The following is a 57671-nucleotide window of genomic DNA, read 5'->3' on the forward strand; positions in this document are numbered from 1 at the left end:
TGCCCGGAATGGGCAAAAAAAAGCTTGCGGAGAACCTCCTTCTCAACCAGGAAAAGGCCTTTCTCAGCAGAAAACTTGCCACCATCGCATGCGAGGCTCCCCTTTCCTTCCAGCCCGAAGCCTGGCGCAAAAAAGCCCCGGACACAGTAAAACTCACAGCCCTTTTCCGGGAGTTGGGCTTTCGCCAGCTGCAGCAGAGCTTTGCCGCCGCCCCCTCCCCGAATGCCGTCAAAGGCCAGGGCCTGCTCTTTGAAGAAAATTCCGGGGAAAGGCCCGGGAAAGAGCCTGCGCATCCCCACACCACCGAGGATTACCGGGCCCTTCTCTCTGAAAAGGATCTCAAGGAAGCCGTGGACGCCATACGGCAAAAAGGACTCATGGCCTTTGACACGGAGACCACAGGCCTTGACGTCCTCTCTGCGGATCTTGTGGGGATTTCCTTCAGCTGGCGGGAAAACCAGGCCGTTTACATTCCCATGGGACACAAAGCCGCAGATTTCCCTCCACAGCTTTCCCTCACTTGCGTCCGGAAACACCTCACTTCCCTCTTTTCCGATCCCGCCATCACCAAAGTGGCCCAAAACCTCAAATACGACTGGACCCTCCTCACCCGCCACGGCTTCTCCCTGGAAGGCCCTCTCAAGGATACCCTGGTGGCGAGCTACCTCCTCGACCCCACCCGCAATAGCCACAGCCTGGATGCCCTGGCCCTGGATCTTCTGGATCACACCCCCATGTCCTATGAGGAAGCCGTGGGCAAAAAGGGGCTTGGTTTCCAACACGCAACCTTTGAAAAGGCCGTTCCCTATGCCTGCGAAGATGCGGACATCACGCTCAGGCTCTGGCAGAGGCTTTCTCCGGAACTGAAAGAAAAGGGGCTTCTGGATCTTTTTGAAACCCTTGAAATGCCGCTGGTTCCCGTTCTCATGCGCATGGAAAATACGGGCATCCGCGTGGACACGGAAAAACTGAAAAACCTTTCCTCTGCCATGGAAAAAGAGCTTGCCACCCTCACCGAAGAAATTCACTCCCTTGCGGGGGAAGCCTTCAACATCCACTCCCCCCAGCAGCTGGGTCATGTTCTTTTTGAGGTGCTGAAACTGCCCGTACAGAAAAAAACCAAAAAGAAAACCGGATATTCCACCGATGTTTCCGTATTGGAAACCCTCGCCCCCCAGCATCCCCTTCCGGCAAAGGTGCTGCGTCACCGGAGCCTTGCCAAGCTCAAAAGTACCTACGCCGACGCCCTGCACGACCTTGTGCATCCGGAAACAGGCCGCATCCACACAAGCTTCAACCAGGGCGTCACCGCCACAGGCCGACTTTCCAGCTCCAACCCCAACCTGCAGAACATTCCCATCCGCACAGAAGAGGGCCGGGAAATCCGAAAGGTTTTCATTCCCAAAGAGGGCTGGCGCATGATGGCCGCGGATTACTCCCAGATCGAGCTTCGTCTTCTCGCCCATTATGCAGAAGACAGCATCCTCATCGACTCCTTTGAAAAAAATGAGGATATCCACGCAAGGACCGCAGCCGAGGTCTTTCAGGTTTTTCCCCAGTTCATCACCGAAGAGCTCCGGCGTCAGGCCAAAACCATCAATTTCGGTATCCTCTACGGCATGGGGCCCTTCCGTCTGGCAGGCGAGCTGGGCATCAGCCAGAAAATGGCCAAAACCTATATCGATCACTATTTCGCCCGCTATAGCGGCGTGAAGGCCTTCATGGAAAAAACCGTGGACACAGCCAGGGAAAAAGGGTTTACCACCACACTCATGGGACGTATCCGCCCTTTGCCCGACATCCACAGCCCCAACCACAACCTCAGGCAGATGGCCGAACGCATCGCCGTGAACACCCCCATCCAGGGCTCAGCTGCGGATCTTCTCAAAATGGCCATGGTGCGCATTGATGCGGCCCTGCGGGAAGCAAAAATGAACACCCGCATGCTGCTCACCGTACACGACGAACTGGTCTTTGAAACCCCGGAAGAAGAAAGCCAGGAAGCCGCAACCCTGGTCCGGGATCTCATGGAGCATGTGGCGGATCTCAAAGTCCCCCTTGTGGTGAACCTTGCCTTCGGGGATAACTGGTCCGAAGCCCACTGATTTTCATGGCCGGGGTGCAGACCCCGGCCCTTCTCTACCCCTTTTTCTCCGGCGGCAGGGGATTTTCCTTTACCGCCTCGCAGACCGTGCGATACACAGATTTAAAAAACTCGTCAAACCCAGTGGGTGAAATCCGGCCCACCTCAATGAACTTCACCACCACCTCCTTGGTGGTTCGCAGCACCTGCTCATCCATGGATGCCATGGTCGTCCTCCTTTTTTGTCCCATCGGGCTCCAAGCCCCCAAAACGCCACCCCTTACATTCGCCATATGGACAAAGCACGGCGGCTCCGCTATGGTAACCTAAAAAAAACCATGTTTTTGTTTTGAACACCAGACACCCAACGCATATTTTCACAAAAGACACCCTGATGCCCGGCAAAGGAAGCCTTCTGCGTTCAACCCCCAATTCCAGAAGCCATGGCGGCCCATGAATCCCATACCTTTTTTTCAGTCCATCACCACCCGCATCCTGATTCCGGCCCTGCTGCTCCCCATACTCCTGCTGGGCTGGGGCCTGTGGTTTTACAACGCCCTGATTCAGGAACAGCTGCTGCACGAAGCCGATGTCCTCCTCGCGGCAAGGGAGCAGACCTTTTTACATTACCTGCAAAGTCAGGAACATCATTTAATCCTCATTGGCCACAACATGGCCGCTCGTCTGAACCAAGCCTTTCACCATCTACCCGATTCCGCTCCGGAAATCACCCAGGCTCTCCAGGATTTTCAGAAAAAACACGGGCTTTCCGGGATCGCCCTCATGAACGCTGAAAATCAGCCCCTCCATATTCTCGGCCTCAATCCCATGGATCTTGTCCCTCCGGATTCCCCCCCTCAAGAACCCCACCCAGACGATCTCCGGCACAGGTATCATTCCCTTGCCGAAAAAAACGCCCTCCTTCGCATCGCAAGCCTGCCCCTGGAAGCCGGACGCCTGCTTCTCCTTGCAGCCCCCCTGCAGCTCACCCACAAAGCTCCCCCCTCAAGCTTTATCCTGGCCTTTGGTAAAATCCACACATGCAGTCAGGACTGCCCGGAAATCACCCAGCTCCTGGGTTCGTCCCCTCCCCTTTCCCATGGTCTCCGAAGGCTGAAAAACACCTCCCTCTTTGTCCGCACCCAAGCCCTGCCCGGCCTTGAAAACGAATCCGTTCTCATCGGCGTGGCAACCCGGATGGATACGAGCCTCGCGGACATTCCCCTTTCTTTACAGATTCATCTGGCCGCAGGGATTTTTTCCTTTGTTCTGCTGGCCCTTTTCATGGGAAAAACCCTGAGCCTGGTGAGCCGCTCCCTGCTTCAGACCCGCAACGCCACCCTTGCCATTGCCAGGGGAGACTTTGCCCCTCCCCTGCCCCTCAGGGCTCCCGGAGAAATCGGCCTTCTCGCCCAGGCCCTGCAGCAGATGGCCCACACACTGGAAGAAAACATGAAAGCCGTACACCAGAGCCAAAAAGAAACCCAAGCCGCCCACGAGGCCCTGAAAATCAGCGAGGATCAGTACAGAATCCTTGCCAACACAGCTTCTCAGGTTCACATCGGCATCCTGGTGGCCGATGAAAGTCCGGAACATAAAGGGGCCCTTCTCTACGTCAACGACCACGCCATCCGCCTCTGCGACATCGGAAATGACAAAAATTGCAGTCACCTTTATATCCAGACCCTGCTCCACAAGGATGCCTTCGGCCAGACCCTCCTCTGCAGACAAAGCGGGGAAAAACTACCCGTGGAAACCGTTACCTGTGAGAGTCTTTTTGCAGGAAAACCCGCCCGCGTCTATTATATCCGCGACATCAGCACCCAGCTCCGCACGGAGCGTCAGCTGCGGGATTACAATCAGAACCTTGAAAACATGGTGGAAAAGCACACAGAGGAACTGCGCCGCACCCTCCAGAATCTGAAAGAAACCCAGGGGCAGCTCATCCATTCTGAAAAAATGGCCGCCCTGGGCCATCTTGCCGCAGGCGTGGCCCATGAAATCAACAATCCTGTGGGCTTTGTCAAAAGCAACCTTGGCACCATACGGGATTATTTCCAGGATCTCATGACCCTCATCACTGCCCAGGAAAGTCTGGAAGCCTCCCTGGAGACGGGTGAAAATCCCCAGGCGCTGCTGGATGAAATCCGGAAAATCCGGGGCCGCATTGACATCGATTTCATCCGCCAAGACCATGAATCCGTCATCTCCGAATCCATGGAAGGCATCCAGCGGGTGGCCCGCATCGTCTCCGACCTTAAAGATTTCTCCCACACCGGATCCATGCATATGGAACCCACGGATATTCACCAATGCCTGGAATCCACCCTCAACATTGTATGGAACGAAATCAAATACAAGGCAGAGGTGATCCGTGATTTTCACCTTCTTCCCGAAATTCTCGCCGTTCCGCAGAAACTCAGTCAGGTTTTCATGAACCTCCTCATGAACGCCGCCCAGGCCATCGAAAAACAGGGCGTCATCACCCTGCGCACGCGGCTTGAGGCGGATTGTATTCTTGTACACATTGAAGATACAGGCTGCGGCATCCCACCGGAGGTCATCCCCCGCATCTTTGATCCCTTTTTCACCACCAAGCCCGTGGGCAAGGGTACGGGCCTGGGGCTCAATATTTCCTACAACCTCATGCAGCAGCTCGGTGGCGCAATCGAGGTCCACAGCACACCAGGCGAAGGCAGCACCTTCACCGTACGCATACCAAGGCGTGAATCCTAGTCATTGCGGATCCTGAAAGGATTTTTGCATGGATATCATCGTTGCCGAAGACCATCCCGTTTCCGCCAAACTTCTGGAAAAGATCCTCACAAGGGCCGGGCATACCCCCCTTCTCGCCGCAGACGGTGAAAGGGCCTGGGAGCTTCTCCGGCGTCACCAGGCCCCCATGTTGCTTACAGACTGGATGATGCCCGGCCTGGATGGCCTTGGCCTGTGCAAGAGAATCCGGGAGCTGCCTCCCACGCCTTATACCTACATCATCCTTCTCACGGCCCGGGATGCCACGGCAGACATCCTCTGCGGCTTTGAGGCAGGTGCCGATGATTACATTGCAAAACCCGTCAATCCCGATGAACTCATGGCCCGCATCCGGGTGGGACTCCGGCATCTCGCCCTGGAAGACCGCCATGAAAAAACCCTGCGCCAGCTCATGCACACGGAAAAGCTCGCCTCCCTGGGCCAGCTTGCCGCAGGCATGGCCCACGAAATCAACAATCCCTTAGGTTTTCTCACCAGCAACATCAAAACCTTTGGTACCTACACCCAGGAGATGCAAGCCTTTATCCAGTCTTGCATCCACCTTCTGCCCCAGCTTCGCAAACTTGAAAATCCGCCCCAGGAACTCCGGGAAAAAATCAAAGACCTGGAAAAATATCAAGATCTCGCTTATATACTGGAAGATCTGGATCAGCTTGTGGCCGAATCCCGGGAAGGCCTTGGCCGCATCGGAAAAATCGTTGAAGATATGCGGATTTTCGCCCAACCCGCAGCCCTGAACCCGGAGCTTACCGACATCCACCACTGCATCACCCTAAGCCTCTCCATGCTGACCGCCCGGCTTGGAAGCGCCATCGAACTGGTCCAGGATCTGGGGGATCTTCCCAGGATTTTCTGTTTTCCGAACCAGTTGCAACAGGCTTTCTGCAACATCTTTCTCAATGCCATCCAGGCCATGGAAGGTAATGGAAAGCTTTATATTCAGACCCGTAAAGAAAAAGACCAGATCCGCATACGCATCCAGGATACAGGGACGGGAATTGCCCCGGAAATTCTGCCCCGCATCTTTGACCCCTTTTTCACCACAAGGCCCGTAGGCCAGGGAACCGGGCTGGGGTTGCATGTGGCTTACACCCTGATCCAACGCCATGGAGGCTCCATTGAGGCCTCAAGTCCACCCCATGCCGGTGCGACCTTTGACATCCTTCTTCCCATTGCAGGGGTTTAAAAGGCCCGACAAAACAGCCCCTTGATGCGCCCATAAGGAAGCCCTATGACCACAATGGAAAGCCTGCGCTACACGCACCAGATCCTCCTCGTGGATGATGAGCCCTCCATTCTGAAGGCCCTTGCCCGAATCCTGCGCAAACTGCCCTGTACCCTTCATACAGCACCAGGGGGCAAGGAAGCCCTTCAACTGCTGGCGGAAAGCAAAAGCGCCTTTTCCCTCATTCTTTCAGACCAGCGCATGCCGGATATGGATGGTGCTTCCTTTCTGGAAAAAAGCCGTAAAATCTTTCCCTACGCCTCCCGCATCCTGCTCACAGGTTATTCGGACATGGAAGCCCTGACCCGGGCCATCAACAAAGGCGGAATTCACCGCTTTCTTTCCAAACCCTGGGAAGATGAAGTCCTGCTTCAGACCGTCACCGAAGCCCTGCAGCAGTACGAAGTCATTCTGGAAAACAAAAGGCTGCAGCTTCTCACCACCCGGCAGAATCGGGAGCTGGAAGCCCGGGTGAAGGAAAGAACCGCAGAGGTGGAAAGCCAAAACGCAGCCCTCATCCGGGCCAATCACATGCTGGAAGACAGCTTTTACAGCACGGTCCGCCTCCTCGCCTCCCTCATTGACATGAGCGCGCCGGAGCTGGCCGGTCACGGCCGCAGGGTGAGTGAGACCGCCGCCATGCTGGCAGGCCATCTGGAGCTGGACACCGAAGAGATTCTCCACATTGAAGTGGCAGGACTTCTCCACGATATCGGCATGGTGGGAAGCAGCCCCGCCATTCTCAAGGGCAACCCCCAGACCATGAACCGGGAAGAACTCCAGCGCTACCGCAAACACCCCGAAGACGGACAAAGTCTCCTTCAGCTCATCCCCCGCCTGGACCATGTGGGGCTTCTGATCCGCTGCCACCACGAACACTACGACGGCCAGGGTTTTCCCGACGGCCTTGCAGAACAGGAAATCCCCATGGGTGCCCGCATCCTGGCCGTAGCCAATGAATATGACCGCTACCTCCACATTCCCGAACTTTCCACGGAAGCCATCAGACAGATGGCTCGCCAGCAGGACAGCACCCTGGATCACATCAACAGCGAAACCCTCAAGCGTCAGGCCGCAGCCAACCGGGTGAAACTGGGAGCCTTTTCCCAGTTTGATCCCGATGTGGTCAAAGCCCTGCTGGATATTCTCAGAGGCCAGGGCATTTCCGGAAAACGGGAAAGAGGCCTTGCCCTGGAACAGCTTGAACCTGGCATGAAGCTGGCTCGCCCCCTTTACACCACCCAGGGGCGCTTTCTTCTGCCCTACAACACCGAGATCACACAGGAATTGCTCCAACGCCTCAAACAGATTCACAGGAACGAAGCCATACAGGAGCCCATCCCCATCATCTCCATACGGTAGAGGGAATCCATGCCCGAAAAAAATCCAAACGTTCTGGCAGATCTCCTGAAGGCTTTGGAAAATCTTCCATCCCTGCCCCAGGTTGTCCTCAGGGTCAACGCCATGGTCCAGGATCCCAAAACCCAAACCCGGGATCTCAGCCGCATCATTGAGATGGACGTGGCCCTTGTGGCCCGCATTTTAAAGCTCGTCAACTCCGCTTTTTTCGGCTTAAGATCCCAGGTGGGCAATATTCCGGACGCCGTCTCCATCCTGGGTTTTGACATCCTCCACCGCATCACCCTCTCCCTTTCCGTAATCAATGCCATGGGGCGTCTGCGCCAGAACCCCGGCCACTGGCTCTGGCCCCACGCCATCCGCACGGCGGTCTTCTGTGAGTATCTGGCCCGGAAGTCAGGACTCTGCAGAAGTGACGACGCCTTTGTGGCGGGCCTGCTCCACGACATCGGCCTCATGCTGCTGGCCCGGTGCATGCCGGAGCTTTTCATCCGCCTGGAAAAGGCGGCAAAGGAACAGCAAAAGCCCTTTTTTGTCCTGGAATCCACCCTTACGCCGGGATTTTCCCACGCCACCCTGGGTGCGGTCATGGCGGACCGCTGGTTTCTGCCTCCCTCTCTGGGGGAAGCCATCGCCCATCACCACCGGTTTCCCGAAGACAGGGAAGCTTCCAACCTCACCCTTCTCGTCCATGTGGCCAATGTTCTCGACAATCATTGGGAATTTTTTGAAAATGACAGCATCCCTTTCGCAGTGATGCACCCCAGGGCTCAGGAAAAACTTGAAAGCATCCTCCGCAATCCCGGACAATGGTTTCCTCCCCTGCTCCAGCACGGCAGGGAGGCCTGCAAAACCTTTCTCGGAGAAAGCCCATGAACAAGGCCTGCATTCTCTGTGTGGACGATGAGGTGAATATTCTTCAGGCCTTGAGACGGCTGCTGCGCAAGGAAGACTATTGCATGCTCACCGCAGAAAACGGCGCAGAAGCGCTCCGGATTCTGGAAAAGGAAGAGGTCCATGTGATTCTCAGCGACCAGCGCATGCCAGGCATGAGCGGTACCGAGCTTTTTTCCCGCGTCCGGGAACAGTGGCCCCACATCCTGCGCATCATCCTTTCCGGCTATACGGATGTGGACAGCATCACCGAAGCCATCAACAAGGGACATATCTACAAGTTTCTGCTCAAACCCTGGAATGACCAGAATCTGCGCCTTGAAATCCGCCAAGCCCTGGACCAGTACGCCCTGGCCCGCACCAATCGTGAGCTCCAGCAAACCATCCTTGAACAGAATGAAGCTTTGCGAAACAGCAACGAAAACCTGGAACAGGCCGTTCTGGAGCGCACCCGCGAACTCAAGCTCCAGAATCATGCCTTGGCGCTTTCCAGGGCCGTACTGGAAACCCTCCCCTTCCCCGTTCTCGGAATCAGTCGTGAAGGGATTGTGGCCGTAGCCAATGAAAGCGCCATGGCTCTTTTTGGTTCAAGACCTGGCTTTGCCATCGGCAATCCCGCTTCTCAGGCCTTTCCCGGCCTTATCACGGAAACCACCCACCAGGTTATCCGGGAAAACAAAGCCCACCGTCTCCGTCTTGCAACAGAAAACCTGGATCTGACCATCACCCCTCTCACAGGACGCTTTCAGGGAGCTGGGGCCGTACTCGTTTTTGGCCTCCCATCCCCCTCCACAGAATAGACAAGGAGTTTCACATGCGTATTCTCATTGTTGAAGATGATCCCATCAGCCGCATGGTCATGGAAAAAAACCTCAGACGCTTTGGTACCTGTGATGTGGCGGAAAACGGCGTCCAGGCCCTTGAGGCCTTTCAGAAGGCCCATACGGAAAACCAACCCTATGATCTCATCACACTCGATATTATGATGCCCGAACTGGATGGGCAGAGTACCTTGCAGGAAATCCGACGCATGGAAAACCAAAGGGGCATCTATGGACTCTCCGGGGTTAAAATCATCATGACCACAGCCCTTGATGACAAGGAAAGCATACTGGAAGCCTTCCGCTCCCAATGCGAAGGCTATCTCACCAAGCCCATACAGCGTGAAAAACTCTTTCAGCTCATCCAGGCCTTCGGTCTCTGAACAGGCCTGAAAAAAACGAAAGCCCAAGGCCGGGCGAGGGAAAAGGTTCTCAAGTCCCTTTCCCGGAAAAGCCCTTCTTTTTCACCCTACGGGTCTTCCTCACCCGCCCTGTTTTTATGCCCCGGCCTTGGGCTTTGCTTCCAGGATCTTTTAAAGGTTGATCACACTGTCGGCCACCTCAAGGCTTGTGACAATATCCAGCATGTTGGTACTGCTGCCCACCGCCCTTTTTTCCGTCAGCCCATAATGGGCCAGGCAGGTTCCGCAGACCAGAATACCGACCCCCCTGGCCTCAAGCCCACGCAGAGCATCCAGGGTCTGGGCGTCCGCAACGGTGAGGCGCACGGCCTCGTTCACACACACAATGCGCCAAAGGCCCTCCCCCATTTCGCCGAGGGTGCTGACAAAATTCTTCATCAGCCCCGCGCCCAGTTCAGGATCACCCTGGCCGATGCGATCGTTGGCCAGCATCACCAGAATCCTGCGTCCTTCCCCTTGCCTGACTTCCCGGACCGGGATAGCGGCAAGGGAAGGGGACAGGCCCGCTCCCTGGGTGCGTACGGCAAAGGTTCCGCCCTCTTCCGCCACTTCACAGGCAACACCTGCATTTTCAAGAAAACGCCGCACATTTTCCGCAGCCACTCCGTTGTCCACCCATACACACAGTCCCTCGGACACCGGGCCTTCGGACAAGAGGTTCCGGGTCATCAGAACGGGCTGGGGACAGGCCTGTCCCCGGCAATCCAGCTCCTTCATGGTCTTTCTCCTTTCGCATGGAAACACAAAGGCAAACAAAAAATCCTTTTATGAAATGAAGCCCTTTGGTACAAACGACAGGCTGGGGGTCCGGCCCCCTGCCCCTGACCCCCTGAGGAGGATCCCCCATGAAGCCCCCCTTTCTTCCTGTCCTGCTTGTCGGTCTTCTTTTCTCCCTTCCCGCCTGCGGCGCAAAGACACCGGCCACGCTGCCTTGCTGGGAGCTCTCCGCCCAGAGGGCCCTGGTCCAGGGGAATAAGGCCTACCTGAAAGGATGTTACGGCCTTGCACACCAACATTACCAGGCCGGGTTTGAGGGCTATACCGCCGCAGATCAGGAAAGAGGCGCAGCCCTTGCCCTCAACAATCTGGGCAATGCCTACCGCATGCTGCACCAGAAGGAGGATGCCCTGATCTCTTACATCGAATCCGCCCGCCGGGCCGCCCGGCTGGGCGATCAGGATCTTGAATACCGGGCCCTTGCCAACCGCATTTCCCTGCTGCTGGATCTTGAAAGACCGCATGAGGCCATGGCCCTCATGCCGGATATTCCAGCAGCAGAAACCCACCCCGGCTTTATCCGCCCAAGGGCCCGCATCCTTCACCTCCAAGGGAAGACCGATCAGGCAGAACGGCTGCTGCGTGAAGCCCTGGTCCAGGCAACCAGCTCGGATAAAGCGGGGCTTTACTTTTCCCTGGGAGAACTTTTGCTTTCCGAAAACAGCCTCCAGGCGGCCCACCAGGCCTTTTCCCAGGCCCTGGAACTGGACAGGGCAGCAGGCCGATTCAGCGCCCTCGCTGGCGATCTCATGGCCCTGGCCCGCTGTGAAACCCGGCTTGGCAGGGATGAAGAAGCCCTTGACGCCGCTCGCAGGGCCATGGAAATCTGGGCGCTCATGGGGGATACCCAGCTCCTTGCCATACATGAGGCTTTTTTCATGACCCTTGCTGAAAAAAGCGCCATGGATCTTACACTCTCCCGGCATTTCATTCAGCTCTGGCAGACGGGCAGGGCCGTAGCCGGTCCCTGTGACTGATTTTTTCTAAAAGCCCCCTTCACACTTTCACAAGAATTGGAATGTTTCTTAAAATGACTCCTTCAGAACCCGCCTTGGCCATGACACAAAGCGCCAATGTCTCCATCCTCAGGCATGGGGAAAAAACCATCTTCCTTGTGGGTACAGCCCATGTTTCCCGAAGCAGCGCCGAAGAGGTGGAAAGCCTGATCCGGGAACACCGTCCAGACACCGTGGCCATTGAGCTCTGCGGTCCCCGTTTTGAATCCATCCAGGATCCCGACCGCTGGAAAAACATGGACATTCTCAAGGTGATCCGGGAAAAAAAAGCCTTTTTGCTCCTCTCCAATCTCCTGCTTGCCGCCTTTCAGAAACGCATTGCCGATCGCATGGAAATCCGACCCGGCGAAGAGATGCTCCGGGCCATCCACGCTGCCAGGGAAACCGGCGCAGGCCTGCATCTTGCAGATCGGGAAGTCCGCATCACCCTGGCCCGTATCTGGGGAAAAATGGGCTTTTTTGCCAAAGCAAAACTCCTCTTGCAGCTTCTGGGCTCGGGCTTTGAGGCGGACAAGATCGAGGAAGCCGAAATTGAAAGGCTGAAAAACCAGGATGCCCTGGCCTCCCTGCTCCAGGACATGGCCGGTGCCCATCCCGTGCTTCAGCAAGTTCTCATTGACGAACGGGATCAGTATCTTGCAGAAAAAATCCGCACAGCACCCGGCAAAGCCATTGTCGCCGTCGTAGGGGCAGGCCATGTACCCGGCATTCTCCGTTACTGGGAATCCCCTGTGAACCTCGGGGCGCTGGAGACCCTTCCCCCTCCGGGAAAAGCAGGAAAAATCCTCAAATGGGGCCTTCCTGCCCTCATTCTCTTTCTCTTTGCCGCAGGTTTTTTTCTCGGCGGCAGAGGCACGGGCATGGACATGCTCACCTTCTGGATCATCGCCAACGCCGTTTTTGCAGGCGCAGGCGCACTGGCCGCCTTTGCCCATCCTCTCACCATCCTCACCGCCATGGCCGCAGCCCCGCTCACCTCCCTGAATCCCATGGTGGCCGCAGGTTGGGTGGCGGGCCTGGTCGAGGTCTTTCTCCGCAGACCCAGGGTATCGGATATGCAGTCCTTAAGTCAGGACCTCACCCACATGCGGGGCTTCTGGAACAACAAGGCCACCCGCATCCTTCTGGTGGTGGTTTTCACCAACCTTGGCAGCTCCATCGGTACCTTTGTCGCCCTGCCCCTCATGCTCCGCCTTCTCAGCTGATCTCAGCAGAAAAAAGATCTCAGAAAGATCGCGCAGGGTTTTCAGGCAAAATCCTCACGACCCTGCGCACTCCCCCATTCCGCTGGGCTCGTTTTTCCAGTGCAAGGCGGCCTTCGGCATAAAGCTGGATGCAGGCAGGATAGAGCCTCCACTCCTCTTCCAGGCCCTTTCGCTTCACATCCTCCAGGCTGTCTTCCGGCAGAATAGGGAAGGCGGCCTGGCCCACAATGGGACCGGAATCTTCTCCATAGTCCACAAAATGCACCGTGCAGCCCCCCACCCGACAGCCATGCCGGAAGGTATCCCCGTATCCATCCATGCCCGCAAAGGCAGGCAAGAGGGCGGGATGAATGTTCATGATTCTCGGAAGCTCTTCTTGCTTTTGCATATGATCCAGAAAATAGGGTGTGAGGGTCCGCATGAAACCCGCCAGCACGAGAAGGTCCAGATCATAGGGCAAAAGAGCATCCAGCAGCAGGCGCTCCGCCGCCGCCCTGCGGGCAAAAAAATCCCGGACCTTTTCCGGGTCCGCCTCTTTTGGAAAAAAAACCTGCCTTGCACAGATGGCGTCAAGGTCCAGATCCCTTGGAACCCAGTCCTGGGGCCGCTCCCCCGCATCCCTCAGAACCTGTTTGTAATCCACCACAAAATGATCCACCCCCATGGCCGCAGCCCGATCCAACCCCCCCGCATCCAGACGGTCCGCCCCCACCACCCGTACTTCAGCGGCAAGCTCCCCCTTCTGGCAGGCATCCATGATGGCCTGGGCATTGCTGCCGCCACCTGAGAGCAAAATACCGATTCCCAAAGGCTTTTTCATCCCCCACCTTTCCACAGCCCCTCAACGAAGCAGATGACAAATCTGGGCCGTGCTGCTATATCTTGAAAATATCCAAAAAGTCTTCTACGCATAAGCAGATTTCATGCAAAGGCTTATACTCCGCATTGCATGCGGGCTCAAGCCAGGTTCTTCCACCCGATAACAGGGCAGCTTATGGAAACCTTTGTCGCGAGACAACCCATTTTCAATCAGAAAAAGCAAATTGTCGCCTTTGAGCTTCTTTTCCGCAACGGTATGCACAATGCCATGCCGGAGATGGACGGGGACAAAGCCTCTTCCCAGCTTCTTGCCAATACCTTTCTCAACATCGGCATTGATACCCTTACCGAAGGCAAAAAGGCTTTTATCAATTTTACGGAAAACCTGCTTCTCCAAAGAATTCCCCTCATGCTCCCCGCCCAGACGACGGTGGTGGAAATTCTTGAAACCGTAAACCCCACAGAAGAAATTCTCCAGGCCTGCCAGGAGATGGCAGGCAAAGGCTATGTTCTCGCCCTGGATGATTTTGTGTACAGCGCGCCCTGGCAGGGACTCATGCAAGCAGCCCGCATCATCAAGATTGACTTCCGGGTCAGCTCCGAAGAAAAAATCCGCGAGTGCATGGCCTTTAAAACCCAAAGACCCCTCATTTTTCTTGCGGAAAAAGTGGAAACCTATGAAGAATTCCAAAGGGCCCTTGCCCTGGGATTCTCCCTGTTCCAGGGATATTTTTTCTGCAGACCGGAAATTATCCAGGGTAAGGAAATCCAAGGCCAATCCCTCAATCTTCTCCAGATCACAGCGGAAAGCGCAAAAGAAGACATGGACTTTGACCGCATGGAAGCCCTGATTCACAGGGATGTGGGCATTGCCTACACCCTTTTACGCTACATCAACTCCGCCTTTTTCAAGCGCATCCGGGAAATCACCTCCATCCGCCAGGCCCTTGTACTGCTGGGAACGGACGAAATCCGCCGCTTCATCGCCATCATCGCCCTTACCAAAATCTGCACCCACAAGCCCGAAGCCCTGCTCAAGGCTTCCTGCATCCGGGGAAAATTCTGTGAACGGCTGGGGGCGTCAACCCAGAAAACCGGACTCTCCAATGAACTTTTCACCCTGGGCATGTTCTCCCTGCTGGATGCCATCCTCGATGAACCCATGGAACGCATCCTTGAAAAGCTTTCCCTTTCCAGAAACATCACCGATGCCCTGTTGCACGCCAAAGGCCCCCTTTTCCCCTATCTGGCCTTGGCCATCGCCTATGAACAGGGAGACTGGGATGCAGTGCCCGCCGCTGTTGCCGCCATTCAGGTTCCCGAAACCCTGATTCCAGGACTTTACCTGGAGGCCTGCGAGTGGAGCCGCAATCTGCCCGTGGCCTGAAAGAGAGAAATCAGGGTCTTTCGTGTAACCTTCCTCTTGCCCTGCGCTCTCAGCATGCAGCGCAGGGGAGGTGCAGGAGCGGCCCAGGCAGATTGACAAGGCCGGACCTGACCCCTATAGTGACTCCTGATTTTTTTCACAGGATCCCCAACCCGGTCCTGACATGTCCGTCAACCCCATTTTAACAAGGAAAGGATGCATCCCCATGGCGGAAGGTGTTCTTGAAATCGGCGACGCCGACTTTGAAAAAGAAGTGCTGCAATCCGACATTCCCGTACTCATCGATTTCTGGGCTCCCTGGTGCGGTCCCTGCCGGGCCATGACCCCCATCATTGAGGATCTTGGCAAAAAATTTACCGGAAAAGCCAAAATCGTTAAGTTCAATGTGGACGACAATCCCATCACTCCCGGCAGATTCGGTGTGAAAGCCATTCCCACCCTCATGTTCTTTCAGAAAGGCGCTCTGGTCGAACAGGTCACGGGGATGATGGCCAAACCCAAAATCGAAGAGCTCCTGAACAGCATGATCGGATAAAAGCCCCATGGATTCAAATATTTACGATCTTGTTATCATTGGCGGCGGTCCCGCAGGCCTCACCGCGGGTCTGTATGCATGCAGGGCGCGCATGAAAACCCTGCTCATCGAAAAGATGATGCCAGGCGGACAGATCATGATCACCGACTGGGTGGAAAACTATCCTGGCTTTCCAGAGGGCATTTCCGGTGCGGATCTCGCCGAACGTATGACCCGCCAGGCCGAGGCCTTTGGCCTTGAAACGGCCTATGAAGAGGTTGTGGCCATCCGTCCGCAAGGAGACGTGAAGGAAATCATTCTGGCCGATAAAAGTCTTTTTGCCAAAACGCTCATCATCGCGGCCGGGGCCTTTGCCAAAAAACTCCAGATTCCCGGGGAAGACGAGTTCTACGGCAGAGGGGTATCCTTCTGCGCCACCTGTGACGCTCCCTTTTTCCGGGGTAAAACCGTCGTGGCCATTGGCGGCGGTGACACGGCCGTGCAGGAATCCCTTTACCTCACCAAATTCGTGGACAGGGTCTTTCTCGTACACCGCAGAGATCAGCTCAGGGCCACCCGCATCCTCCAGGAAAGAGCCCTTTCCAATCCCAAAATCACCATGGTATGGAATTCGGTTCCCGAAGCCATTCTCGGAGGAGAAAAGGGCCTTGCCGCCGTCCGGGTGCGCAATGTCAAAACAGATGAAATCCAGGACCTTGCTGCAGACGGTTGTTTCATCTGGATCGGCATCACGCCCAACGCGGACTTCATCCAGGATACCCTGGCAAGGGACTCCCAGGGCTTTATCCTTGTCAACGCGCGTATGGAAACCTCGGTTCCCGGTGTCTTTGCCTGCGGAGATATCCGCAACACCCCCCTGAGGCAGGTCGCCACAGCCGTAGGAGATGCGGCCATTGCGGCGGTAGCTGCGGAACATTATCTCAACGGATTCTGAATACGGATTCCTTATCCTCTGTCTTCCCCAGAGCCGTCTTTGATGCCCACAGCAAAGGCGGCTCTGGTTTCATGCCCCAGCCGGGACTGCATCCTCCCCGATCCCGCACACCGGGCCAACAAAAAGGACGGATTTTTCAAGGTAAAATGAAATCAAACATTTTTTCCATTTTTCTTGTTCTCCTGTTATGCACCCTGGTAACCGGATGCGGGCTTTTCGGCAAAAAACCGGAAAAAACAGCTCCGGAACTCCTGGTGGAGGGAAGGGAAGCCTTTGAAAATGAAAAATACCGGCGCGCCCTGGAGGCTTTTCAGCGTCTCAGAGACTGGTATCCCTTCAGCCAGCATGCCACAGAAGCCACCCTGCGCATTGCGGACGCCCATTACGCCCTCAAGGAATACGCCGAAGCTGCGGTGGTGTATGCCGAGTTTGAACGTCTGCACCCCAACAATCCCGAAACCCCCAGAGCGGTCTTCCAGCTCGGCATGTGCCACTTTGAGCGTATGGACACCGTGGATCGGGACCAGACCCCCGCCAAAAACGCCCTCTACATTTTCCTAAGACTTCAGGAAGATTATGCGGGCACGCCCTATGCCGCCCAGGCTGCGGAAAAAATCCAACTGTGCCGGGAAAGCCTGGCCGGGGCTGAGCTCTATGTTGCAAGCTATTATTTCCGAACCAAGGCTTTCGTGGCCGCCAAGGGACGGGTTGAAACCCTCCTTGCCGCCTACCCGGAAACCCCCCAGGCCGAAGAAGCCCGCTTTCTTCTTAAGAAAATCACAAAGGCCCTGGAAAAACAGGCAAGCCCGTAAAACCCCAGCCCAGGCAAAGAGTTAAGGGGGCAGGGGAAAAAAGAAAATTTTACCCCCCACTTGTTCCCTTTACTTCAGTCCTTCTTTGGTGTATTGGGTTATGGTTTTGGTTCGATTTATGATTTTCTTGCGGTGCTGAAAACGCCGCATTTTCCATCAGCAGGGAGAACTTATCATGTCCAGAGAATGTGCTATCTGCGGCAAAAAGCCGATGGTTGGCAACAATGTCAGCCATGCCCACAATGTGAACAAGCGTCGTTTCAACCCCAACCTGCAGAGCGTCCATGCTGTTCAGGATGGCTCCATCAAACGCATCAAGGTCTGCACCCAGTGCATCAAGTCCGGCCGCGTAACCAAAAAAGGGTAGGCCTGTCTTATTTCAGACCGGCATACCCCATGCGAACAGGGTCCTGGAAAAATCCATGGACCCTTTTTCATGCCTTTTTTCTGTGATCCACCCCAATTTGCCTTCTCAGCCATCCAGACGGCGGACTTCCACAACATCACGGGTCTGCCGCAGGGCTTTCATCACCCTTTCCAGAAGCTCTCTCCCCGTCACCCCCACCGTGAAAAGCGTACTCGCCTCCACATCCAGGGTATCCGTATGGGCGGAAAGGATATTGGCTCCGGTTTTGGTGATGGCTGAGGCCATATCCGCCAGAAGTCCCATGCGGTCATGGGAAAAAACCTGGAGCCGCACCGGGTAGAACTCCGAAAAATCATCCGCCCAATCCACGTCAATGTAACGATCCGGGCTCAGGCTCTTGATGCTGGGGCAATGCTGGTTGTGTACGCTCACCCCCTGCCCCTGGGTGATGTAGCCAATGATGGGATCACCGGGAACCGGCTGACAGCATTTGGCAAAACGCACCAGAATGTCGTCAACGCCCTTGACCACCACGCCCTCTCCCCGGGTCTTCTTACGACTGCGGTTACCAATGAGCTTATGAATGAAGGAAGGGGGCCTGGGGGGTTCGGGCTCAGAACTGGGGGCATACTTGCGCAACACCTGCAAGGGTGTGATTTTTCCATAGCCCACATTGGCCACAAGGTCTTCCACATTTTTGAAATTAAAAAACTGGGCCACCTCCAGCATGGCTTCCGTATTCATCACGCTGCTGAAATTCAGCTTCTGCTTTCGGAAGGTTTTTTCGCAAAGCTCCCGTCCCAAGGAAAGGGATCGTTCCCTTTCCTGGTTTTTTACCCACTGACGGATACGGTTTTTGGCGCGTACGGTTTTGACAAAATTCAGCCAGTCTTTGCTGGGCGTATGTTCCTTGGCTGTGATGATCTCCACAATGTCGCCGTTATGCAGCACATAGCTCAGAGCCACCATACGGCCGTTCACCTTCGCGCCTGCGCACTGACCTCCCACCTCCGTATGGATCATGTAGGCAAAATCCACAGGCGTGGCCCCCTTGGGCAGGTTTTTCACCTCCCCTGTGGGGGTAAAGACATAGACCTCGTCGGGAAAAAGGTCGATGCGCACATTTTCCATGAATTCCTGGGGATCCCTGGATTCCTCCTGGTTTTCCACAAGATTCTGGATCCAGGCAAAGGCCCTTGCGATGTTGGGATCCGCGTGTTTGCCCTCTTTGTAGCTCCAGTGGGCGGCAATACCGCTTTTGGCCACGCGATCCATCTCCCAGGTACGGATCTGAACCTCCATGCGCTCCCCATAGGGACCGATCACCGTGGTATGCAGGCTCTGGTACATGTTCGGCTTGGGCATGCCAATGTAGTCTTTGAATTTCTTGGCAACCGGTCTCCAGAGGGAATGCACCACGCCGAGCGCCTCATAACACTGGGGTACCGTATTCAGGATAATGCGGAAGGCTGTGAGATCATAGATCTCCGAGAGACTCAGCTGCTGCTGCACCATTTTCTGGTAAATACTGGGAATCTGTTTATAGCGGCCCAGCACCTCCGCAGGAAGACCTGCCTCCAGCATACGCTTGCGGATGATGGTCTTCACCTCTTCCACATAGCTTTCCCTCTCCTCCCGATCCTTGGCAATGCCCGCCTCAATCTCGGCATAGGCTTCGGACTTCAGATAACGGAAGGCCAGATCATCCAGCTCGTTTTTCAGCTGGTACATGCCGAGACGGGCCGCAATGGGAGAATAGATGTCCCAGGTTTCCTGGGATATCTTCATGACCTTGTCCTGTTTTTTATGAAAGCCCAGGGTGCGCATGTTATGCAGGCGGTCCGCAAGCTTGATGAGAATCACCCGGATGTCATCCGCCATGGCGAGGATCATTTTCCGGATGCTTTCCGCCTGTCGGTGTTCGGAGGTCTGAAAGGGCAGCTTGCTGATTTTGGTGACACCCGCCACAATATGCCCCACCTCCGCCCCGAACATCTGGCGGATTTCCTCTTCCGTGGCATGGGTATCCTCCACCACATCATGGAGCAGGCCTGCGGCAATGCTCACCGTATCCAACCTTAAGTCCGCAAGAATGCCCGCCACTTCCAAAGGGTGGGTGAGATAAGGCTCCCCCGAAAGCCGTACCTGCCCGTCATGAACCCGGGCCGAATAAATATAGGCCCTCTCCACAAGGTCGATATCCGCTTCCGGATCGTATTCAAGAATCCGATCTATAATGTCGGTAATGCGAATCATAAAACCCCGCTTCCCCCGTTCCCGATGTTTCCCGTATTCAGCCCCCCATGCCGTCTGGGCCGATGATGGATCCGGGTGCCAGAAAAACCAGAGGCAACCAGAGCCTTTAACCCATAAAGGGCTTCAAGGCTCTGAATCCTGCTCCGGCTTTCAGGGCGCAGCCCGGACAGGTTTTCACCTGCCGCGATTCCGGGCCTCCCTCAATAGGCCTTGGCAAAAACCACCCGCCGTGGGCTTTTTCCCCCGCAGAAAATGCAACGCCCCTCTTCTTCTTCCCCATTCAGGGGAATGCAGCGAATGGTGACGGAAAGATCCTGCTTGATTTCTGCCTCACACCCCGCATCCTGGCACCAGTGGGCCATGGCAAAGCCCCCGTGAATTTCCGGTTTTTCCGGATTTTTTGCCGTAAACCAGGCATAAAAATCCTTTTTATCATCCACATTGCGGGTATGGGCCTTTTGAAAGGCCAAGGCTTGATCATACATATTTTTCTGGATGGCATCCAGTGTTTCCTTTATCACAACCCCAAGATCCGCACGTTTCACCGCCCTGCGCTCTCCTGTGTCCCGGCGGAACATAAACACCGCATCTTCGGCCATGTCCCTTGGCCCCATCTCCAGACGGATGGGCACCCCCTTTTTGATCCATTCCCAGTTCCGGCCCGCCAGATCCCGGCTGTCGATTTCAACGGAAAGCTTCCGACCGGTATAGGTCTCTTGGCGAAGGCGGGCTGCGGTGTCCTGGGTGTAAGCCAGGATGGCCTCGGAATCGGCATCCTTACGGAAAACGGGCAGGAGCACCACATGGGCCGGGGCCACCTTAGGCGGCATCATCACCCCATCGTCATCTCCATGGGTCATGATCATACCACCGATCATGCGGGTGGAGGCCCCCCAGGAGGTGGTCCAGGCATGGGTGTCCTGACCATCCGGTCCCTGAAAACGAATGTCTGAGGCTTTGGCAAAATTCTGGCCAAGAAAATGCGAAGTCCCCGCCTGAAGGGCCTTTCTGTCCTGCATCATGGCTTCGATGCAAAAAGTTTCCACAGCTCCGGGGAAACGCTCCGACGGAGTTTTCACCCCCCGGATCACGGGCATGGCCAGCCAGTTCTCCACAAAATCCGCATAAATTTCCAGCATCATGCGGGTGCGTTCCAGGGCTTCAGTCTCACTGGCATGTGCCGTATGGCCCTCCTGCCAGAGAAACTCGCTGGTCCGCAGAAAGGTACGGGTCCGCATTTCCCAGCGCACTACATTGGCCCATTGGTTGATCAAAAGCGGCAGATCCCGATAACTCGTCACCCACTTAGAAAAGGAATCTCCGATGATGGTCTCCGAGGTGGGTCGCACAATGAGGGGTTCGGTAAGCGGCCCTGCAGGAACAAGCCCCCCATTCGGCCCCGCTTCCAGGCGGTGATGGGTTACAACAGCGCATTCTTTGGCAAACCCCTCCACATGCTCGGCCTCCTTTTCCAGAAAGCTTAAGGGAATGAAAAGGGGAAAATAGGCGTTTTTCACGCCCGTTTCCTTGAACATGCCATCCAGCACGGCCACCATCTGCTCCCAGAGGGCATACCCCCAGGGTTTGATGACCATGCAGCCCCGCACCGGCGAATTCTCCGCCATGTCCGAAGCCTTCACCACCTGCTGATACCATTCCGGGTAGTCTTCCACGCGGGTCGGCGTGATCGCCGTTTTCTTATTCTGCGCCATCGTTCATCCCATCCTTATAAGGCGTTACGCCATTGTTTTTCCAGGATCGCCACCTCCGCCATGAGAACCTCCACCAGTTCTTCCTCGCGGCATTTGCGAACCACCTCACCTTTACGAAACAAAATGCCTTTGCCATGTCCTCCGGCAATGCCCACATCCGCCTCTCTGGCCTCACCGGGACCATTCACCACACATCCCATAATAGCCACCTTGATGGGCGCTTCCACGGTCAGCAAACGCTTTTCAACGGCATCCAGGATAGCAAAAAGATCAATCCGCGTACGCCCACAGGTGGGGCAGGACACGATCTCCGGCCCCCGCTGGCGCAGACCAAGGCTTTTTAAAATCTCATAGGCCACCCGCACCTCTTCCACAGAATCCCGGGTCAGGGAAACCCGCAGAGTATCCCCGATACCTTCGGCCAGCAGCATGCCGATACCCAAAGCGCTTTTCACCACACCGGGAAAAAGCCCCCCCGCCTCCGTTACCCCCAGATGCAATGGATAATCGCAGCGCCGGGCAAGCAGACGGTAAGCAGCCACAGTCCGGGGTACATCCGATGCCTTCAGCGAAATCTTGATAGCTTCAAAACCCTGGTTTTCAAGCAGAGCCACATGGGAAAGGGCGCTTTCCACCATGGCCTCAGCCGTGGCCCCCCCGTACCGGGCCAGAAGTTCCCGCTCAAGGGATCCGGCGTTGACACCGATACGGATGGGAAGGCCCCTGTCCCTGGCCGCAGCCACCACTTCCCGGACATGGATCTCAGACCCGATATTCCCTGGGTTGATGCGCAGACCATCACACCCGGCCTCCGCCGCAGCCAGGGCCAGGCGGTGGTCAAAATGGATATCCGCCACAAGGGGAAGGCGGATCTGCTTTTTAATGGACCCAATGGCCTGGGCTGCCGCCATATCCGGAACCGCCACCCGCACAATCTCGCATCCGGCTTCCTCAAGCCGCCGGATCTGCGCCACAGTGGCAGAAACATCGTCCGTGTGGGTATTGGTCATGGATTGTACGGAAACCGGCGCACTCCCCCCTATGGCAAGACCGCCCAGCATAATGCTGCGCGAAGGCCTGCGGCTTTGGGGAATTTTCATCCTTTCAGAGTCGGTTGCTTCCACAACGAGGCGTCCTTCCGCAAGAAATGTTCGGATTTATGGCTGTTCTCTGCAAAAACTTTTTTGCATCACAGCGATTTCTGGTAATAACAGAGGCCATGGTGAAGTGCAAGAAAAGCAGAAATGCCCGGCACTTCTCTGTTTCCACGGCTCTTGGCAGCACCCTGAAGGGTTTTTTAAGGGCGCACACGGCCGCTCATTCCCAAGCATCGGCCCCCATCCGGCCGGGAGAGGAGACACGTGCACGGGTTTTTCCTGGTTTTGCGCTGCGCCCTTGAATTTCTCACGATCTTCTTTCTTTGCTTCTGCCTGCGCTTTGCCTACTACCTCCATACCGAACCCCAGGTCCCGGAAAACGGTCTGGAACAGGTGCTCCATTCCGGCGTACTCTCCGTGGTGACCCGCAATGCCCTGCACACCCATTATCTGTACAATGACGCCCCCATGGGATTTGAATATGAACTTGTCAAAACCTTTGCGGATCAGATGAACATCGAACTTGAGATCCTCATTGCCGAAGACCTGCCAGCCATGGAAGCCATGCTTGCCGACGGCAGGGCCGCCATTGCCATTCCCGGCAGCCCCCTGCCTGTCCAGAACAGCACCCGCGCCACCCACCCCTACATGCACATGCGTTACGCCTGTGTTGTACACCGTAGCAACACCCTTTTCCGCGCCCTCCGGGATCTAGGGGATATGCGGGTTCATATACCGGCCGAATCCCGGGTTTTCCCCCTTCTTCAGGATCTGCAGGATGACGGCATCTCCATGGAAATCGTTGAAGAAGCCCAGTGCAACGAAACCCTTTTCCAGAGGGTCAGTCTCCGGGAAATTGATATGACCATTATCCCGGATCACATGGCCCGACGTTACCAGCGCTACTACCCCCAGGCGGGTCCGGCCCTCAGCCTCGGAAAACCTGCCCCCTTTGTCTGGCTGCTTGCCCCGGAGGCCCACAAGCTGCGGTATCAGGTCAATCGTTTCTTTGAAAAGGCAAGGGAAGACGGCACCCTGGAAACCCTCTACAACAGGCACTATGGAGATCTTGACCTTTTTGATTACGTCGATCTCATGCGCTTCCATAAACGTCTGGAAACCCGACTGCCCCGTTATCAGGCCCTGTTTGAACAACATGCGGCAGCCCATGGTTTTGACTGGCGTCTCATTGCAGCCCAGGCCTACCAGGAATCCCACCTCAACCCCTGGGCACGCAGCCATGCCGACGCCAGGGGAATCATGCAACTCATGGGGCGTACAGCCCGCAGCCTGGGCGTCACCAATATCCACGATCCCGCCCAGAACATTGAAGCGGGCATCCGTTACCTGAAAAGACTGCACGATCTTTTTGATCAGGCCGAAGAACCCCACAGAACCCTGATCGCCCTTGGGGCCTACAATGTGGGCCAGGGCCATATGCTGGATGCCCGTAACCTGGCCCGCCGTTTCAACCTGGATCCGGACCGCTGGTACAACCTGGAAAAAACCCTGCCCCTTCTGGAGCAGAAAAAATATTACAAAGATGCCATCTACGGCTACTCCCGAGGCTCCGAGCCGGTCTTGTACCTGCGTAAGATACTCTTATACTACGACATTCTCCGCCACAAAAGTCTACAGGAATCCAGAAATCTGCCACCGGAATAGGACGCAAAAAAAGGCAGGGGAAACTCCCCCGCCTCTCCTTGTATTCATGGGAAAAAGCTTTTTATGCTCCACCCACAAAGGGATTGAAGCGCTTTTCATTGGCAATGGTGGTTTCCGGACCATGACCGCAAAGCACACGGATAGAGTCGCCCAAGGGGAAAAGCCGCTCCCGGATACTGGCTATGAGGGTTCCGTAATCACCTCCCGGAAGATCCGTGCGTCCTATGGATCCTGCAAAAAGGGTGTCTCCCACAAAAACCACGCCTTTACCGGCAAAGGAAAGACCGCCCCGGGAATGTCCGGGCGTATGGATCACCCGCAGCACTTCCTCGCCAAAACGAATTTCCTCCCCACCCTTCAGGGGGCGATCACAGGGCGGAGAATTCTCCGCTCGCAGGCCAAAGGCCATGGCCATGGTGGAAAGCTGACCCAGCATGGGCGCATCTTCCGGGTGGATGCAGATTTCAGCGCCCGTCACCTCTTTCAGACGGCGATTGGCGGCTACATGGTCAAAATGCCCGTGGGTATTGAGGATATATTTTACCGTAAGCTTCTCTTTCCCAAGGGCCATGAGGATGCGATCCCCCTCATCACCCGGATCAATGACAACGGCTTCCCGGGTTTTCTCGCAACCCACAATGAAACAGTTGGCCATAATGGGACCTACGGCCAGGGATTTGATGATCATGGCTCTCCTCCGTCTTCGGGCGCCGGTTCCGGGTAATGCGCACACAAGGAGCCTTTCCCCGAGACCATGCAGATAAGGATACGCAAGACCCTCCTAGGCGTCTTGCTGGCCCGCCACCAGTTCTTCCCTGTGGCGTTCCTTGTCTTTGCGGATACTGTCCAGGATACCATTCACAAAACCACCCGAATCCCGGGTGCCGAATTTTTTGGCAAGGTCTATGGCCTCGTTGATGGAGACCTTGTGGGGAATATCCGCCATATACAGCATCTCGAAAACCGCCATCCGCAGCACATTCCGATCAACACGCCCCATGCGGGGGATACGCCAGTTGCTGGAAAACGCCTCAATGGTACGGTCAATTTCTTCCATATGCGTCACAACACCCTCGACCAGGTGTTCAAACAAGGTCAAGGTGGCCTCTTCGGGAATGAACACATGACAAAACAAAGACTTGATCTGTTTGGAATAGTCACCCCGAAGATCCATGGAGAACAGAAGTTGCAAGGCCTGTTCCCTCGCCCTACGCCGGTATCCCATCAGGCCTTGTCCACCACATCCATGAGGTTGGCCATTTCAAGGGCGGCCACAGCGGCGTCAAAGCCCTTGTTCCCTGCCTTGGTTCCGGCGCGTTCAATGGCCTGCTCAATGGTGTCTGTGGTCAGCACACCAAAGATCACAGGCACACCCGTTTCCAGCATCACCTGCGCAATACCCTTGGCAGCCTCTCCGGCCACGTAATCAAAATGGGGGGTTGCGCCGCGGATCACGGCTCCCAGACAGATCACCGCATCATAAGAACCCTTAGCGGCCATTTTTTTAGCCACAAGGGGCACCTCATAAGCGCCGGGCGCCTTCACAATGTCAATGGCGTCTTCGGAAGCGCCATGGCGCACCAAGGCGTCCAGCGCACCGCCCACAAGGCGTTCTGTGATAAAATCATTGAATCGTGTGCATACAATGGCAAAACGCTTACCATCGGCCCGTAACTGGGCTTCCAGAATCCTTGGCATGTTCTTGTTTCTCCTTATCAGGTCAAAGAGCAAAGGCATTATAGGGTTTTGGGGTCTGGGACTAAGACCGCGTGCGCATGGGATGAAACCTTTTAAGCCCCTGTGTCACAAAGGAGCAAGGGTTCCATACCCTGAGGTATCAGGTGTCTTTATCCACCAGAGTGAGCAGATGCCCCATCTTGAGCTTCTTGCACTCGAGATAGCAACGGTTCACATCATTGGATTCAATTTCAATGGGCACCTGATCCACAATGCGCAGACCATATCCTTCAAGGCCTACCATTTTTTTGGGGTTGTTGGTGATGAGACGCATTTCACGGATCCCCAGATCCACGAGAATCTGGGCCCCAATGCCATAATCCCGCATATCCGGCTTAAAGCCCAGTTTCTCGTTGGCTTCCACCGTATCCAGGCCCTCATCCTGGAGGTTATAGGCTTTCAGCTTATTCACAAGACCAATGCCTCGGCCTTCCTGGCGGATGTAGAGCAGGACGCCGCAACCTTCCTCTTCCATCATCTGCATGGCTTTTTTCAGCTGATCCCCGCAATCACAGCGCAGAGACCCGAAAATATCCCCTGTGAGGCACTCAGAATGCACCCGTACGAGAACGGGCTTTGAAGAGTCGATCTCGCCCTTGATAAAGGCAATGTGCTGATAATCATCAATGGCGTTTTCATAGACCACGGCCCGGAAATCTCCGGCAAAGGAGGTGGGAATGCGGGCTTCCACCTGACGCTGGACAAAACTCTCCGTGCGCAGGCGATAGGCGATGAGGTCCGCCACCGTGCAGATGCCAATGCCGTGTTCCTCGCTGAAACGCTCCAGAGAAGGCATGCGGGCCATGGTGCCATCATCGTCCATGATCTCGCAGATCACCCCCGCAGGCTTCAGTCCTGCAAGGCGGGCTAAGTCCACGGACCCCTCAGTCTGGCCGGAACGGACAATCACCCCGCCGTCCTTGGCCCGTAAGGGAAAGATATGGCCCGGACGCACCAGATCCCTGGGCCTTGCCCCATCCTTCACAGCCGCCAGGATGGTGGTGGCACGATCTGCTGCGGAGATCCCCGTGGTCACCCCTTCCCTGGCTTCAATGGATACGGTGAATCCCGTACCAAAAGGCGAGGTGTTGTTCGTCACCATCATGGGAAGATCCAGGGCATCGCACTTTTCCGCTGTCAGGGAAAGACAAATCAGCCCTCTTCCGTACTTTGCCATGAAATTGATGGCTTCCGGCGTCACCTTCTCCGCAGCCATGGTGAGGTCGCCCTCGTTTTCCCGATCTTCGTCATCGGCCAGAATGACCATTTTTCCGGCCCGGATATCTTCAATGGCCTGTTCTATTGTGATCTTCGGCATGAAACCTTCCTAAACCTCTCCATGTGAGTCCTGACCTGCCACCGGCAGAGCCTGCTCACAAAAACCCGTTTTTCGCCAGAAAGGAAAGATCTATCCCACCAGACTGCGGCGGGCTCTCCTCCTTCGCCCCAGAGGGCATGGTGATCAGACGTTCAATATATTTACCCACAATATCCGTTTCAATGTTGACACTTTCCCCCACAGCCCGCCCTCCCACGGTGGAAAGCCCTGCGGTGTGGGGAATGATGGAAACGGAAAAGCGGTCCCTTCCGCAGGTATTCACCGTAAGGCTTGTGCCGTCCACAGCCACGGATCCCTTGGGAATCAGATAGCGGGCCAGGGAAGAGTCAATGCCGATGGTGATGAGGATGGCGTTACTCCGGGTTTCCCTGGAAAGGATACGGCCTTCCCCGTCCACATGACCTGTGACGATATGCCCATCCAGGCGGGAGGAAAGGGTCAGGGCCCGCTCCAGATTCACCCGCTCTCCCACCCGTGCGATCTTAAACCGGGATCTTGCCACAGTCTCCGGCGCCACATCCACGGTAAAACGACGGCCCTGGAGCGTCACCGCCGTAAGGCAGGCTCCGTTCACCGCAATGCTGTCGCCGATGCGGGTACCCGTGAGGTCAAAATCCGCCTCCACGGTCATCCGCCGACCCTCACCTGCGGGAAGAAGCTCCCGGATGGTTCCCATACCCTCAATAATTCCCGTAAACATCCCTTACAAAACTCCCCTCGTATTCGATGAGGCCCCAGAAGGGGGCGGCAACAGGGGACGCCCTTCCACCCGGATGTCCTCGCCCGTACGAAAAACTTCCATGCCTTCCAGGACAAGGCTCTGGGCCATGCGCTGAGGGCCTGGGCCATCCAGCACCGGGATGCCATCGCCGCCCAGGATCTTGGGGGCATAAAAGAACACCACGTGATCCACGATGCCACTTCGCAGAGCCGAGGCCGCCACACGGCCGCCCCCTTCGATGAGCAGACTCTGCACCCTTCTTCGGGCCAGAAGGGGCAAAAGGCCCTGCATATCCAACCCTTCTCCCCTGCGGGGAAGCTCCAGAATTTCCGCCCCCCCTTCAAGAAAGGGGACCTTCTTCTCCGCCGTCGTTCCTTCGGCGCAGACGAGAACCGTAGCAGAATCACTTTTCTGACGCAACACCTGGGCGTCCGGGGAAATGTCCAGGGTGGAGGCCAGCACAATGCGGAGGGGATCCCGCCCCCCGCCTTCGGGAAGACGGCAGGTGAGACTGGGATCATCAGCCCGCACCGTGGCGCTGCCCACCAGAATGGCATCAAGGCGCTGGCGCAGGTAGCGATGGCACCACTCTCTGGACTCAGATCCCGTCACCCATTTGGAATCCCCGCTCCGGGTAGCCACACGGCCATCCAGGGTCATGGCGCATTTCAACACCACATAGGGAAGCCCGGTCTCCACCATCTTCAAAAAGGGGGCGTTCAGTTTTCTGGCCTTTTCTTCACAGAGTCCCACCTCCACCGTAAGCCCCGCAGCCCGAAGCTTCTCCTGGCCGCCTGCGGCCTTGGGATTGGGATCGGCCATGGCCATGACCACCCGACGGATTCCCGCCTTGAGGATGGCCTCCGTACAGGGGGGGGTCTTGCCGTAATGGTTACAGGGCTCCAGAGTCACATAGATCGTCGCCCCCCTGGCCCCATCCCCGGCAGCAGCCAGGGCATGTACTTCCGCATGGGGACCGCCATAGGCTTCATGCCAGCCCTCGCCCACCACCTTTCCATCCTTCACCACAAGAGCTCCCACCAGGGGATTGGGAGAAGTACGGCCCGCGCCCCTTTCAGCCAACTCCAGGGCCCTTTCCATGAAAAACAGATCGTTCATGCGTCCTTTTCCCGGATGAGAAGGGATTTCAACTCCTCCACAAAGTCATTCACATCCTTAAACTCCCGGTATACAGAGGCAAAACGCACATAGGCGATGGGGTCCAGGTCGTGAAGCCAGACCATCACCCTCTCCCCCAGGGTGCGCGAGGCAATCTCCCTTTCACCCGTCTCCCGGAGATCCCGCTCCAGTTCGTCCATGAAGTTTTCAATGGCATGGATGCTTACATTCCGCTTCTCACAGGCCCGCAGAATACCGTTGCGCAGCTTTTCCCGGTTGAACTTCTCCCTGCGACCATCCTTTTTGACAATCATCATGGGAATTTCTTCAACCTGCTCATACGTGGTGAAGCGGCGGGAACAGGAAAGGCATTCCCGCCGTCTGCGGATCATGTTGCCTTCCTTGCTCAGGCGGGAATCAATGACCTTGTTGTCCCCTTCCCCGCAAAACGGACACTTCATACGGCCTCCTTCATGGCGCATGCTGCCCCTGTGGGGCAGAAAAACAAGGTGACAGCCATGGCGCAAGACAGCCCCAAACTAAAAAAATCATGCTGCCAGCATCAAAAGGCCTGCCCCTTACCCGGAACAGGCCTTTTTCAGGAAAATATTCTTTCCAGTGGAATCCCCGCCTCTTCCAGCATCTGCAGACTTAAAGGATCCGCATATCCCTGCTGGAAACAGATGCGCACAATACCGGCATTGATGAGCATGCGGGCACAGATGGAACAGGGCTGGGTGGTGCAGTACAAGGTGGAGCCCAGAATGCTCACCCCATGTCGGGCCGCCTGGATAATGGCGTTCTGTTCCGCATGAATGCCCCGGCAGAGTTCATGCCGCTCTCCCGAAGGCACTCCCATCTGTTCCCGCAGGCATCCCGTCTCATTGCAGTGCCGCACCCCGCCCGGAGCGCCGTTGTAGCCCGTGGAAAGCACCCGTTTGTCTTTTACCAGAATGGCGCCCACGGCCCTGCGCAGGCAGGTGGATCTGCGGGCCACAAGGGTGGTGATGTCCATGAAATAGGCATCCCAGGAGGGTCGTTCCTCTGTCATCTCTCTCCCTTTTTGAATCCGTGAGGCCCGCAGCAGGGCTTAATACTGAAACAGGGGGAACCGGGCTGTCAGGGCGCTGACTTCCTGGCGCACGGCCGAAATTTTTGCCGCATTGCCGGGGTTTTTCACGCAATCTGCAATCCATGCGGCAATGGCCTGCATTTCAGCCTTGCCCATGCCCCGGGTAGTCATGGCCGCAGTACCGATGCGGATGCCTGAGGTCACAAAGGGGCTGCGGGTTTCAAAGGGTACGGTGTTCTTGTTCACCGTGATTCCCGCCTGTCCCAGTACCGCCTCTGCCTCCTTACCCGTGATGCCGATGTTGGTCAGATCCACCAGCATGAGGTGGTTGTCCGTACCGCCCGATACCAGGTTCAGCCCTGCATCCATGAGGCCCGAAGCAAGGGTGGCGGCATTGTCCACCACCCGCTTCTGATAGGCCTTGAATTCCGGGGCCAGAGCTTCCTTGAATGCAACCGCCTTGGCCGCAATGACGTGCATGAGGGGCCCACCCTGAATGCCAGGAAAAATCTGCTTGTTAAAGGTGGCTGCCATATCCGTCCCCGCCAGGATCAAACCGCCCCTGGGTCCCCGCAGGGTCTTGTGGGTGGTGCTGGTCACCACCGTGGCATGGGCGATGGGAGAAGGGTGCAGACCTGCGGCCACAAGGCCTGCAATGTGGGCCATATCCACCATCAAGAAGGCATTGACGGAAGCGGCTATGGCTGCAAAACGCTCAAAATCAAGAATTCTGGGATAGGCACTGGCGCCTGCCACAATCATACGGGGACGCAGTTCCTCCGCCTGGCGCTGGAGCGCATCATAATCAATGCGACCCGTTTCCCGGGACACGCCATAATGGCTGAACGGATAGAGCCTTCCGGAAAAATTCACAGGCGAGCCATGGGTCAGATGTCCGCCATGGGAGAGATCCATGCCTAACACCCTGTCTCCGGGCTCAATGAGGCCAAAATAACAGGCCATGTTGGCCTGAGAACCGGAATGGGGCTGAACGTTGGCATACACGGCGCCAAAGAGCTCCTTTGCCCGGTCGAGGGCAAGGCTTTCCGCCTCATCCACAAACTCGCATCCACCGTAATAACGCTTGGCAGGATAGCCTTCTGCGTACTTGTTGGTCATGATGCTACCCTGGGCTTCCATGACTGCGGGGCTCACGATGTTTTCCGATGCGATCAGCTCCAGGTTTCCCCGCTGCCGCGCCATTTCCCTGTCCATGGTAGCGGCAATTTCCGGATCCACCGCGCGAATGTTTTCCATATCCACCGTCTTCCTCCTCACACACAAGGGCCCTTAAACGCCCCCATTGAAATGATCCAGCCGCGTCTGGTGGCGTCCGCCTTCAAAGGGCGTATCCAGCCAGGCGTCCACAATGGCGCAAGCCAGCACATCGCCCAGCACCCGTCCCCCCAGCACAAGGACATTGGCATTGTTGTGGCGCCTGCTCATGCCCGCAGAAAAAAGATCGTTGCACAGTGCAGCCCGCACATGGGGAAAGCGGTTGGCCACCATGCTCATGCCAAGGCCCGTACCACAAAGAAGGATTCCCCGCTCCGCCCGACCTTCGGATATGGGGCGGGCCACACGCATGGCATAGTCTGGATAATCCACGGACTCCCGGCCATGGGCCCCCATATCCTCCACGGAAATTCCTCGGCCGCGCAGGTGGGCAGCCACAATGTTCTTCAGATCCACAGCCGCGTGGTCACTGGCCAGCAGCAGGGTTGACCTGTCCGTCATGTCGGGTCTCTTTCTGTGCCGGAGTCCGCCGTCATCAGCAAGGAGGCATTGGTACCGCCAAAACCAAAGGCATTGGTCAATGCCGCCTCCACAGCACGCTTCCGGGCTTTTTTCGGAATATAGTCAAGGTCACAGGCCGGATCCGGATGATCCAGATTCCGGGTGGGCGGCAAAATACCGTGAAAAAGTCCCAAAGCGCTCACACCTGCGGCAAAGGCTCCCGCAGCCCCCAGAAGGTGGCCCGTCATACTCTTTACAGCGGAAACGGCCAGCGTTTGCGCATGCTCACCAAACACCTCTCGGATGGCCCGGGTCTCACACACATCGTTTAACGGGGTTCCTGTACCATGGGCATTCACCCAGCCCACCGTTTCCGGTGCCAGCCCTCCGTCCAGCAGTGCCCCGGTCATGCAGGCGGCCATGCCCGCACCTTCCGGCTCTGGTGCTGTGATATGATACGCATCACACCCGGAGTCATAGCCCCGGATACGCGCATAGATCCTTGCCCCACGCGCCCTGGCCTTATCCAGGTTCTCCAGCACGAGAAAACAGGCGCCTTCCCCCACCACAAAACCATCCCTGTCCTTATCAAAGGGACGACTGGCAGCTTCCGGCGCATCGTTTCGGGTGGAAAGGGCCTTCATGGCAGCAAAACCCGCAAGGCAGGTGCGGGTGACAACGGCCTCACTGCCTCCGGCCAGCATCACATCGGCATAACCGTCCCGGACACGGCGGAAGGCTTCTCCCACGGCATGGGCACCCGCAGCACAGGCTGTGGCAAAGGTCAGGTTGGCCCCCCGCAACCCCAGGTGCATGGCCACCATGCCACCGGCCATGTTCCCGATGAAATGGGGAATCAGAAAAGGACTCACCCTTCCCGGCCCCCGTTCCGCCATGATTCGGAAGTTCTCCTCCATCACCTCAAGACCGCCGATGCCACATCCCACATAAACTCCCGTGCGCCCATCCCTGGAAAGCTCTTCACCCAGGGCAGCGTCCTCCAGGGCCATACGGGCCGCAGCCACGGCATAGGCCATGAACAGGGGTGTTCTTCTGGCTTCCTTGCGCGGCAGGTAATCTTCAGGACGAAAGCCCCTGACCTCCCCCGCGATGGTGGCGGCAAGGCCTGCCGTATCAAAACGGGTAATGGGCCCGATACCTGAGCGCCCTTCCAGAAGGCCTTCCCAGGTACTGACCCCATCCAATCCCAAAGGAGAGACCATGCCGATTCCCGTTACCGCCACCTCACGCAGCGGAGGCCTGGAAAACACGGTCGCTGTCATCAGAGGGATTCCAGAAAATCAATGACGTCTTTCACCGTGCGCAGTTTTTCCGCCTGCTCATCGGAAATATCCACATCAAAGACATCTTCCATGCTCATCATGAGCTCTACCAGATCCAGGGAGTCCGCGCCAAGGTCTTCCACCAGAGAAGCTTCGGGAACCACCTCGTCAATATCCACATCCAGCTTTTCCGCAATCACCTTCCGGACCTTATCCTCAACGGACATGCGACCCTTCCTTTCTTTAAAAAAAGTTCCTCCGGGGAGTCCAGGCAGCCTTACCTTTCCACCCTTCCCCAGCACAAAAAACGAAAAGGGGTCAAGCATTTCCCAAAACGCAGGGAAAAAACACTCCAGACCCCTCCTTTCTACGCCCAGGCCCGGGCCTTACGGCCCCCAGGCATCAGGCCTCCATATCGGTCAGAACCGTGCGTCCTTTGTATGTGCCGCAGCTTCTGCAGGCCGCATGGGACTGTTTGGCCTCACCGCACTCCGGGCACGCTGCAATGTTGGGCGCAGCCGTTTTTTTATGCGTACGGCGCTTGTCTCTTCTGGACTTGGATGTTCTTCTCTTGGGTACAGCCATATCAATCTCCTGAAATTATTTACATTTTTTAAAAACCAACCCTCAACCCCCACAAAACCGCGACATAATAGCCGTTTTCCTATGGGAATTCAACGGATGCTGTCAAGTTTTTTCCAATATGCCCCTTGTCCCAAACCGGAGGCTTGTGGTAACTCTCCTTGTTTACGCACCCTTTCCGGTGCAGAAGAGATTTTTCGAGCCAACCGCAAAACCGAGGTTTACTGTGAGCGATACCATCATCACCCGCTTCCCGCCAAGCCCTACGGGCTACCTTCATGTGGGCGGTGCCCGAACCGCCCTTTTCAACTGGCTTTATGCGCGCAAAACCGGCGGTAAATTCATCCTCCGCATTGAAGACACGGATATCCAGCGCTCCACCCAGGAATCCGTCAATGCCATTTTCGAAGGCCTCAACTGGCTGGGCATTGACTGGGACGCAGGCCCCTTTTACCAGACCCAGCGCTTTGATGTCTATAAGACCTACCTCAACCAACTGGTGAATGACAAAAAGGCCTATTACTGCACCTGCTCTCCGGAAACCGTGGAAGCCATGCGGGAAAAGGCCAGAGCTGAGGGCCGTAACCCCATGTACGACGGGTCCTGCCGCCACAAAAACCTTGCTCCCCAGGATGGTGCCGTGGTGCGGCTTTGTACCCCGGATACGGGCAGCACCCGCATTGACGACATCATCAAAGGCCCCATTGCCATTCCTAACACGGAAATCGATGATTTCATTCTCCGCCGCAGTGATGGCGTCTATACATACAATTTTGCCGTGGTGATTGACGACCTCACCATGGACGTCACCCACGTCATCCGGGGAGACGACCATGTGAGTAACACCCCCAAACAGATCCTCATTTATGAGGCTCTGGGCGCAAAAGTCCCCAAATTCGGCCATGTACCCATGGTTCTGGGGCCCGACCGCACCCGCCTTTCCAAACGCCACGGTGCCATGGGTGTCATGGAATACCAGAAAATGGGCTTTCTTCCCGAAGCCCTGCTCAATTACCTGGTACGCCTGGGCTGGTCCTACGGCGACCAGGAATTTTTCACCATAGAAGACATGAAAAGACTCTTCAGCCTGGAGTCCATCGGCAGATCTCCCGGGGTTTTTGACATGGAAAAGCTCACAGCCCTCAATGCCGAGCATATCCAGAAAAGCACACAGGAAAGACTCAGGCCCCTTTTCCTGGAGCAGATGCAGGCCCTCTGCATTCCCCATGACCCCCAAGACCCGAGACTGAACGCCATCATCACCCTGCTCCAGCCGAGGAGCAAAACCCTGGTGGACATGGCTCAACAGGCAGAAAGCTTCTTTGTGGCTCCATCGGCCTATTGCGAGGTCGCATCCAAGAAAAACTTCAAGGCTGAGAGCCTGGATGTGCTTAAAAAAATCCGGGAAAAACTTACAAAAACAGAAGACACCTCCGAGGCCGCCATGGAAGCCCTTCTGCACAGCGTATGCGAAGAAATGGGATTGAAACTTGGCAAAGTGGGTGGACCTTTACGGGTGGCCCTCACCGGCAAGGGCTTCAGCCCCGGCATGGGAGAAATGCTGGCCCTTCTGGGGAAAGAACGCACCCTGCCCCGCCTGGATGCGGCCATTGCCCACCTGGAAGCCAAGGGGTAAGGCATGTTTCATACGAAATCCTGAAAAATGTCCCTTGCCCATTTTCTCAAAAAACATTTTTTATGCTTGACAGGGTCCAGGTTTTTCTCTAGTTTAAGTCGCGTTTGCAGAGGGGTCGTCTAATGGTAAGACTACGGACTCTGACTCCGTCTATCGGGGTTCGAATCCCTGCCCCTCTGCCATTTTAAAAGAAAAGCCACCTCCGGGTGGCTTTTTTGCGTTCACCCTTCCATCTCCCCGCCGCCCTGTTCCGGGATATACCCCAAAACCCGCCCGCTTTTTTAAAAATTCCGCATTTTTCCCCCATGCGTCTACCATTTTTTTATTCCGTACTTATACTTCCATGGGTTATAAGGAAGCCGGACTGCAAACCTGCCCGCAAGGGGCGGACAACCATAGGAGAGCATTACGCATGTGGGATTATACGGACAAGGTTCGGGAACATTTCCTGAACCCAAGAAATGTTGGCGAAGTGGCCAATCCGGACGGCATTGGGGAAGTCGGCTCCATTGCCTGCGGAGACGCCCTGAAACTCACCTTCCGCCTGGGAGAAGACAAAAAAATTGCAGAGGCCAAATTTCAGACCTTTGGCTGCGCCAGCGCCATTGCCTCTTCCTCCGCCCTTACGGAAATGATCATCGGAAAAACCCTTGAGGAAGCAGAAAAAATCAGCAACGAAGACATTGCCGCCTTCCTCGGAGGCCTGCCCAAGGAAAAAATTCACTGTTCTGTCATGGGACAAGAAGCTCTGGAAAAAGCCATTGCCCACTACAGGGGGGAACCAGATAAAGTCCTTGAAGGTGAAATTGTCTGCCACTGCTTCAACGTCACGGATGTGGAAATCATCAGAGCGGTGAAGGAAAAGGGTATCAGCACCATTGAAGATATGACAGGCTACCTCAAAGCCGGCGGCGGTTGTGGCCACTGTCACGAAGAAATCATGAACCTTATCAGCAAAAGCCGGGGCATTGCCATCATGACCCCCAAGAAACCCGCATCCGGCCTCACCAATCTTCAGAAAATCCGCAAAATCGAAGAAACCCTGGAAAGCGAAATCAAACCCGCATTGATCCGGGACGGAGGCAATATCGAGCTTGTGGATGTGGATGGCAACCGGGTTCTGGTGCGTCTCCAGGGTGCCTGCGCCACCTGCTCCAGAAGTCGCATTACCCTGAAAGATCACGTGGAAGCCAGGCTTCGCACCCTGGTCGCCCATGACCTCGTGGTCGAGGAGGCCTGAACATGACGCCTATTTACCTGGACAACAACGCCACCACCAAAGTCGCACCCGAAGTCATGGAAGCCATGCTTCCCTATTTTACGGAACTCTACGGCAACCCCTCCTCCATGCACACCTTCGGCGGTCAGGTGGCCAAAAACCTCAAAAAAGCCCGAGAAGGCGTTGCCTCCATCCTGGGTGCAGCAAGCGGGGATGAAATCCTGTTCACAAGCTGCGGCACAGAATCCAACGCCACAGCCGTGCATGCCGCCATCAGGGCTTTTCCCCAGAAAAAACACCTCATCACCTCCACGGTGGAGCATCCCGCCATCAAGACCCTCTTTGAGCGACTGGGTAAGGAAGGCTTTCGCATCACCGCCATTCCCGTGGACAGCCGGGGGCGTCTGGACATGGATCTTCTGGAAAAAAGCCTGGATGCGGATACAGCCCTTGTCAGTATCATGTGGGCCAACAACGAGACTGGCACCCTTTTTCCCGTAGAAACCATTGGCAGGCTCTGCCGCCAGAAGGGCATCCTCTTTCACACGGACGCCGTCCAGGCCGTGGGTAAAATCCCCATGCAGCTCAAAGATATGCCCGTTGACCTGCTTTCTCTCTCCGGCCACAAGCTCCATGCACCCAAAGGCGTTGGTGCTCTCTATATCAAAAAAGGCACCCCCTTCACTCCCTACCTGGTGGGGGGGCATCAGGAGCATGGTCGCAGGGCGGGTACGGAAAACGTCGCCTCCATTATCGGTCTCGGTCAGGCCTGCGAGTTGGCCATCTCCAAAATGAAAGAAGAAAATACAAGGGTGAAAGCACTCCGGGACAGACTGGAGGGCGAGCTCCTCAGACGCATTCCCAAATGCTTTGTCAACGGAGATCTTGACAACCGCCTGCCCAATACCTGTTCCATCAGTTTTGAGTACATCGAAGGCGAAGCCATCCTTCTCATGATGAATCAGTATGGTATCTGCGCCTCTTCCGGTTCCGCCTGCACCTCAGGATCCCTTGAGCCCTCCCACGTTCTCCGCGCCATGGGCGTTCCCCATACCGCCGCCCACGGCACCATTCGATTCAGCTTAAGCATCTACAACACGGATGCGGAAATTGATGCGGTCATCCATCATCTCCCGCCCATTGTGGCAAGGCTCAGGGAAATGTCCCCTTTCTGGACAGAAACCTGATAACCCTGGTAAGTTCCGGTTCCATGCGGTTTCCGCACACCGGGACTTACCTTGTCACAAGCCCAGAGCATAGGGGAAACGGTGCGCCTCACAATCAAAAAACCTCCCCAAAGGCGAGGCGATTCATGCAAAGCCTTCCACGAAACGGCGCAGACGATTTTTATCCGGAGGCACCACGTACAAAAAGGAACAGCCCAGCCCCATATGTTCAAACCCCTCTGAAACCGCAACCCAGACCACTTCCAGCACAGCAGGGGCTGTGAGAATCCGCACCTGATGGGGGCCTTCCAGACTCTTCATGCGGAAACGATCCCCTTGGTTGATCGTGAAATCAGAACCAACCCGCAGGGTCATGGCCAGTCCCCCCTCGCTGATGTTGAGAACCCGGGCCGGAACAATCCACTCTTCGGCCACCCACAGCTCACCGGCCACAGCATCCTTTGAGGAGAAGTAGACACGGGTCCACCTTCGATTTTCTTTCATGCCCAGCCTCATGCATTCAGGTGTTGAAAAGAAACAGAATGCATAAGCTTACCCTTTTTTACCATGGGCCGCCAGCCCGAAAAGCGCCCATCCCACAGCTCCTTTCAGGTCTGACCGATTCTTTCCCCTCTCATCCCCCCAAAAGCCTTCCGTGGCGTACCAGCCCCACAGCCAGGATGGCCGCGGTCTCCGTTCTCAGGATACGGCTTCCGAGACTCACCGCAAGGGTCCCCACCTCACCCAGAGCCGCCACCTCATCCCGCTCCCATCCGCCTTCCGGACCCGTCACCAGCACCACAGTCCCACCGGGCCAGGAGCCCAAAGCTTCGGCCAAGGATCTTTCCCGCTCCCGTTCATCCAGCACCACACAAAGCCCTCCCTGATCCAAAAAAGAAAGCAGATCCGAAAACTCCCCTACGGGAAAAAGGGCAGGAAGACAGGGCCTGCGACACTGCCGTGAAGCTCTTTGCAGGAGCTGGGGCCACCTGTGGGATTTTTTCTGTCCGGCATCCCGCATTTGAAGGGTGGATGAACGGCGGGACACAAAAGGAAAAATTCCATCCACTCCCAGCTCCGTCGCCTTTTCCAGCACCAGCTCAAAACGCTCCTTCTCCGGTAAGGCCGGGCAGAGAAACAGCTCCGGTTCCACCGGAGGAAGACCCAGATCCTCAAAACACACCGCAGCCTCCAAGCGGCCCCTTTCTCCCACCATCCGCGCCCGGAAAAGACGACCATCCGGCGCACTTACCGTCAGAATCTCCCCCGGCCGCGCCGCCCAGGCGCTGAGGGCCTGGGCGGCCTCTCCGGAAAAGGCCACGGCCTCTCCCAGTTTTCCGGGGTTTTTCCCCAGCAGGATACGCGACGGAGGCCCTCCCCCATTCAGGCACTTCTCTTTTCGATCCATTTTCCCCAACCTCCGTCTCTCCATAAAAAAAGGACCTCTCCTTCACGAAAAGGCCCTTTCACACCTTAAATCCCATGGATACGATCACCTTGGGCGAGGCGACCTGAGCCACAAGCCTCGCCCAGCTCCATCAGGCTTCTTTCTGCGCGCCCTCAAGAAAATCCGGCTGAACCCAGGCAGGTCCGGGATACGCATAAAACCCCTTGCCCGTCTTCACACCCAGCGCACCCGCATCCACAAAACGACGCAGGTAGGCCGCATTGGCCTTTGCCTGGGATGCCTGGGTCACATTCGCCCAATAATCCGTGATCTTCCACACGGTCTCAAGACCCACCTGGTCCATCATGCCAAAGGGGCCGATGGGCATCTGCATCACCCCCATCCAGGAACGGTCCACATCTTCGGGTTTGGCCACGTCCCGAGCCGCCAGGGTCAGAGCGGAACCGAGAAGGGACATGAACATGGCATTGAACACATATCCCGGATTTTCCTTTTTCATCTCAATGGGGATCATCCGGATGGCACGCACAAAATCCCGGATCCCATCCATGGTTTCACGGGATGTTCCCGGATGGGGCATGATATCCACAATCCGGTCCACCTCAGGGTTGTGGAAGTGCAGGGCTGCAAAGCGCTCCGGTCGGCCTGTGGCCTGGGCAAACATGGAAGGCATGAGTGAGGAGGTGTTGGTAGTGAAAATGGCATGCTCAGGGCAAAGGCCGTTCAGTTCGCCAAAAACCCGACCTTTCAGGGCAGGATCCTCAGGGATGGACTCACTGACAAAATCCACCCCCCGCGCCGCTTCCGCCATATCCGTAAAATAAAGAATCCGCTCCAGAAGCGGCCCTTCTTCAAGCGCTGCAACCTGGCCCCGGGATACGGCCTTACGAACCATGCGCTCCATACCTTTACGGGCATCGGCAAGGATCTCTTCGGAAATATCATAGATCCGGGTTTCAAAGCCCACTGCCGCCGTAAGAAGCGCAATCTTCCGACCCATGGTGCCACTTCCAAGGATGAGAACCCTTTGAATCTCCTGCATATAGCCTCCTGTGGTGTAAGCGTTCGAGTGCTGGACTCCCTTGAACCAAAAAATCCCGGACAAAAACCAGGATCCGATGGACCTCTTTTTTTGCGCCGCAACGGCTCACCGCTCAAGCCCCCATGCCCCTGGCAACACAATCCTCATCCGCCCGGATTGCTCAGGGCAGAGGCCGCAGGCAATCCCGGATGCCACCAGTTTCAACGGCTTCCAGAAAGGCGTCTCCGAGCCGACGGCTTTCAGCCACAGCCTTTTTCCAGAATCGCAGCCGACCTGCGTCATCCCCTTCAAAACGGCTGAAATCCTTACGATCCGGAATCCGACCATAGGGCAGGCTGGCCACAAACTCCGGGGATGGGGCCAACAGCAGGACATCGGCAAGATCCATGGAAGAAGCCCGGCGTCTTGGCATTTTCTTATCAAACCAACCCGGTGTCACTTCAGGATAAAAATGCGGGTAAAGAACGATTCCCCCATCCAGGGGCTGGGGAGGAAGGGGATGATAATCCACAAGGCCCCCATCCCGGAACACCCCTGATCCTGCACCCGGAATTTCAGACACCCCGCTCATGAGAAAGGGAATGGATCCCGTTGCCAGGAGGGCGGGCCGCAGATTTTCCGGGCTGAAAGGCACAGCCTCCGCCCCGCCAAAAGCGCCCTGCACAAGGGAGTGTTCGCGACCATCATGGAAAATAACCCGATCAAAGCGACGCACATAAGGGATACGTCCCTTGAGATTCACCGCATAAGCGAGACCCAGCCCCCACCCCAGGGCAAGGGGGTTTTCAGAAGCCAGCCCTCCGCGACAGCGAATTACCGAAAGATGCAGGCGGAAAAGCGGGTGGGAGAGAATTTCCTCAATGGCACTTCGGGGAAGAAAGGCGTCCACAATGCGCAGGGCTTCTTGATCCACATCCTTTCTGCGCACAGGTTTTTTATAGTATTGATGGATATAGGCATCGGCCAGAAAGTCAAAGGCCGCCTGTGCATCCCTACGTGCGGCGGCTGCCAGCTTCCAGGCACCGATGCTGGTCCCGAAGAGGGGAAGGGGCGTGGTTCGGCGCGCCAGAAAATGCCCAAAAACCGCAGCATCCAACCCATGGATGCCCAGCCACTTGGCTGCACCCGATGCCCCCAGAACAAGTCGTACATCCTCTGGCCCCAGCCCCTTCTCACGGATACGCGCATGGGCCCTGGAACCAGCCAGAAAAAGAAGAGAATTTTTCATGAACACCTCCACAGATCTTCACACATGGGAACTCCATGCTCACGGGCCTTTGCCTGATTAAAGCCAAGCATTCGGGTATGTTCAGGGGGTATCCATTCCTTCATGCCCAAGGCCTCCTTCATAGAGAATCCATGTTTCCGGCGTCGCCCCCAGTATGGCGAGGGCTGCCCGGATCATTGCCCGCCTGTGTTCTTCCTCCCCATCACCGAAATGGTGCCGAAAATAGTGGGAGCCTTCGCTTAAGGATAAAAGAGCCGATACAGCTCCGGGAATATCCCTGGTTTGCAAAGCGCCTGCGGCTTCGGCCGCAGCCACCTCCCGTTCCAGAAAACGGCGGTAACGTCGATACAGATGGTGCACCCGCTCGGCCACCTCCCCGTTACGGCGGGCAATGGCCAGAAAGGAGTACACAACGGAAAGGGCCACGGCTTCATACCAGGCAGGTCCCCAGATGGTGGAAAGAATGCGGAGAAGACGCTCACCTGCGGCCCCTTCCTTGGGCAGGCTGCCAATGAGTCTTCCGTAAATTTCCAGAACCCGGTCCACCAGGGCCATGAGCATCTGCTCCTTGGTTCCGAAATAGTGAATCACCAGGCTGGGATGGATGCCCGCCCGCGCCGCAACCTTGGCGATGGAGGCATTCTCAAGGCCCTCTTCCCGGATGGCATCATAAAAAGCATCTAGGATGGCGGGTTTACGTTCCTGGGCATTCTGTCGCTTCCGCAAGTGGATCACCTCCGACATTAATTGAATGACTGTTTAATAAAAAAATCTTTTTCCCGCAAGGAAAAAGGCCTACTCCCCAAAATAAAGGGGAAACTCCCGCTTACGGGCTGCTTCCCCTCCATTGGTATCCGGTTCTCGAGACAGTCTTTTTCGTCCTGTCCCCTGTGCGAAGGAGGCCTGCCTCCTAACGGATATCCCTGAAATACTCCTGGGTATAGCGGACCACCACAGGCGTAAGAATCAGGAGTGCTATGAGGTTGGGGAAAGCCATCAGACCATTGAAAACATCGGCAAGCCCCCAGACCAGCTCCAGCTTGAGCATGGCACCAATGGCCACAAAGGCCACATAAAGGATACGGTAAGGCGGCACGGCCTTGCTTCCCAGAAGGTACTCAATGGATTTTTCCCCATAATAGCACCAGCCCAGCATGGTGGAATAGGCAAAAAGTATAAGACCGATGGTGACAATATAGGAACCAAGACCCGGAAGGGCCAGCTCAAAGGCCCGGGTCGTCAGGGAAGCCCCCGTCACACCCGAAGACCATTCTCCAGTAAGAATCAGCACAAGCCCTGTCATGGTGCAGACCACCAGGGTATCAATGAACGTCTGGGTCATGGAGACCAGGGCCTGGGTCACCGGATGGGCCGTCTGGGCCGCAGCCGCAGCAATGGGGGCGCTTCCAAGGCCCGATTCATTGGAAAAAACCCCCCGCGCCACACCCATGCGGATGGTAAGCATGAGTACGGAACCCGCAAAGCCACCCGTGGCCGCAGTGGGCGAAAAGGCATGGGTAAAAATCAGGGCAAAGGCCGCGGGAATCCTGTCTGCAAAAAGAAGCAGAACTGCCACGGAGGCCAGCATATAGAAGACAATCATAAAAGGAACCAGAATACTCGTCACCTTGCCGATGGTTTTGATGCCTCCCAGAACCACCAGAGCCACAAGGATCATGAGGATGAGCCCCGTACCCCAGACCGGAATGTTGAAGGTGGACTGTACGGCGTCCGCCACGGAATTGGACTGCACCATATTTCCAATACCAAAAGCCGCCACACTGGCAAAAATGGCAAAAAGCACACCCATCCACTTCCAGCCCACGCCCTTGGCGATGTAATACATGGGGCCGCCGCGCATCTCGCCCTTTTCATCCTTTTCCCTGTAGACAACGGCCAGTACGGCTTCGGCATATTTGGTGGCCATTCCCAGGATACCCGTCACCCACATCCAGAAAAGGGCGCCGGGTCCACCGATGGCAATGGCGGTGGCCACACCGGCGATATTCCCCGTTCCCACCGTTGCAGACAGGGCTGTCATCAAGGCCTGAAAATGGGAGATATCCCCTTCTTCATCCCCGTCTTCCTTGCGCTTGATCAGCGCCAGGTACAACGCATGCATGAGGGCCGAAACCTGGATGCCCCGCAGTGCCCAGGTCAGCCAGAAGCCCGTACCCACGAGGAGTACCAGAAGGGGAGCCCCCCAGACATATCCACCTGCCGTATCCACCCACCGTTCCAGGTGATTCAGTATACCCGCATCCATTGACCCAGATCCTCCTTTGATTTTGTTTCAGGACTTCCTAAGAAAAACACCTTCCACGCAGACCCCAGGGAGAACACACCAGCGTTTACAAACCAGACCAGTGCCCTGAAAAATCCCCCGTTCGCTCTGGCGGATTCTTCCTTCTAGAAAAAGCCCCCCCATGCCTCCTGCGCTTTTTTCCAATCGATTGCAGGGCTATAGGGCAGTTTTTCCTGGTACGCAAGCTTTTTGTTCCCCTCCCCTTCACTTTTATGCCTGATTTTATTCGTAAAGCCTCAAAAAAACCTTGCCTGTCTTTTTTCTTGATTGTTTCAATAAATCAATATATCTTGATATAAAAAAACCTAAATACAATAGGAGACATCATGATCCAAACCACGCTCATCGGCTATCCCCGCATCGGACAAAACCGCGAACTCAAAAAAGCCACAGAAGCCTATTTTCAGGGTCGTCTGAGCCCCGAAGAACTTCAGGCCGAAGGCGCGAGCCTGCGCAAAACCCACTGGGAAGACCAAAAAGACGCGGGCATTCACCAACTTGTATCCAACGACTTTTCCTTCTACGACACCCTTCTGGACACAGCCCTGCTCTTTGGTCTTGTTCCGGAGCGCTTCAACACCCTGCCCCAGGATCCCCTCATCCGCACCTTCGCCATGGCCAGAGGGTATCAGCAGGGAGGCCTCACGGCAAAAGCCCTGTCCATGAAAAAATGGTTCACCACCAATTACCATTACATGGTTCCGGAAATTGATTCCTCAAGCCCCATGGATCTCATGGGACACAAACCCATCACCGAATTCCGTGAAGCCCGGAAACAGGGCTTCCATACCCGCCCCATGCTACCGGGCCCCTATACCCTGCTCCGACTCTCGCGTTTTGCAGATGGCATAACGGCCGAAAAAGCCGCGCAAAAACTCATACCCGCATACCAGAAACTTCTGGATGCCCTTGCAGCCGCAGGCGCAGACTGGGTGCAACTTGACGAGCCCTGCCTCTGCCTGGATATGGGGCAAGGGGAAAAGGATTTTTTCCAAACCCTCTACCAAAAACTCACCCGTCCCACTCCCTCCCTCCGCATCCAGGTGCAGACCTTCTTCGGGGATATCCGCGATGCCTATGAAATGGTATGCGCCCTTCCTGTCCAGGCCGTGGGGCTCGATTTCGTGGAAGGCCCCCACAACCTCCGCCTCCTGGAAGCCGTCGGTTTTCCGGAAGACAAAATTCTCGTGGCCGGCCTTGTCAATGGCCGCAACATCTGGCGCACGGCCTATGTTCCCACTCTGGAGCTTCTCCGCAGCATTGAAAAAAACGTCCCCAGCCACCGCATCCACCTTGCGCCCTCTTCCTCCCTGCTCCATGTGCCCTACAGCCTAAGTCCGGAAAACCGCCTTGCCCCAGAAGAACTGGGAATTCTCGCCTTTGCCCGGGAAAAAATGGAAGAACTCGGAGAATTGGCCATCCTTTCCGGCCAAGCCCATCCGGAAACCCACCCCCTCTTCCTGCGCAACCAGGCCCGATTCCAGGACGCAGAAAACATCAACGGCCGCTGCATCCCCGCTGTGCGCCAGAAAACCAAGGGTCTTCAGGATCAGAATTTCCGCCGCCTTCCCGAAGCATCCATCCGCAAAGATTGCCAGAAAAAACGCCTCCAGCTTCCGCCCTTTCCCACCACCACCATCGGCTCCTTTCCCCAGACCCCGGAAATCCGCTCCGCGCGCAGGGCCTTCAGGGAAGGTCGCATGGATCCAACCCGATACACCGACTTTATCCGTGAAAAAATGCGGGAATGCATTGTCCTGCAAGAAAAACTGGGGCTTGATGTCCTGGTGCACGGAGAATTTGAACGCAACGATATGGTGGAGTATTTTGGGGAACAGCTGGAAGGTTTTCGCTTCACCCATCAAGGCTGGGTGCAGTCCTACGGGACCCGCTGCGTGAAGCCCCCCATCCTTATGGGGGACGTCCGCCGTCCCCAGGCCATGACCACAGCACTCTGGCGCCAGGCCCAGACATTCACATCCAAACCCGTCAAGGGCATGCTCACAGGCCCTGTCACCCTCCTGAACTGGTCCTTTGTCCGTGAGGATCTGCCCCAGGAAGAATGCCTTCTGCAGACGGCCCTGGCCATCCGGGAAGAAGTACTCGACCTTGAAACCGCAGGCTGCGCCATCATACAGATTGATGAGGCGGCCCTGCGGGAAAAACTGCCCCTGAGGCGAATCCACTGGCGGGATTACCTGGAAAGGGCTGTCCAGGCCTTCCGCCTCGCCCATGACGGTGTCCGGCCCGATACCCAGGTTCATACCCACATGTGCTACAGTGAATTTGGGGATATCCTTGAAGCCATTGGAGCCCTTGACGCGGATGTGCTGACCATGGAAGCTTCCCGAAGCGCCCTTACCCTCGTGGAGCAGCTTAAGGAAAAACCCTATCCAGGCGATATGGGGCCCGGAGTTTACGACATCCATTCCCCCAATATTCCAGCGCCTCTGGAAATTCTGGCCACGTTAAAAACCCTGCTTTCCGTCATTCCGGAAAAGAATCTCTGGATCAACCCGGACTGCGGCCTGAAGACCCGCTCTCCCCTTGAAACGGAAAAAGCCCTGGAGGCCATGATAACTGCCACTCGACTCTTACGCGAAGAGATCCGGACATCCCCGGAGGCTTAAAGTCGTTCATTTTCCTGAAAAATCCTCCTCAAAAAAACCAGGGGATAGGGGGGCTCGATACGCAAAAAGACAAGCCGCCCTATCCCAATTTTTTTCTTGCCATTTCCATAACAATGCAGTACAAATCCAGATGCCGTTTTTTGGATGGGCCTTACTGAAAAACATGAAAAGAATTTTTCCTGAAGGTCGGGGATGGCACCCCTCCCATAACCGCATGCTTGCGGTGCGGGTCATCCCCTCACCCGCCGGTCCGGGATCTACCCAAACCGGATGCGTGGTTGCCACGCAGTTTTTACCACCTTCCTCTCAGGAATTTTCATGACTTTTTCTCAATTTGATCTCCACCCCGCCGTACTTGAAGCCCTCAACGCCCAGAACTTCACCACGCCCAGCCCCATCCAGGATGCTGCCATCCCCCCCCTTCTCGCCAGGGCAGACCAGGACGCCCTGCTGCTGGCAGCCACGGGAACGGGAAAGACCGCTGCCTATGGACTTCCCCTCATCCACCACATTCACAACGATGGACACAAGGCAAGCCTCCAGGCCCTGGTGATTGTCCCCACGCGGGAACTGTGCATCCAGGTGGGAGAAGCCCTCACTTCCTTTTCTTCAAGGCTCCCCGGCTTTCAGGTCTGCATTGCCTACGGCGGTGCAAGCATTGGCCTCCAGGCCCGCGCACTTTCCAGAAAACCCGCCATTCTCGTAGCCACGCCGGGTCGACTTCTGGATCTCATTGCCCGCGGTGACGCCGACATTTCCACCATTGAACGCCTTGTTCTCGACGAGGGGGATGAGCTGCTCACCCCGGGATTTCTGGAAGACATTCAGAAAATACGCACCTTTTTGCCCCAGAACCACACCACATGGATGGTCTCCGCCACCCTGCCGGACACCATACGCGCCGAGGTTTTCTCCCTTTTAAAAAATCCCATCACAATCCGGCCCGATGACAGTCCCGAAAATCCGGAAAAACTGGAGCATGTCTGCCACTGTATGCGGGAACGCCATCGCTTTCCCGCTCTGCTCCGGGTACTCCAGGCCAATCCCGGCGCACGCTCCCTGATTTTCTGCCGCACCCGCAAGGAATCCCAGGAACTGACAGAACGCCTCACCGCCGCAGGCTTTCCCGCAGAAGCCCTGCACGGCGATCTGTCCCAGGCCCAGAGGGAAACCACCGTCAATCGCTTCCGCCAGGGACGCTTTCTCCTGCTGGTGGCAACCAATGTGGCGGCCCGGGGGATTGACCTGCCCGGCCTGCCGCTGGTGATCCACTATCGCCTGCCCGAGGTATCGGAAACCTATACCCACCGTTCCGGACGGACAGCCCGCGCAGGGCACAGCGGCATGGCCGTGGCCCTGATCTCCCCGGAAGAACGGGGACGTATGGCAGGTATCGCAAGAAGAACAGGACTCGCTTTTGTCCCCACGCCTCTGCCCAGCATCCGCGAGATCCGGGAACGTCAGCTTGTCCACTTGGCGGCCAATATCCAAGAAAACGTGCCCGCGGACATGGATCCGGAAATCCTTGCGGATGCGGAAAAGCATATGGCTTCCTGCTCCAGGGAAGACCTGATCCGCGCTCTGCTGGCTGTTCATGCCCCCGCCCTTGCGGGCGCCAATGCCATCCTGGACCAGGAAAAACTGGACGCTCCCCTCAGCGCTCCTCCGAGACCTTTCCAGAAAGGCTTTTCTGCGCATACGGATCGCGCCCTCTGCCGCTGCTTTGTCAACGCAGGCACCCTCGATGGCCTCACCCCTGCATCCATGGGACGCTTCATCGCCAAAACCGCAGGCATCCAGGCCGGTCGTATCCGCAAAATCGACATGCGCCGGGAATTCTCCTTTGTGGATGTGGATTCTGACACCGCCACCATCCTGAAAAACACAGTCCGTGACATTGCCCTTGGCGGACGCAGCGTTTCCGTGAAAGCCCTGGCACCCCGAAAACCCGGACGCCCTAAAAAACACAGCGCCTGATCACTTTTCAGTTCCTATGCATATCCCCACGGGGTCCCGGACAAGGGCCCCGTTCCCTTTACAGCCATGGCCAAAGGAGGTTTTCCATGTCCAGATCCAAACCCCAGCCTTCTGACCTTGCAAGGCGCAAAGAAGCTCTCAGCAGTCTGCCTCCCAGCGTGCGACTGGGCCTTACCGCCGAAGAAACAGAAATTTTTCTTCACCAGGATCTCTGGCCGGAAAGTCTTTGTGAAAAGCTCTCCGATTTTCTCTTTCCCCTGGATCCGGATACACCCTGCCCCGAAAAACCCTGACTCCTTCAAAAAAGGATTTTAACCTCCGGTCTTGGGCCCCAGCCCCCGATAGGCCGTAAATTTCTCCAGGACCACGGTCATGGCGGCATCTTCCAGAATAATGGGACTTCCCACAGCTTTGGCCCGCAGATAGATTCCTGCCACAAATTCGATCTCTTCCGCCACGGCAAAAGCATCCCCAAGGTCTGCCCCCACACTGACCAGTCCGTGATTGGCCAGAAGCAGGGCATACCCTTTCCCCATGCCCTTCACCACCTGCTCTGCCAGCTCCACTGTGCCAAAGGGAGCATAGGGCGCCACAGGCACCTCCGTTCCACCCGCGTACCCCACCAGATAGTGCACCGCAGGCAGAGACCAGCCCAGGCAGGCCAGGGTGGTCGCCCAGGGCGAATGGGTATGCACCACAGCACCAATATCAGCCCTTGCCGCATAGAGGGCCAGATGAAAACCCAACTCACTGGAAGGCTTACGGAACCCTGAAAGCTGTTTTCCAGCCCCATCCACCCACACCAGATCCTCAGGCTCCATATCCCCATAGTCCATGGCAGATGGCGTAATGAGGATCCCTCCCTCTGCCCGCACACTGAGATTTCCTCCAGATCCGGTGGTCAGACCCGAAGCCTGCATCCTTTTTCCATATCGCACCACCTGCTCCGCTATCTCCATGCCTTGTCATCCCCCATCATTATAAAAAAATTCCCGCCAGGCGGCAAAACCACCCTCTTCCACATGGCTTTCCTCCGATGCCACAGCATCCCCAGGCTCCATAAAAAAACCGGAACCCCCTCCGCAAGGAAAGAGTTCCGGCCTGTATTTCAAAAACTTCTGCCAATGGGGCAAATCTTACAGTTCTTCAAGGGCCTCGGTCAGCGCAGGAATGAACTCAAGAATGTCTGCCTCAATACCCACGTTGGCCACCTGGAAGATGGGCGCATTGGGGTTTTTGTTCACAGCCACCACAAGGCCGCCCTTGATGCCGCCCATGTGCTGGAAGGAACCGGAAATACCCATGGCAAGGTAAACCTTGGGCTTAACGGATTTACCGGAAGTACCCACCTGACGGGAGGCATCCATCCACTTGGCATCCACGATGGGACGGGAGCAGGAAACTTCTGCATGGGAGCCAATGGCCTTGGCAAGCTCATGGGCAATCTCAATGTTTTCCTGATCTTCAATACCACGGCCAACGGATACCAGTACTTCAGCCTTGGTGATGTCCACGTCGCCGGCTTCGGGTTCGCGGACTTCAATGAACTTGCGCTTGGCCGCAAGGTCACCAGCAGCTTTGGCTTCCACAGCCCCCCCCACCGCAGCACCTTCTTCAGCAGCAATGGCACCGGGACGAACGGTGATGACAGCGCCTGCGGACATATCCACAGTCACGTGTGTGGAAACCACGCCACCATATTCCTGACGTACCACTTTCAGGGTATCACCGTCGGCACCTTCGATGGCCACAACGTCGGATACATAAGCACCACCCAATTTAACCGCCAGGCCGGGGCCAAGATCCATGCCAAAGGTATTGTTGGCCATGAGCACAACAGCACCAGCGGCAAGGTTGTTGAGAAGGGCCTTGCGGACCACTTCTGCATTGGGATAAGCCAGTTCAGCAGCGTCGATCTTCCATACAGCGGGGAAGAGTTCAGCAGCCTTGGCAGCAGCAGCGTCCACGCCGGAACCGGTGACAATGGCGGTCACGGGTGCGGAAGTGAATTTTTTAGCCGCAGCAGCCAACTCCGCTGCAGAGTCATCCAGAACACCGTCCTTGTGAGATACGAATGCGTATACCGTCGCCATTACTTCAGCCCTCCATTCGCCTTCATGATGTCAATGAGTTTTGCAATGATCTCTTCGGTGCTGCCGGTGAGCATTTCAGCGCCCTCACCGGTTTCGGGGATGAAGTAATCCACCCGCTTGGTCTTGGCACCCGCCGCACCCACGGTGGCAGCGTCAACACCCAGGGCATCTGCGTCATATTCAGGAATTTCAATACCAGAAACCTGACGGATACCCTTGATCCCCACATAGCGAGGCTCATTGATACCGGTCTGGATGGAAAGCACACAGGGAAGTTCAATTTCATTGATTTCCTGGTTGCCGCCTTCAATTTCACGACCAATGGTCAGCTTGCCACTGCCCACTTCCACCATGTTCACAAGGGAAGCATAGGGCAGATCCAGCATGGCGGCCAGCATGCCACCCACAGCACCCTGGCCTGCATCCGCCTGGGCACCGGTGAGGATGAGGTCATACTTGCCTTTTTTCACAGCAGCAGCCAGCAGGGTGGCAATACCCTTGGCGTCAGAATTTTCAAAGGCTTCATCATTCAGCAGAATGCCCTTCTGAGCACCCATGGCCATCTCACGACGGAGAACCTCGTCGGAGTCTTCATCGCCTACGGTCACAACCGTTACGGTTCCGCCCACTTTGTCCACAATCTGAATGGCTTCCTCAACGGCGTAGTTGTCCCACTCGTTGACGGAGTAAACCAGATCATCACGCTCGATGTCATTCCCTGCACTGTTGAGCTCGATTTCGTTCTCCGCAGTATCGGGAACTCTCTTGACGCATACCAAGATTTCCATGAATTCCTCCCAGTTGAAAATAAGGTTTGGCCATCTATATCCGATTCCCATGGGGAGCCCGGACCCTCTGGCCGGATCCGGCGCCGGACTTCCGACGCCGGACGTGGGCTTTACTTGACCATGTGCTTTTCAATCAGTTCTACCAGATCCAGGGCTTCCATCTTGCCTTCGTAACCTGCAACCTTAATCGCGTCTTCCATGTTCACCAGGCAGAAGGGGCAGGCGGTGACGATGACATTGGCACCGGCCTTGGCAGCCATTTTAACACGAAGTACGGCCATACGCTCTTCTTCATGGGGCTCATAGAACAGCATCAGACCACCACCGGAGCAGCAGAAGGAGCGGTCTCCGCTCTTGAGCATCTCCACGGTGCGGATACCGGGGATGGCGTTCAGTGCGGCTCTCGGATCTTCATACACGCCATTATGACGCCCCAGGTAGCAGGGATCATGGTAGGTGAATACGCGAGTGGCGTCTTCCACAGGCTTCAGCTTGATCTTGCCGACCTTCACAGCGCGGGTAACCACAGAACTGATGTGCTCCACGGGTATGGACAGTTTGTAGTCGTTCTTCAGAGCGTTGAACGCATGGGGGTCTGCGGTGACAATGCGCTTGGCACCGGATTCCTTGATCATTTCCACGTTGTGGTTCTTGAGTTCCTGATAGAGGAATTCTTCACCAAAGCGGATAACCTCGTTACCGGAATCCTTCTCATTTTTGCCCAGAACACCGAAATCTTCACCAGCGGCTTTCAGAAGCTTGGCCGTACTCTTGGCGATGTTCACCATGCGGTCGTCAAAGGAGCTGATGGAATCCACAAAGTACAGGGTATTGGCCTTTTCATCCCCTTCAAGAACTTTGACAGGACATTCTTCTGCAATGTCTTTGGTCCAATCGGCCCGCTTCTTCTCCATCTTGCCCCAGGCGTTGCCACGCTTGGACAGGGCCTGCATGGGCTTCTGGAGGGTCTGGGGTACTTCGCCCTCATCCACAAGGCCCCTGCGCAGATCCACGATCTTGTCGATGTACTCAATCCCAATGGGGCATTCCTGCTCACAGGCGCCGCAGGTGGTGCAGCTCCAGATTTCATCTTCCTCATAGACATGCCCCACCAGCTTGTCGCTCTTCAGAATGGGTCCCATGAGGGGATAGGTGTTGAATACGGCCTCACGACCTTTAATGGAGATAAAACGAGGGGACAGGGCGCGACCCACGGTGTTGGCCGGGCACTGATCGGAACAGCGGCCACAGTCAGCGCAGGTGTAGAAATCCAGAATGTGCTTCCAGGTGAAATCTTCGAGCTTCTTCACACCGATGGACTTCAGGTTTTCCATCTCCTCTGCGGACAGACCATACTCGATGGGTTTGATGTTCCCCCGGCGGATCCGCATGAAGTACACGTTGAAAAGGGAGGTGATAACGTGGAAATGCTTACCAAGGGGCAGAAAGCAAAGGAAGAAGAAGAAGGTAAAGTCATGGATGAAATAAGAAGCCACATGCAGGGTCTGAAGCTTTTCCAGGGGCGTTGCCAGGAGGCTGTTCTTCAGAACCCAGGGCAGGGTGCCAGGGGCCAGGAAGTGAGCATGGGCACCGGTCTGGATCTGGGCTGCGATGAGGGTGGCTTCAAAGAGGGCTTCAGACACCATGAGGGTCATAATGACGCAGAGAACAAATACGGCTTCTGCGGTATGATCCTTACCGAAACGGGCAGGCACCTCATAGCGCTCGGGCCGGAAGATGCCACGGCGGATGGCAGCCACAAAACAGGCCACAAACACCACGGTGGCCGCATAGTCCTTGGCCACGTTGTAGATCATGCCAATGATCTGATCCGGTCCGAATCCGGGCAGAGCGAAATCGGGCACCACACCAATGACCACCAGGCTCATGGAGCGCAGGGCCAGGGTAAGAAAGCCAAAAAAGATCAGGATGTGAAGCACACCGCCCATCATGTAGCGGGGCTGACGGACCTGGCCCAGCCAGATCATCAACACGTTCCAGAGCCGCTGCGGAATGGCGTCAAAGCGATCATCCTTGCGCGCCCTTGTCAGAGGCGCCACACGCTTGGCCATGATGTAGGTAAAAAGGGCAATACCCACAATCGGTATCAGAATGGAAAGCAATACCGTAGGGATGCCCATAAACGAGTACTGCGCAGGCGCGATCAATGGTTCCATGGAAACATTCCTTCCCCTAACTGAGTCCTTAAAAAGATGGTTAAATTTGTGATGAACGACCAAAAATCACAAGCGGCTTCCCAAATGCCGCTGTATCGCCGGGTATATGGATCGGAACACTCTTAATAAAGAAAAACCGGATCCGTCAAGTAAAAAATCCGGGGAGTACCCTCGCGACACCTTGTTTTTCAATACTCTTCGGATCTGGCAGGCTTGGCGGGTTTTTCTTCCCTCCCCCCTTCCAGACCTTGCTTTTTAAGGGGTTTGCGTCAAAACGCTAGCAGACGGTGTGTGCTGCATCACCATAAAAATGCCGGGGATTTCCCCGGCGTACGAGCATGGGGCAGGGCCTTTACGCACCTGCCCGTATGTAAATCATCTCCCCTCTTTTTTTAAGAAAGGAAGGATTCCTCTTCAATGGCCACAGCCGCATCCGCACTACGAAGGATGGCATTCATCTTTCCTTCGGTCACGGGCAGCTGGTTGTAGATGAAAAACTCTGCGGATTTGATCACGCCTTTGTAGAAGGCATCTTCCTTCTTCTTCTGACCCAGTTTGGACTGGGCAATGGTGGCCCGCCACAGGAGCATCCAGGCTGCGGTGAGATCCCCCACCACATCGAGGAAGGGATGGGCCTGGCTGAAGGCAACCATCACCTTCTCGCTCATGGCGGTTTTACCCATGTGCATGGCTACCTCACCCAGCTTGTTCAGGGTGGCCTCGGTCTGGGCCGCCAGAGGTGCCAGGGCTTCCACACCCTTGGCCTGGGCTACGGTGGCACCAATCTTCTGCAGAAGGGACATGAAAATCTTGCCCTTTTTCATGCCAAGCTTGCGACCCAGAAGATCCATGGCCTGAATGCCGTTGGTACCCTCATAGATCAGGGTGATGCGTACATCCCGGAGGAGCTGGGCCAGGGGATATTCCTCAATGAAACCATATCCGCCATACACCTGCATGCCCTGGGAAACCACCTCAAAGCTGCGGTCGGTCACATAGCCCTTTCCGATGGGGGTCAGTACTTCCACAAGACCTTCATAAAGCTCCTTTTCCTCAGCACTTTCCGCCAGGTGGGCCATATCGTCGCAGTAGGCCAGATAGTACAGAATGGAGCGCATGGCTTCGGTGTAGCTCTTCATCATCATAAGCTGACGCCGCACATCCGGGTGCTGGATGATGGGCACACCGCCGCCCTTGGGATTGGTGAGAAGCGCACCCTGTACACGCTCCTTGGCGTAGTTCAGGGCATACATGTAGGCTGCGGAACCGCAGGCAAAACCCTGCATCCCCACCAGCTGACGGGCTTCATTCATCATGAGGAACATGTGAGCCATGCCCTTGTTGGGCTCGCCGAGAAGCTCACCGATGCACTCATTCTTGCCGCCTAAGGCCAGAGAGCAGGTGCAGTTGCCATGGATGCCCATTTTGTGCTCAATACCCGTGCAGACCACATCATTGAAGGCGCCGAGGCTGCCATCATCGTTCACACGGAACTTGGGAACCAGGAAGAGGGAAATGCCCTTGGTGCCAGCGGGAGCCCCCTCAATACGGGCCAGAACGGGATGTACGATGTTGGGAGAAAGCTGCTCCTGCTCCCCGCCGGAGATGAAGATCTTGTTGCCCACAATCTTGTAGGTACCGTCTGCCTGGGGATAGGCCACGGTTTCCAGAGCGCCGACGTCGGAACCGGCACAGGCTTCCGTAAGAAGCATGGTACCGCACCACTCACCAGTATAGATATTCTTGAGGAAGAGTTTTTTCTGTTTTTCCGTACCAAAGGTTTCCACAAGCTTGCCCGCCCCATGGGTAAGGCCGGGATACATCATGAAGGGGTAGTTGGCACCATTGAAGAACTCGCTGGCCGCCAGGGCCACGGTCTTGGGCATGCCCTGACCACCCCACTCGGGGGCTTCGCTCATGGCCGTCCACTCGCCCTTTTTCAGAAGATCATAGGCCCGCACAAAGGATTCGGGAATGCGGACCTTGCCGTTTTCAAAGGTACAGCCGATGGTGTCGCCATCTTTCCAGGTAGGGAGCAGCTCCTTGATGGCAAGGTTTCTTGCCTCATTCACAATCATGTCCACGGTTTTCTTATTGAAATCCGCAAACTTTTCCTTTTCGGCAAACTTGCCCACTTCAAGCTGTTCATGCAGAACAAAATCCACATCCCGTCTTTCAGAAATTACTTGCGCCATCTTTGGATCTCCTTGCTGGTTTTATGGTGTTTTTTCAGTACATCAAAGTCTGTTGGGGCTTATGCATTGGGTTCCGAAGAAAAACAGCCGATCCCCCGGATAAAAAGATCCACCAAAGGTTCGGCCATGCTCACCAGATCATATTTGCCTTCGGCCAGGACCCAGGTACTGATCACCTCGTCCACGGCACCCAGGATAAAACGCTTCACCAACGCCATATAAAGGTCTTTACGGATCCCCCCTTGGGCCTGACCTTCTTCAATAATTTCTCCGATGAGTTCACGGTAACGCGCTGAAATCTCATTCACCTGGTCCGCCATGGCATGGATTTTTCGCGTTTCCGCCTGAAAAACCACGGCCATCTCCCGATCCTCCTGAAAGGCCTCCAGATGACATGTGATGAGTCGGGCCAATTTATCCCGGGCGCTGTCCGCTCCGTCAATGGCTGCGCGGAAGCGGGCAAAGATGTCTTCTGTTCTTTCTTCAAAAAAACGAAAGAGAATATCGTCTTTGTTTTTGAAATAAAGATAAATGGTCCCATCGGCCACGCCCGCTTCCCGGGCAATTTCCGATATGGTTGCACGGAAAACGCCGCGTTTTGCAAAGACTGTGATCCCAGCCCTTAAAATCCGCTGATATTTATCCTGTCTGTCGATCCGCGAAATAAAACCCTCCTCACCTGAAAAACATGATTTACTGTCCTGGTTGTCCGCTCTTTTGCAAGTCATACATGGATTTCAGCAACTCTTTACCCTTTGATCAAAAATGAGGATACTCTCAATTAGCAGTCACAGAGGAAAACTGTCAAGCCTTTTATAATCATAAGCCCCACAAAGAAACATCGTTCCCCATACAACCTGGAACAGCGTTCATGAACCTACGATTATCTGCGACATCGCCGTTTTTTACAAATCTTTACAATCAGCCTTGCCAAAGCCCGGAAGCAGGCGTAGAATCATGGCTACTTTCGATACGATAGCAAAGAATCGCCTGTCGGGGTCTCTTGAATGCTTAGGTCAGAGATGGAAATTTCTGATCCTTGACTGTGCATGCACAAGGCGAAAATCCTCCTGCCGCCGCATATCTCCCCGCAAGGCCAAACCTTCACCCCCCATCAACCCAAGGAGATGCTATGGTACGATCAAAATCCAAAAAAGAACCCGATGGCCGTCTTTTGATCCTGAAAGACCTTCTTATTTTTCTTCTTTGTCTTGGCATGCTCACAGCCTTCCAGGCCTGCAGCAGCTCCGGCTCTGATCCCAGCCCTCAACCCCAACCCACTCCCACCAGCGTCACCGTATCCGGCCAGGTTTTTGGCAGCGGTGGCCTTGAAGGCGTACGGGTTTCCGCCGGTGGCAAAGACGCAACCACCGATGCCAACGGCATGTACACCCTGAGCGGTATCCCTGTTCCAGAAAAGGGACGTCTGGTACTTACCTATGCCAAGCAAGGATATGCCACCTACCAGCGCAGCCTGCCCGTTGAAGCCGGAAAAACCTATGCCGCTTCAGCCAAAATGACCGCCTTCACCCTTTCAGAGCTGAATCAGGATACAAGCCAAAAGATCGAAATCCAGGATTCAGAAAAGAAAGTCCAACTGAACCTGCCCGCAGGCAGTATCCCAGGCGCAAACGCCGTCAATATCAGCATTGCCGTGGGAGATCCCACAACACCGGAAGGCGCCCAGGCCTTCCCCGGTGACTACATGGCAGCCACCGGCACGAGCGGGGATCCCAATACCCCCCTTGAAAGTATCGCCTTTACGGAAATCACCCTCGTGGATCCTGCCAGCGGAAAGCCCATCACAACCCTCTCCGCACCCGCCACCGTCAAACTGAAACTACCGGATATCTATCAGCAGGGCGGAGAACGTGCAGGCACCTATGTGGCAGGCCACCCTGACAAAGGAAGCATTGAGTGGTGGTCTTATGATGAAACCAAGGGCACCTGGCTCCGGGAAGATGCGGATCCCTCAACGCCTGAGATGGATAATGCCAAAATCATTGAAGAAGGCGGCATTCTCTATGCAGAAGCCCAGATCACCCATTTTTCCTGG

54 protein-coding genes and 1 tRNA gene (1 of these 55 running past the window's edge) are annotated in these 57671 nt (G+C 55.9%); 23 read left to right on the forward strand and 32 right to left on the reverse strand.

All coding sequences use genetic code 11. The features are described 5' to 3' along the window. Positions 1-2105, forward strand: a 2105-nt coding sequence (gene polA / locus RBR60_RS07850; protein ID WP_320355453.1) for a DNA polymerase I, incomplete at its 5' end; no start/stop codon positions are given. 34 nt (positions 2106-2139) lie between these two features. Here the strand turns inward: polA and RBR60_RS07855 are convergent. Then, complete coding sequence (locus RBR60_RS07855; RefSeq protein WP_320355455.1) at positions 2140-2310, reverse strand: hypothetical protein; 171 nt, start codon at positions 2308-2310, stop codon at positions 2140-2142. Between the two features lie 226 nt (positions 2311-2536). Between RBR60_RS07855 and RBR60_RS07860 the strand changes: the two genes are divergently transcribed. The 6 genes from RBR60_RS07860 to RBR60_RS07885 are packed head-to-tail and all read left to right on the forward strand — an operon-like array spanning position 2537 to position 9540. Further along, positions 2537-4819: an ATP-binding protein gene (locus RBR60_RS07860; protein WP_320355457.1), complete on the forward strand. Its 2283-nt coding sequence runs from the start codon at positions 2537-2539 to the stop codon at positions 4817-4819. A gap of 28 nt (positions 4820-4847) precedes the next feature. Continuing rightward, positions 4848-6044 (forward strand): sensor histidine kinase, encoded by a 1197-nt coding sequence (locus RBR60_RS07865; RefSeq protein WP_320355459.1) that lies wholly within the window; start codon positions 4848-4850, stop codon positions 6042-6044. A 45-nt stretch (positions 6045-6089) separates the two neighbouring features. Beyond that, on the forward strand, positions 6090-7445 hold the full coding sequence (locus tag RBR60_RS07870; RefSeq protein WP_320355461.1) for an HD domain-containing phosphohydrolase: 1356 nt from the start codon (positions 6090-6092) through the stop codon (positions 7443-7445). Between the two features lie 9 nt (positions 7446-7454). Next, positions 7455-8318, forward strand: a complete 864-nt coding sequence (locus tag RBR60_RS07875; protein WP_320355463.1) for an HDOD domain-containing protein — start codon at positions 7455-7457, stop codon at positions 8316-8318. Beyond that, positions 8315-9136: a response regulator gene (locus RBR60_RS07880; protein WP_320355465.1), complete on the forward strand. Its 822-nt coding sequence runs from the start codon at positions 8315-8317 to the stop codon at positions 9134-9136. The genes RBR60_RS07875 and RBR60_RS07880 overlap by 4 nt, the downstream gene beginning before the upstream one ends. Positions 9137-9150: 14 nt before the next feature. After that, on the forward strand, positions 9151-9540 hold the full coding sequence (locus RBR60_RS07885) for a response regulator (RefSeq protein WP_320355467.1): 390 nt from the start codon (positions 9151-9153) through the stop codon (positions 9538-9540). Between the two features lie 150 nt (positions 9541-9690). On the opposite strand, the gene yedF is transcribed toward RBR60_RS07885, so the two are convergent. Beyond that, positions 9691-10296, reverse strand: coding sequence for a sulfurtransferase-like selenium metabolism protein YedF (gene yedF / locus RBR60_RS07890; RefSeq protein WP_320355469.1), 606 nt, complete (start codon positions 10294-10296; stop codon positions 9691-9693). 128 nt (positions 10297-10424) lie between these two features. On the opposite strand from yedF, the gene RBR60_RS07895 reads away from it, so the two are divergent. Beyond that, positions 10425-11333, forward strand: a complete 909-nt coding sequence (locus RBR60_RS07895; protein WP_320355471.1) for a hypothetical protein — start codon at positions 10425-10427, stop codon at positions 11331-11333. A 41-nt stretch (positions 11334-11374) separates the two neighbouring features. Next, positions 11375-12577 carry a TraB/GumN family protein gene (locus tag RBR60_RS07900; protein ID WP_320355473.1) on the forward strand — a complete coding sequence of 401 codons (1203 nt, stop codon included), beginning with the start codon at positions 11375-11377 and terminating at the stop codon, positions 12575-12577. A gap of 19 nt (positions 12578-12596) precedes the next feature. On the opposite strand, the gene purN is transcribed toward RBR60_RS07900, so the two are convergent. Next, complete coding sequence (gene purN / locus RBR60_RS07905) at positions 12597-13397, reverse strand: phosphoribosylglycinamide formyltransferase (RefSeq protein WP_320355475.1); 801 nt, start codon at positions 13395-13397, stop codon at positions 12597-12599. 174 nt (positions 13398-13571) lie between these two features. On the opposite strand from purN, the gene RBR60_RS07910 reads away from it, so the two are divergent. The 5 genes from RBR60_RS07910 (at position 13572) to rpmB (ending at position 17431) form a co-directional block, all read left to right on the forward strand. Continuing rightward, positions 13572-14783, forward strand: a complete 1212-nt coding sequence (locus RBR60_RS07910; RefSeq protein WP_320355477.1) for an EAL and HDOD domain-containing protein — start codon at positions 13572-13574, stop codon at positions 14781-14783. A 205-nt stretch (positions 14784-14988) separates the two neighbouring features. Further along, positions 14989-15318, forward strand: coding sequence for a thioredoxin (trxA, locus tag RBR60_RS07915; protein ID WP_320355479.1), 330 nt, complete (start codon positions 14989-14991; stop codon positions 15316-15318). A gap of 7 nt (positions 15319-15325) precedes the next feature. Continuing rightward, entirely contained in the window at positions 15326-16252 is a 927-nt protein-coding gene (gene trxB / locus RBR60_RS07920) for a thioredoxin-disulfide reductase (protein ID WP_320355481.1), read from the forward strand. A gap of 146 nt (positions 16253-16398) precedes the next feature. Further along, positions 16399-17064 carry an outer membrane protein assembly factor BamD gene (gene bamD, locus RBR60_RS07925; RefSeq protein ID WP_320355483.1) on the forward strand — a complete coding sequence of 222 codons (666 nt, stop codon included), beginning with the start codon at positions 16399-16401 and terminating at the stop codon, positions 17062-17064. A gap of 175 nt (positions 17065-17239) precedes the next feature. After that, positions 17240-17431 (forward strand): 50S ribosomal protein L28, encoded by a 192-nt coding sequence (gene rpmB, locus RBR60_RS07930; protein ID WP_320355485.1) that lies wholly within the window; start codon positions 17240-17242, stop codon positions 17429-17431. Between the two features lie 105 nt (positions 17432-17536). Here the strand turns inward: rpmB and RBR60_RS07935 are convergent, their stop codons facing one another. From RBR60_RS07935 to ispG, 3 genes are all read right to left on the reverse strand, one after another. Continuing rightward, positions 17537-19687 (reverse strand): bifunctional (p)ppGpp synthetase/guanosine-3',5'-bis(diphosphate) 3'-pyrophosphohydrolase, encoded by a 2151-nt coding sequence (locus tag RBR60_RS07935; RefSeq protein WP_320355487.1) that lies wholly within the window; start codon positions 19685-19687, stop codon positions 17537-17539. 200 nt (positions 19688-19887) lie between these two features. Further along, on the reverse strand, positions 19888-21399 hold the full coding sequence (gene proS, locus RBR60_RS07940; protein ID WP_320355489.1) for a proline--tRNA ligase: 1512 nt from the start codon (positions 21397-21399) through the stop codon (positions 19888-19890). Positions 21400-21413: 14 nt separating this feature from the next. After that, the gene (gene ispG, locus RBR60_RS07945) at positions 21414-22499 is read right to left on the reverse strand and encodes a flavodoxin-dependent (E)-4-hydroxy-3-methylbut-2-enyl-diphosphate synthase (protein ID WP_320355584.1); all 1086 of its coding nucleotides are present in this window, start codon (positions 22497-22499) and stop codon (positions 21414-21416) included. 261 nt (positions 22500-22760) lie between these two features. Here ispG and mltF point away from each other — a divergent pair, with 261 nt between their 5' ends. Next, complete coding sequence (gene mltF, locus RBR60_RS07950) at positions 22761-24161, forward strand: membrane-bound lytic murein transglycosylase MltF (RefSeq protein ID WP_320355491.1); 1401 nt, start codon at positions 22761-22763, stop codon at positions 24159-24161. Between the two features lie 61 nt (positions 24162-24222). Here the strand turns inward: mltF and RBR60_RS07955 are convergent, their stop codons facing one another. The 13 genes from RBR60_RS07955 to rpmF all read right to left on the reverse strand — a co-directional run bounded on the left by RBR60_RS07955 (position 24223) and on the right by rpmF (position 33754). Continuing rightward, complete coding sequence (locus tag RBR60_RS07955) at positions 24223-24849, reverse strand: MBL fold metallo-hydrolase (RefSeq protein ID WP_320355493.1); 627 nt, start codon at positions 24847-24849, stop codon at positions 24223-24225. 93 nt (positions 24850-24942) lie between these two features. Beyond that, complete coding sequence (nusB, locus tag RBR60_RS07960) at positions 24943-25386, reverse strand: transcription antitermination factor NusB (RefSeq protein ID WP_320355495.1); 444 nt, start codon at positions 25384-25386, stop codon at positions 24943-24945. Further along, on the reverse strand, positions 25386-25859 hold the full coding sequence (gene ribE / locus RBR60_RS07965) for a 6,7-dimethyl-8-ribityllumazine synthase (protein ID WP_320355497.1): 474 nt from the start codon (positions 25857-25859) through the stop codon (positions 25386-25388). Before ribE ends, nusB begins: the two co-directional genes overlap by 1 nt. A gap of 139 nt (positions 25860-25998) precedes the next feature. After that, positions 25999-27216 (reverse strand): bifunctional 3,4-dihydroxy-2-butanone-4-phosphate synthase/GTP cyclohydrolase II, encoded by a 1218-nt coding sequence (locus RBR60_RS07970; RefSeq protein WP_320355499.1) that lies wholly within the window; start codon positions 27214-27216, stop codon positions 25999-26001. A 55-nt stretch (positions 27217-27271) separates the two neighbouring features. Continuing rightward, positions 27272-27937 carry a riboflavin synthase gene (locus tag RBR60_RS07975; protein ID WP_320355501.1) on the reverse strand — a complete coding sequence of 222 codons (666 nt, stop codon included), beginning with the start codon at positions 27935-27937 and terminating at the stop codon, positions 27272-27274. Positions 27938-27940: 3 nt separating this feature from the next. After that, complete coding sequence (gene ribD, locus RBR60_RS07980; protein WP_320355503.1) at positions 27941-29077, reverse strand: bifunctional diaminohydroxyphosphoribosylaminopyrimidine deaminase/5-amino-6-(5-phosphoribosylamino)uracil reductase RibD; 1137 nt, start codon at positions 29075-29077, stop codon at positions 27941-27943. Further along, on the reverse strand, positions 29074-29538 hold the full coding sequence (nrdR, locus tag RBR60_RS07985) for a transcriptional regulator NrdR (RefSeq protein ID WP_320355505.1): 465 nt from the start codon (positions 29536-29538) through the stop codon (positions 29074-29076). Before nrdR ends, ribD begins: the two co-directional genes overlap by 4 nt. A 137-nt stretch (positions 29539-29675) precedes the next feature. Continuing rightward, complete coding sequence (locus tag RBR60_RS07990; protein ID WP_320355507.1) at positions 29676-30128, reverse strand: cytidine/deoxycytidylate deaminase family protein; 453 nt, start codon at positions 30126-30128, stop codon at positions 29676-29678. A gap of 39 nt (positions 30129-30167) precedes the next feature. After that, positions 30168-31412, reverse strand: coding sequence for a serine hydroxymethyltransferase (gene glyA / locus RBR60_RS07995; RefSeq protein WP_413815452.1), 1245 nt, complete (start codon positions 31410-31412; stop codon positions 30168-30170). Positions 31413-31439: 27 nt separating this feature from the next. After that, positions 31440-31886, reverse strand: coding sequence for a ribose 5-phosphate isomerase B (gene rpiB, locus RBR60_RS08000; protein ID WP_320355511.1), 447 nt, complete (start codon positions 31884-31886; stop codon positions 31440-31442). Next, positions 31883-33169 (reverse strand): beta-ketoacyl-ACP synthase II, encoded by a 1287-nt coding sequence (gene fabF / locus RBR60_RS08005; RefSeq protein ID WP_320355513.1) that lies wholly within the window; start codon positions 33167-33169, stop codon positions 31883-31885. Before fabF ends, rpiB begins: the two co-directional genes overlap by 4 nt. After that, positions 33169-33396 carry an acyl carrier protein gene (acpP, locus tag RBR60_RS08010; RefSeq protein ID WP_320355515.1) on the reverse strand — a complete coding sequence of 76 codons (228 nt, stop codon included), beginning with the start codon at positions 33394-33396 and terminating at the stop codon, positions 33169-33171. Before acpP ends, fabF begins: the two co-directional genes overlap by 1 nt. Positions 33397-33571: 175 nt before the next feature. Further along, the gene (rpmF, locus tag RBR60_RS08015) at positions 33572-33754 is read right to left on the reverse strand and encodes a 50S ribosomal protein L32 (RefSeq protein ID WP_320355517.1); all 183 of its coding nucleotides are present in this window, start codon (positions 33752-33754) and stop codon (positions 33572-33574) included. Positions 33755-33977: 223 nt separating this feature from the next. Here rpmF and gltX point away from each other — a divergent pair, with 223 nt between their 5' ends. The 4 genes from gltX (at position 33978) to nifS (ending at position 37793) form a co-directional block, all read left to right on the forward strand. Continuing rightward, on the forward strand, positions 33978-35387 hold the full coding sequence (gltX, locus tag RBR60_RS08020; protein ID WP_320355519.1) for a glutamate--tRNA ligase: 1410 nt from the start codon (positions 33978-33980) through the stop codon (positions 35385-35387). A gap of 108 nt (positions 35388-35495) precedes the next feature. Next, positions 35496-35569 (forward strand) — tRNA-Gln (locus RBR60_RS08025). A 230-nt stretch (positions 35570-35799) separates the two neighbouring features. Further along, positions 35800-36627: a Fe-S cluster assembly protein NifU gene (nifU, locus tag RBR60_RS08030; protein WP_320355521.1), complete on the forward strand. Its 828-nt coding sequence runs from the start codon at positions 35800-35802 to the stop codon at positions 36625-36627. Positions 36628-36629: 2 nt separating this feature from the next. Beyond that, positions 36630-37793: a cysteine desulfurase NifS gene (gene nifS, locus RBR60_RS08035; protein WP_320355523.1), complete on the forward strand. Its 1164-nt coding sequence runs from the start codon at positions 36630-36632 to the stop codon at positions 37791-37793. A 123-nt stretch (positions 37794-37916) separates the two neighbouring features. Here nifS and RBR60_RS08040 read toward each other — a convergent pair whose 3' ends face one another. The 6 genes from RBR60_RS08040 to RBR60_RS08065 all read right to left on the reverse strand — a co-directional run bounded on the left by RBR60_RS08040 (position 37917) and on the right by RBR60_RS08065 (position 43716). Then, on the reverse strand, positions 37917-38276 hold the full coding sequence (locus RBR60_RS08040) for a PilZ domain-containing protein (protein WP_320355526.1): 360 nt from the start codon (positions 38274-38276) through the stop codon (positions 37917-37919). Between the two features lie 130 nt (positions 38277-38406). Further along, positions 38407-39180 carry an RsmE family RNA methyltransferase gene (locus RBR60_RS08045; protein WP_320355528.1) on the reverse strand — a complete coding sequence of 258 codons (774 nt, stop codon included), beginning with the start codon at positions 39178-39180 and terminating at the stop codon, positions 38407-38409. 130 nt (positions 39181-39310) lie between these two features. Then, the gene (locus RBR60_RS08050) at positions 39311-40222 is read right to left on the reverse strand and encodes a 3-hydroxyacyl-CoA dehydrogenase (RefSeq protein ID WP_320355530.1); all 912 of its coding nucleotides are present in this window, start codon (positions 40220-40222) and stop codon (positions 39311-39313) included. 160 nt (positions 40223-40382) lie between these two features. Next, positions 40383-41450: a patatin-like phospholipase family protein gene (locus tag RBR60_RS08055; RefSeq protein WP_320355532.1), complete on the reverse strand. Its 1068-nt coding sequence runs from the start codon at positions 41448-41450 to the stop codon at positions 40383-40385. 81 nt (positions 41451-41531) lie between these two features. Continuing rightward, positions 41532-42176: a TetR/AcrR family transcriptional regulator gene (locus RBR60_RS08060; protein ID WP_320355534.1), complete on the reverse strand. Its 645-nt coding sequence runs from the start codon at positions 42174-42176 to the stop codon at positions 41532-41534. 184 nt (positions 42177-42360) lie between these two features. Beyond that, on the reverse strand, positions 42361-43716 hold the full coding sequence (locus RBR60_RS08065) for a sodium:alanine symporter family protein (protein ID WP_320355536.1): 1356 nt from the start codon (positions 43714-43716) through the stop codon (positions 42361-42363). Positions 43717-44081: 365 nt separating this feature from the next. Here RBR60_RS08065 and metE point away from each other — a divergent pair, with 365 nt between their 5' ends. Continuing rightward, positions 44082-46385, forward strand: coding sequence for a 5-methyltetrahydropteroyltriglutamate--homocysteine S-methyltransferase (metE, locus tag RBR60_RS08070; protein WP_320355538.1), 2304 nt, complete (start codon positions 44082-44084; stop codon positions 46383-46385). Between the two features lie 6 nt (positions 46386-46391). On the opposite strand, the gene RBR60_RS08075 is transcribed toward metE, so the two are convergent. Then, complete coding sequence (locus RBR60_RS08075) at positions 46392-46670, reverse strand: hypothetical protein (RefSeq protein ID WP_320355540.1); 279 nt, start codon at positions 46668-46670, stop codon at positions 46392-46394. Positions 46671-46703: 33 nt separating this feature from the next. Between RBR60_RS08075 and RBR60_RS08080 the strand changes: the two genes are divergently transcribed. Together RBR60_RS08080 and RBR60_RS08085 are read left to right on the forward strand one after the other, a co-directional pair. Further along, entirely contained in the window at positions 46704-48362 is a 1659-nt protein-coding gene (locus RBR60_RS08080) for a DEAD/DEAH box helicase (protein ID WP_320355542.1), read from the forward strand. An 86-nt stretch (positions 48363-48448) separates the two neighbouring features. Continuing rightward, on the forward strand, positions 48449-48655 hold the full coding sequence (locus RBR60_RS08085; protein ID WP_320355544.1) for a hypothetical protein: 207 nt from the start codon (positions 48449-48451) through the stop codon (positions 48653-48655). A gap of 18 nt (positions 48656-48673) precedes the next feature. Here the strand turns inward: RBR60_RS08085 and RBR60_RS08090 are convergent, their stop codons facing one another. The 6 genes from RBR60_RS08090 to RBR60_RS08115 all read right to left on the reverse strand — a co-directional run bounded on the left by RBR60_RS08090 (position 48674) and on the right by RBR60_RS08115 (position 56280). Then, positions 48674-49321 carry a class II aldolase/adducin family protein gene (locus tag RBR60_RS08090; protein WP_320355547.1) on the reverse strand — a complete coding sequence of 216 codons (648 nt, stop codon included), beginning with the start codon at positions 49319-49321 and terminating at the stop codon, positions 48674-48676. A gap of 177 nt (positions 49322-49498) precedes the next feature. After that, the gene (locus RBR60_RS08095) at positions 49499-50455 is read right to left on the reverse strand and encodes an electron transfer flavoprotein subunit alpha/FixB family protein (protein WP_320355549.1); all 957 of its coding nucleotides are present in this window, start codon (positions 50453-50455) and stop codon (positions 49499-49501) included. After that, positions 50455-51243, reverse strand: a complete 789-nt coding sequence (locus RBR60_RS08100) for an electron transfer flavoprotein subunit beta/FixA family protein (RefSeq protein WP_320355551.1) — start codon at positions 51241-51243, stop codon at positions 50455-50457. Before RBR60_RS08100 ends, RBR60_RS08095 begins: the two co-directional genes overlap by 1 nt. Before the next feature lie 110 nt (positions 51244-51353). Beyond that, the gene (locus tag RBR60_RS08105) at positions 51354-53420 is read right to left on the reverse strand and encodes a (Fe-S)-binding protein (RefSeq protein WP_320355553.1); all 2067 of its coding nucleotides are present in this window, start codon (positions 53418-53420) and stop codon (positions 51354-51356) included. Between the two features lie 392 nt (positions 53421-53812). Beyond that, on the reverse strand, positions 53813-55615 hold the full coding sequence (locus RBR60_RS08110; protein WP_320355555.1) for an acyl-CoA dehydrogenase: 1803 nt from the start codon (positions 55613-55615) through the stop codon (positions 53813-53815). A gap of 59 nt (positions 55616-55674) precedes the next feature. Continuing rightward, positions 55675-56280, reverse strand: a complete 606-nt coding sequence (locus RBR60_RS08115; protein ID WP_320355586.1) for a TetR/AcrR family transcriptional regulator — start codon at positions 56278-56280, stop codon at positions 55675-55677. A gap of 467 nt (positions 56281-56747) precedes the next feature. Between RBR60_RS08115 and RBR60_RS08120 the strand changes: the two genes are divergently transcribed. Then, positions 56748-57671 carry the 5' portion of a carboxypeptidase-like regulatory domain-containing protein gene (locus RBR60_RS08120; protein WP_320355556.1) on the forward strand. The gene runs 2232 nt beyond the window's last position, so the window shows 924 of its 3156 coding nt (coding positions 1-924); its start codon is at positions 56748-56750; the stop codon falls past the right edge of the window.

It is taken from the genome of Desulfobotulus sp. (assembly GCF_034006065.1).
GTDB lineage: Bacteria > Desulfobacterota > Desulfobacteria > Desulfobacterales > ASO4-4 > Desulfobotulus.

Bases quoted from the DNA above. Each gene is read 5' to 3' on its own strand.
- RBR60_RS07855 (WP_320355455.1), bottom strand. From the start codon at position 2,310: ATGGCATCCATGGATGAGCAGGTGCTGCGAACCACCAAGGAGGTGGTG.
- RBR60_RS07860 (WP_320355457.1), top strand. From the start codon at position 2,537: ATGAATCCCATACCTTTTTTTCAGTCCATCACCACCCGCATCCTGATT.
- RBR60_RS07865 (WP_320355459.1), top strand. From the start codon at position 4,848: ATGGATATCATCGTTGCCGAAGACCATCCCGTTTCCGCCAAACTTCTG.
- RBR60_RS07870 (WP_320355461.1), top strand. From the start codon at position 6,090: ATGACCACAATGGAAAGCCTGCGCTACACGCACCAGATCCTCCTCGTG.
- RBR60_RS07875 (WP_320355463.1), top strand. From the start codon at position 7,455: ATGCCCGAAAAAAATCCAAACGTTCTGGCAGATCTCCTGAAGGCTTTG.
- RBR60_RS07880 (WP_320355465.1), top strand. From the start codon at position 8,315: ATGAACAAGGCCTGCATTCTCTGTGTGGACGATGAGGTGAATATTCTT.
- RBR60_RS07885 (WP_320355467.1), top strand. From the start codon at position 9,151: ATGCGTATTCTCATTGTTGAAGATGATCCCATCAGCCGCATGGTCATG.
- yedF (WP_320355469.1), bottom strand. From the start codon at position 10,296: ATGAAGGAGCTGGATTGCCGGGGACAGGCCTGTCCCCAGCCCGTTCTG.
- RBR60_RS07895 (WP_320355471.1), top strand. From the start codon at position 10,425: ATGAAGCCCCCCTTTCTTCCTGTCCTGCTTGTCGGTCTTCTTTTCTCC.
- RBR60_RS07900 (WP_320355473.1), top strand. From the start codon at position 11,375: ATGTTTCTTAAAATGACTCCTTCAGAACCCGCCTTGGCCATGACACAA.
- purN (WP_320355475.1), bottom strand. From the start codon at position 13,397: ATGAAAAAGCCTTTGGGAATCGGTATTTTGCTCTCAGGTGGCGGCAGC.
- RBR60_RS07910 (WP_320355477.1), top strand. From the start codon at position 13,572: ATGGAAACCTTTGTCGCGAGACAACCCATTTTCAATCAGAAAAAGCAA.
- trxA (WP_320355479.1), top strand. From the start codon at position 14,989: ATGGCGGAAGGTGTTCTTGAAATCGGCGACGCCGACTTTGAAAAAGAA.
- trxB (WP_320355481.1), top strand. From the start codon at position 15,326: ATGGATTCAAATATTTACGATCTTGTTATCATTGGCGGCGGTCCCGCA.
- bamD (WP_320355483.1), top strand. From the start codon at position 16,399: ATGAAATCAAACATTTTTTCCATTTTTCTTGTTCTCCTGTTATGCACC.
- rpmB (WP_320355485.1), top strand. From the start codon at position 17,240: ATGTCCAGAGAATGTGCTATCTGCGGCAAAAAGCCGATGGTTGGCAAC.
- RBR60_RS07935 (WP_320355487.1), bottom strand. From the start codon at position 19,687: ATGATTCGCATTACCGACATTATAGATCGGATTCTTGAATACGATCCG.
- proS (WP_320355489.1), bottom strand. From the start codon at position 21,399: ATGGCGCAGAATAAGAAAACGGCGATCACGCCGACCCGCGTGGAAGAC.
- ispG (WP_320355584.1), bottom strand. From the start codon at position 22,499: ATGAAAATTCCCCAAAGCCGCAGGCCTTCGCGCAGCATTATGCTGGGC.
- RBR60_RS07955 (WP_320355493.1), bottom strand. From the start codon at position 24,849: ATGATCATCAAATCCCTGGCCGTAGGTCCCATTATGGCCAACTGTTTC.
- nusB (WP_320355495.1), bottom strand. From the start codon at position 25,386: ATGGGATACCGGCGTAGGGCGAGGGAACAGGCCTTGCAACTTCTGTTC.
- ribE (WP_320355497.1), bottom strand. From the start codon at position 25,859: ATGCCAAGGATTCTGGAAGCCCAGTTACGGGCCGATGGTAAGCGTTTT.
- RBR60_RS07970 (WP_320355499.1), bottom strand. From the start codon at position 27,216: ATGCCGAAGATCACAATAGAACAGGCCATTGAAGATATCCGGGCCGGA.
- RBR60_RS07975 (WP_320355501.1), bottom strand. From the start codon at position 27,937: ATGTTTACGGGAATTATTGAGGGTATGGGAACCATCCGGGAGCTTCTT.
- ribD (WP_320355503.1), bottom strand. From the start codon at position 29,077: ATGAACGATCTGTTTTTCATGGAAAGGGCCCTGGAGTTGGCTGAAAGG.
- nrdR (WP_320355505.1), bottom strand. From the start codon at position 29,538: ATGAAGTGTCCGTTTTGCGGGGAAGGGGACAACAAGGTCATTGATTCC.
- RBR60_RS07990 (WP_320355507.1), bottom strand. From the start codon at position 30,128: ATGACAGAGGAACGACCCTCCTGGGATGCCTATTTCATGGACATCACC.
- rpiB (WP_320355511.1), bottom strand. From the start codon at position 31,886: ATGACGGACAGGTCAACCCTGCTGCTGGCCAGTGACCACGCGGCTGTG.
- fabF (WP_320355513.1), bottom strand. From the start codon at position 33,169: ATGACAGCGACCGTGTTTTCCAGGCCTCCGCTGCGTGAGGTGGCGGTA.
- acpP (WP_320355515.1), bottom strand. From the start codon at position 33,396: ATGTCCGTTGAGGATAAGGTCCGGAAGGTGATTGCGGAAAAGCTGGAT.
- rpmF (WP_320355517.1), bottom strand. From the start codon at position 33,754: ATGGCTGTACCCAAGAGAAGAACATCCAAGTCCAGAAGAGACAAGCGC.
- nifU (WP_320355521.1), top strand. From the start codon at position 35,800: ATGTGGGATTATACGGACAAGGTTCGGGAACATTTCCTGAACCCAAGA.
- nifS (WP_320355523.1), top strand. From the start codon at position 36,630: ATGACGCCTATTTACCTGGACAACAACGCCACCACCAAAGTCGCACCC.
- RBR60_RS08040 (WP_320355526.1), bottom strand. From the start codon at position 38,276: ATGAAAGAAAATCGAAGGTGGACCCGTGTCTACTTCTCCTCAAAGGAT.
- RBR60_RS08045 (WP_320355528.1), bottom strand. From the start codon at position 39,180: ATGGATCGAAAAGAGAAGTGCCTGAATGGGGGAGGGCCTCCGTCGCGT.
- RBR60_RS08050 (WP_320355530.1), bottom strand. From the start codon at position 40,222: ATGCAGGAGATTCAAAGGGTTCTCATCCTTGGAAGTGGCACCATGGGT.
- RBR60_RS08055 (WP_320355532.1), bottom strand. From the start codon at position 41,450: ATGAAAAATTCTCTTCTTTTTCTGGCTGGTTCCAGGGCCCATGCGCGT.
- RBR60_RS08065 (WP_320355536.1), bottom strand. From the start codon at position 43,716: ATGGATGCGGGTATACTGAATCACCTGGAACGGTGGGTGGATACGGCA.
- metE (WP_320355538.1), top strand. From the start codon at position 44,082: ATGATCCAAACCACGCTCATCGGCTATCCCCGCATCGGACAAAACCGC.
- RBR60_RS08080 (WP_320355542.1), top strand. From the start codon at position 46,704: ATGACTTTTTCTCAATTTGATCTCCACCCCGCCGTACTTGAAGCCCTC.
- RBR60_RS08085 (WP_320355544.1), top strand. From the start codon at position 48,449: ATGTCCAGATCCAAACCCCAGCCTTCTGACCTTGCAAGGCGCAAAGAA.
- RBR60_RS08090 (WP_320355547.1), bottom strand. From the start codon at position 49,321: ATGGAGATAGCGGAGCAGGTGGTGCGATATGGAAAAAGGATGCAGGCT.
- RBR60_RS08095 (WP_320355549.1), bottom strand. From the start codon at position 50,455: ATGGCGACGGTATACGCATTCGTATCTCACAAGGACGGTGTTCTGGAT.
- RBR60_RS08100 (WP_320355551.1), bottom strand. From the start codon at position 51,243: ATGGAAATCTTGGTATGCGTCAAGAGAGTTCCCGATACTGCGGAGAAC.
- RBR60_RS08105 (WP_320355553.1), bottom strand. From the start codon at position 53,420: ATGGAACCATTGATCGCGCCTGCGCAGTACTCGTTTATGGGCATCCCT.
- RBR60_RS08110 (WP_320355555.1), bottom strand. From the start codon at position 55,615: ATGGCGCAAGTAATTTCTGAAAGACGGGATGTGGATTTTGTTCTGCAT.